The 57,344-nt window shown below is 60.1% G+C and carries 48 protein-coding genes, 1 tRNA gene and 1 pseudogene (1 of these 50 running past the window's edge); 25 read left to right on the forward strand and 25 right to left on the reverse strand.

The annotated features are described in order from the left end of the window. Positions 1-18 precede the first annotated feature (18 nt). Both FHT69_RS00005 and FHT69_RS00010 read left to right on the forward strand, forming a co-directional pair. Positions 19-95: transfer RNA gene (locus FHT69_RS00005), tRNA-Met, on the forward strand. A gap of 449 nt (positions 96-544) precedes the next feature. Then, positions 545-1,567, forward strand: coding sequence for a DUF808 domain-containing protein (locus FHT69_RS00010; RefSeq protein WP_183904737.1), 1,023 nt, complete (start codon positions 545-547; stop codon positions 1,565-1,567). A gap of 188 nt (positions 1,568-1,755) precedes the next feature. Here FHT69_RS00010 and FHT69_RS00015 read toward each other — a convergent pair whose 3' ends face one another. Both FHT69_RS00015 and FHT69_RS00020 read right to left on the reverse strand, forming a co-directional pair. Then, entirely contained in the window at positions 1,756-2,754 is a 999-nt protein-coding gene (locus FHT69_RS00015; protein WP_025570480.1) for an ABC transporter permease, read from the reverse strand. Between the two features lie 40 nt (positions 2,755-2,794). Beyond that, on the reverse strand, positions 2,795-3,535 hold the full coding sequence (locus tag FHT69_RS00020) for an ATP-binding cassette domain-containing protein (protein ID WP_025570478.1): 741 nt from the start codon (positions 3,533-3,535) through the stop codon (positions 2,795-2,797). A 243-nt stretch (positions 3,536-3,778) separates the two neighbouring features. Here FHT69_RS00020 and FHT69_RS00025 point away from each other — a divergent pair, with 243 nt between their 5' ends. The 5 genes and pseudogenes from FHT69_RS00025 (at position 3,779) to FHT69_RS00045 (ending at position 8,019) form a co-directional block, all read left to right on the forward strand. Continuing rightward, complete coding sequence (locus tag FHT69_RS00025) at positions 3,779-4,759, forward strand: NAD-dependent epimerase/dehydratase family protein (protein WP_047618543.1); 981 nt, start codon at positions 3,779-3,781, stop codon at positions 4,757-4,759. Between the two features lie 48 nt (positions 4,760-4,807). After that, positions 4,808-5,794 carry a substrate-binding domain-containing protein gene (locus FHT69_RS00030; RefSeq protein WP_183904738.1) on the forward strand — a complete coding sequence of 329 codons (987 nt, stop codon included), beginning with the start codon at positions 4,808-4,810 and terminating at the stop codon, positions 5,792-5,794. Between the two features lie 197 nt (positions 5,795-5,991). After that, complete coding sequence (locus FHT69_RS00035; RefSeq protein WP_025570473.1) at positions 5,992-6,771, forward strand: FadR/GntR family transcriptional regulator; 780 nt, start codon at positions 5,992-5,994, stop codon at positions 6,769-6,771. 133 nt (positions 6,772-6,904) lie between these two features. Continuing rightward, a pseudogene (locus tag FHT69_RS00040) lies at positions 6,905-7,499 on the forward strand (ankyrin repeat domain-containing protein). A gap of 13 nt (positions 7,500-7,512) precedes the next feature. After that, complete coding sequence (locus FHT69_RS00045; RefSeq protein WP_088930330.1) at positions 7,513-8,019, forward strand: YHS domain-containing (seleno)protein; 507 nt, start codon at positions 7,513-7,515, stop codon at positions 8,017-8,019. Positions 8,020-8,036: 17 nt separating this feature from the next. On the opposite strand, the gene FHT69_RS00050 is transcribed toward FHT69_RS00045, so the two are convergent. The 3 genes from FHT69_RS00050 to FHT69_RS00060 all read right to left on the reverse strand — a co-directional run bounded on the left by FHT69_RS00050 (position 8,037) and on the right by FHT69_RS00060 (position 14,578). Continuing rightward, a complete protein-coding gene (locus FHT69_RS00050) occupies positions 8,037-10,208 on the reverse strand; it encodes an adenylate/guanylate cyclase domain-containing protein (RefSeq protein ID WP_183904739.1) in 2,172 nt (723 codons plus the stop codon). Positions 10,209-10,374: 166 nt separating this feature from the next. Then, positions 10,375-12,159, reverse strand: a complete 1,785-nt coding sequence (locus FHT69_RS00055) for a tetratricopeptide repeat protein (protein WP_047618550.1) — start codon at positions 12,157-12,159, stop codon at positions 10,375-10,377. Between the two features lie 100 nt (positions 12,160-12,259). Then, positions 12,260-14,578 carry a membrane-bound PQQ-dependent dehydrogenase, glucose/quinate/shikimate family gene (locus tag FHT69_RS00060; RefSeq protein WP_183904740.1) on the reverse strand — a complete coding sequence of 773 codons (2,319 nt, stop codon included), beginning with the start codon at positions 14,576-14,578 and terminating at the stop codon, positions 12,260-12,262. A 256-nt stretch (positions 14,579-14,834) separates the two neighbouring features. Here FHT69_RS00060 and FHT69_RS00065 point away from each other — a divergent pair, with 256 nt between their 5' ends. Beyond that, positions 14,835-15,944: an acyltransferase family protein gene (locus tag FHT69_RS00065; protein WP_025570058.1), complete on the forward strand. Its 1,110-nt coding sequence runs from the start codon at positions 14,835-14,837 to the stop codon at positions 15,942-15,944. A gap of 564 nt (positions 15,945-16,508) precedes the next feature. Continuing rightward, the gene (locus FHT69_RS00070) at positions 16,509-16,811 is read left to right on the forward strand and encodes a hypothetical protein (RefSeq protein ID WP_028756340.1); all 303 of its coding nucleotides are present in this window, start codon (positions 16,509-16,511) and stop codon (positions 16,809-16,811) included. Positions 16,812-16,882: 71 nt separating this feature from the next. Here the strand turns inward: FHT69_RS00070 and FHT69_RS00075 are convergent, their stop codons facing one another. Continuing rightward, positions 16,883-17,539 (reverse strand): sugar transferase, encoded by a 657-nt coding sequence (locus tag FHT69_RS00075; protein WP_028756341.1) that lies wholly within the window; start codon positions 17,537-17,539, stop codon positions 16,883-16,885. A 451-nt stretch (positions 17,540-17,990) separates the two neighbouring features. On the opposite strand from FHT69_RS00075, the gene FHT69_RS00080 reads away from it, so the two are divergent. Beyond that, positions 17,991-18,743, forward strand: coding sequence for a Crp/Fnr family transcriptional regulator (locus FHT69_RS00080; protein ID WP_025570053.1), 753 nt, complete (start codon positions 17,991-17,993; stop codon positions 18,741-18,743). A gap of 285 nt (positions 18,744-19,028) precedes the next feature. Here FHT69_RS00080 and FHT69_RS00085 read toward each other — a convergent pair whose 3' ends face one another. Then, positions 19,029-20,051 (reverse strand): glycosyltransferase family 2 protein, encoded by a 1,023-nt coding sequence (locus FHT69_RS00085; RefSeq protein ID WP_025570051.1) that lies wholly within the window; start codon positions 20,049-20,051, stop codon positions 19,029-19,031. Between the two features lie 132 nt (positions 20,052-20,183). Beyond that, the gene (locus tag FHT69_RS00090; protein WP_183904741.1) at positions 20,184-21,098 is read right to left on the reverse strand and encodes a glycosyltransferase family 8 protein; all 915 of its coding nucleotides are present in this window, start codon (positions 21,096-21,098) and stop codon (positions 20,184-20,186) included. A 306-nt stretch (positions 21,099-21,404) separates the two neighbouring features. On the opposite strand from FHT69_RS00090, the gene FHT69_RS00095 reads away from it, so the two are divergent. Next, positions 21,405-21,704, forward strand: a complete 300-nt coding sequence (locus tag FHT69_RS00095) for a hypothetical protein (RefSeq protein ID WP_210304170.1) — start codon at positions 21,405-21,407, stop codon at positions 21,702-21,704. 161 nt (positions 21,705-21,865) lie between these two features. On the opposite strand, the gene FHT69_RS00100 is transcribed toward FHT69_RS00095, so the two are convergent. The 5 genes from FHT69_RS00100 to FHT69_RS00120 all read right to left on the reverse strand — a co-directional run bounded on the left by FHT69_RS00100 (position 21,866) and on the right by FHT69_RS00120 (position 28,469). Next, entirely contained in the window at positions 21,866-23,335 is a 1,470-nt protein-coding gene (locus tag FHT69_RS00100; protein WP_183904743.1) for a hypothetical protein, read from the reverse strand. A 125-nt stretch (positions 23,336-23,460) separates the two neighbouring features. Then, positions 23,461-24,846 (reverse strand): polysaccharide biosynthesis/export family protein, encoded by a 1,386-nt coding sequence (locus FHT69_RS00105; RefSeq protein ID WP_183904744.1) that lies wholly within the window; start codon positions 24,844-24,846, stop codon positions 23,461-23,463. A gap of 6 nt (positions 24,847-24,852) precedes the next feature. Continuing rightward, a complete protein-coding gene (locus FHT69_RS00110) occupies positions 24,853-25,875 on the reverse strand; it encodes a glycosyltransferase family 2 protein (protein WP_183904745.1) in 1,023 nt (340 codons plus the stop codon). Next, positions 25,872-27,629: a GumC family protein gene (locus FHT69_RS00115; protein WP_028756173.1), complete on the reverse strand. Its 1,758-nt coding sequence runs from the start codon at positions 27,627-27,629 to the stop codon at positions 25,872-25,874. Before FHT69_RS00115 ends, FHT69_RS00110 begins: the two co-directional genes overlap by 4 nt. A 135-nt stretch (positions 27,630-27,764) precedes the next feature. After that, on the reverse strand, positions 27,765-28,469 hold the full coding sequence (locus tag FHT69_RS00120; protein ID WP_028756174.1) for a sugar transferase: 705 nt from the start codon (positions 28,467-28,469) through the stop codon (positions 27,765-27,767). Between the two features lie 472 nt (positions 28,470-28,941). Between FHT69_RS00120 and FHT69_RS00125 the strand changes: the two genes are divergently transcribed. The 5 genes from FHT69_RS00125 (at position 28,942) to FHT69_RS00145 (ending at position 34,705) form a co-directional block, all read left to right on the forward strand. Next, entirely contained in the window at positions 28,942-29,676 is a 735-nt protein-coding gene (locus FHT69_RS00125; protein WP_063474360.1) for a Crp/Fnr family transcriptional regulator, read from the forward strand. Beyond that, positions 29,673-31,022: a glycosyltransferase family 4 protein gene (locus FHT69_RS00130; protein ID WP_176707352.1), complete on the forward strand. Its 1,350-nt coding sequence runs from the start codon at positions 29,673-29,675 to the stop codon at positions 31,020-31,022. The genes FHT69_RS00125 and FHT69_RS00130 overlap by 4 nt, the downstream gene beginning before the upstream one ends. Beyond that, a complete protein-coding gene (locus FHT69_RS00135) occupies positions 31,019-32,263 on the forward strand; it encodes a glycosyltransferase family 4 protein (RefSeq protein WP_063474362.1) in 1,245 nt (414 codons plus the stop codon). The genes FHT69_RS00130 and FHT69_RS00135 overlap by 4 nt, the downstream gene beginning before the upstream one ends. Positions 32,264-32,345: 82 nt before the next feature. After that, a complete protein-coding gene (locus FHT69_RS00140) occupies positions 32,346-33,827 on the forward strand; it encodes a lipopolysaccharide biosynthesis protein (RefSeq protein ID WP_063474363.1) in 1,482 nt (493 codons plus the stop codon). Between the two features lie 50 nt (positions 33,828-33,877). Next, positions 33,878-34,705, forward strand: coding sequence for a glycoside hydrolase family 16 protein (locus FHT69_RS00145; RefSeq protein ID WP_025570030.1), 828 nt, complete (start codon positions 33,878-33,880; stop codon positions 34,703-34,705). Between the two features lie 28 nt (positions 34,706-34,733). On the opposite strand, the gene FHT69_RS00150 is transcribed toward FHT69_RS00145, so the two are convergent. The 6 genes from FHT69_RS00150 to FHT69_RS00175 form a co-directional block, all read right to left on the reverse strand. Continuing rightward, positions 34,734-35,807 (reverse strand): ABC transporter ATP-binding protein, encoded by a 1,074-nt coding sequence (locus tag FHT69_RS00150; RefSeq protein ID WP_063474364.1) that lies wholly within the window; start codon positions 35,805-35,807, stop codon positions 34,734-34,736. Then, positions 35,804-36,733, reverse strand: a complete 930-nt coding sequence (locus tag FHT69_RS00155; RefSeq protein ID WP_063474365.1) for a PfkB family carbohydrate kinase — start codon at positions 36,731-36,733, stop codon at positions 35,804-35,806. The genes FHT69_RS00150 and FHT69_RS00155 overlap by 4 nt, the downstream gene beginning before the upstream one ends. Next, positions 36,734-37,756, reverse strand: coding sequence for an SIS domain-containing protein (locus tag FHT69_RS00160; RefSeq protein WP_063474366.1), 1,023 nt, complete (start codon positions 37,754-37,756; stop codon positions 36,734-36,736). It lies immediately after the preceding gene. Then, positions 37,753-38,598, reverse strand: a complete 846-nt coding sequence (locus FHT69_RS00165) for a carbohydrate ABC transporter permease (protein ID WP_063474367.1) — start codon at positions 38,596-38,598, stop codon at positions 37,753-37,755. Before FHT69_RS00165 ends, FHT69_RS00160 begins: the two co-directional genes overlap by 4 nt. Continuing rightward, entirely contained in the window at positions 38,598-39,482 is an 885-nt protein-coding gene (locus FHT69_RS00170) for a carbohydrate ABC transporter permease (RefSeq protein ID WP_097544926.1), read from the reverse strand. Before FHT69_RS00170 ends, FHT69_RS00165 begins: the two co-directional genes overlap by 1 nt. Before the next feature lie 79 nt (positions 39,483-39,561). After that, a complete protein-coding gene (locus FHT69_RS00175; protein WP_025570022.1) occupies positions 39,562-40,800 on the reverse strand; it encodes an extracellular solute-binding protein in 1,239 nt (412 codons plus the stop codon). A 226-nt stretch (positions 40,801-41,026) separates the two neighbouring features. Between FHT69_RS00175 and FHT69_RS00180 the strand changes: the two genes are divergently transcribed. The 5 genes from FHT69_RS00180 to FHT69_RS00200 all read left to right on the forward strand — a co-directional run bounded on the left by FHT69_RS00180 (position 41,027) and on the right by FHT69_RS00200 (position 47,092). Further along, the gene (locus tag FHT69_RS00180) at positions 41,027-42,238 is read left to right on the forward strand and encodes an ROK family transcriptional regulator (RefSeq protein ID WP_025570021.1); all 1,212 of its coding nucleotides are present in this window, start codon (positions 41,027-41,029) and stop codon (positions 42,236-42,238) included. A 355-nt stretch (positions 42,239-42,593) separates the two neighbouring features. Then, positions 42,594-43,949: an extracellular solute-binding protein gene (locus FHT69_RS00185; RefSeq protein WP_025570020.1), complete on the forward strand. Its 1,356-nt coding sequence runs from the start codon at positions 42,594-42,596 to the stop codon at positions 43,947-43,949. A gap of 211 nt (positions 43,950-44,160) precedes the next feature. Further along, the gene (locus FHT69_RS00190) at positions 44,161-45,045 is read left to right on the forward strand and encodes a carbohydrate ABC transporter permease (RefSeq protein ID WP_017965892.1); all 885 of its coding nucleotides are present in this window, start codon (positions 44,161-44,163) and stop codon (positions 45,043-45,045) included. Between the two features lie 10 nt (positions 45,046-45,055). Next, positions 45,056-45,970, forward strand: a complete 915-nt coding sequence (locus FHT69_RS00195) for an ABC transporter permease subunit (protein WP_025570018.1) — start codon at positions 45,056-45,058, stop codon at positions 45,968-45,970. 12 nt (positions 45,971-45,982) lie between these two features. Continuing rightward, complete coding sequence (locus tag FHT69_RS00200; RefSeq protein WP_183904746.1) at positions 45,983-47,092, forward strand: sn-glycerol-3-phosphate import ATP-binding protein UgpC; 1,110 nt, start codon at positions 45,983-45,985, stop codon at positions 47,090-47,092. 41 nt (positions 47,093-47,133) lie between these two features. On the opposite strand, the gene FHT69_RS00205 is transcribed toward FHT69_RS00200, so the two are convergent. Further along, positions 47,134-47,607, reverse strand: a complete 474-nt coding sequence (locus FHT69_RS00205; protein ID WP_183904747.1) for a cupin domain-containing protein — start codon at positions 47,605-47,607, stop codon at positions 47,134-47,136. Positions 47,608-47,729: 122 nt separating this feature from the next. Between FHT69_RS00205 and FHT69_RS00210 the strand changes: the two genes are divergently transcribed. Continuing rightward, positions 47,730-48,266 carry a hypothetical protein gene (locus FHT69_RS00210; protein ID WP_183904748.1) on the forward strand — a complete coding sequence of 179 codons (537 nt, stop codon included), beginning with the start codon at positions 47,730-47,732 and terminating at the stop codon, positions 48,264-48,266. Here the strand turns inward: FHT69_RS00210 and FHT69_RS00215 are convergent. Next, positions 48,263-49,030, reverse strand: a complete 768-nt coding sequence (locus FHT69_RS00215; protein WP_047618597.1) for a TIM barrel protein — start codon at positions 49,028-49,030, stop codon at positions 48,263-48,265. The genes FHT69_RS00210 and FHT69_RS00215 overlap by 4 nt on opposite strands. A 142-nt stretch (positions 49,031-49,172) precedes the next feature. Between FHT69_RS00215 and FHT69_RS00220 the strand changes: the two genes are divergently transcribed. Both FHT69_RS00220 and FHT69_RS00225 read left to right on the forward strand, forming a co-directional pair. Next, complete coding sequence (locus FHT69_RS00220; RefSeq protein ID WP_047618598.1) at positions 49,173-49,961, forward strand: SDR family NAD(P)-dependent oxidoreductase; 789 nt, start codon at positions 49,173-49,175, stop codon at positions 49,959-49,961. A 174-nt stretch (positions 49,962-50,135) separates the two neighbouring features. Beyond that, positions 50,136-50,600, forward strand: coding sequence for an RrF2 family transcriptional regulator (locus FHT69_RS00225; protein ID WP_026188508.1), 465 nt, complete (start codon positions 50,136-50,138; stop codon positions 50,598-50,600). Here the strand turns inward: FHT69_RS00225 and FHT69_RS00230 are convergent, their stop codons facing one another. Further along, on the reverse strand, positions 50,601-51,728 hold the full coding sequence (locus FHT69_RS00230) for a monooxygenase (RefSeq protein ID WP_047618600.1): 1,128 nt from the start codon (positions 51,726-51,728) through the stop codon (positions 50,601-50,603). Between the two features lie 164 nt (positions 51,729-51,892). On the opposite strand from FHT69_RS00230, the gene FHT69_RS00235 reads away from it, so the two are divergent. Next, positions 51,893-52,669 carry a metallophosphoesterase family protein gene (locus tag FHT69_RS00235; RefSeq protein WP_174824506.1) on the forward strand — a complete coding sequence of 259 codons (777 nt, stop codon included), beginning with the start codon at positions 51,893-51,895 and terminating at the stop codon, positions 52,667-52,669. Between the two features lie 36 nt (positions 52,670-52,705). On the opposite strand, the gene FHT69_RS00240 is transcribed toward FHT69_RS00235, so the two are convergent. The 3 genes from FHT69_RS00240 to FHT69_RS00250 form a co-directional block, all read right to left on the reverse strand. Then, complete coding sequence (locus tag FHT69_RS00240) at positions 52,706-55,894, reverse strand: efflux RND transporter permease subunit (RefSeq protein ID WP_047618604.1); 3,189 nt, start codon at positions 55,892-55,894, stop codon at positions 52,706-52,708. Beyond that, positions 55,891-57,066, reverse strand: coding sequence for an efflux RND transporter periplasmic adaptor subunit (locus FHT69_RS00245; RefSeq protein WP_048338375.1), 1,176 nt, complete (start codon positions 57,064-57,066; stop codon positions 55,891-55,893). Before FHT69_RS00245 ends, FHT69_RS00240 begins: the two co-directional genes overlap by 4 nt. 263 nt (positions 57,067-57,329) lie before the next feature. Then, positions 57,330-57,344, reverse strand: partial view of a cation:proton antiporter gene (locus tag FHT69_RS00250; RefSeq protein WP_097595700.1) — the end only. 1,530 nt of this gene lie beyond the right edge of the window; 15 of the gene's 1,545 nt are visible here — the last part of the coding sequence; its start codon lies beyond the right edge, outside the window; its stop codon occupies positions 57,330-57,332.

Genomic DNA, 57,344 nt, shown 5'->3' on the forward strand with positions numbered 1-57,344 from the left:
TTGTGTTAAATTATATCTCGCGGGGTGGAGCAGCCCGGTAGCTCGTCAGGCTCATAACCTGAAGGCCGCAGGTTCAAATCCTGCCCCCGCAACCAGATATAAAAAGCCCGCTATCCTGCGGGCTTTTTTGTATCTCGTAACGGGTCGAGGAGTTAACGCCTCGTCAGGGGCCCGCAAGAAGGCGTAGCCGACGAAGCGGGACAGAAAACTTCAAATCCTGCCCCCGCAACCAAATCCCACATAGACCGCCATACACACTGATACAAAAAGCCCGCCTCGTGCGGGCTTTGGTGTATCTGCAAGTCCTCCTTCGTCGAACCGGTGCGTTGTCGAACTGCCGGAACAGACACCGGGACCGGCAGGCACGTCCTCCGCGGGATCAGAGTGGGCCGAGCCCGATGCGGGCCGAATAACGGCCGTTGCCGTCACGATTTGTGCGTGGCATCTTCCCAGCGTGGAGGATGCCACGTCTCGCTTCGAGTCGTTGGATGACGGGTTTTCCATTTTTCGCTGTGTTAAGTCTGTCTTCTCAACGGAGGCTCGAATGAGTGTCGGCCTGATTGCCCTTTTTGATGATATCGCTGCACTGGCCAAGGTGGCTGCGGCCTCGCTTGACGATATTGCCGGCCAGGCAGCCAAGGCCGGCACGAAAGCGGCAGGTGTCGTCATCGATGATGCGGCTGTGACACCCCGTTACGTCACCGGATTTTCCGCAGCACGCGAATTGCCGATCATCGGCAAGATCGCCCTCGGCTCGCTGAAGAACAAGCTTCTGATCCTGCTTCCCGCGGCGCTTATCCTGAGCCTTGTCGCACCGCAGGCGATCACACCGCTGCTCATGATCGGCGGGCTTTTTCTCTGCTATGAGGGCGTGGAAAAGGTTTACGCACTCGTGCTACCGCATGCAGCGCACACCCATGAATCGGCACTCGAGGCGACAAGCCTCGATGCACAATCGCTCGAAGACGAGAAGGTTGCGGGTGCGATCAAGACGGATTTCATCCTGTCGGCCGAAATCATGGCGATTACGCTCGGTGCGTTGCCGTCAGGCAGCATAGTCACGCAGGCCTTCATCCTTGCGGTCGTCGGACTGGGTATAACGGTCATGGTCTATGGTGGCGTGGCGTTGATCGTGAAGGCCGATGATCTGGGGCTGACGCTGGCGCGTGTACAGACGCCGTCTCCGATGGGTTCCTTCTTGCGCGCGATCGGAAAAGGGCTTGTCACCGGCATGCCCTATTTTCTGAAAGTGCTCGGCATTATCGGAACGGCGGCCATGATCTGGGTCGGCGGCGGCATCATCGTTCACGGCCTCGAAACCTATGGTGTCGGCGGCCTTGCGCATCTCATCCATGATGCCGGGGAGGCGACCGCGCATGCCATTCCCGTTCTGGCGTCGGTGCTGCGCTGGGTCGTCGAGGCTACAGGAGCTGGCATCATCGGTATTGTCGCGGGCCTGATTACAATTCCGGTCGCAGGCTACGCCATCTCGCCACTGTGGCGGTACCTCAAATCGCTCCTGCCGCGCCGCCGACGGAAAGAGGCGCTGGCGGACGGGAAAAAATGAACATAGCGGCCACCGACAGGCAGCGATGATTGACGATGCACGGCATCACTCGACGCAATTCCAGGCAAAGCGCGAGGCGCTTTTGCCGGGAATTGTGTAAAAACAAAAAGTTAGAGCGGTTCTGCGTTTCCGTGAAAAGCTGAAGCGCTCTAAGGCGTCATATCCAGCGGGGCGGAGACCGGATTTGCCTACTCGCCCTGTCGTAAGTTGCGAAGTCGGTCGAAAAGGACGGCGAGCACGATTGCTCCGCCGATGAAGCTTCCCTGCCAGAAGGCGTTGATGCCGAGCAAGCCGAGACTGTTGCGGATGATCTCGATGAGGGCGGCGCCGACCAAGGCTCCGAAGGCGGTGCCGACGCCGCCGGCGAGATTGGCGCCACCGATAACCGCGGCCGCGATGACTTGAAGTTCCATTCCGGCGCCGATGTTTGTGGTGACGGCGCCGAGCCAGCCGGTTTGAATGATGCCGGCAACGCCTGCCGACAGGGCGGAAATCATATAGACGATAACCTTGATCCTCGGCACTGGAACGCCCGTCAGTGTCGCCGCGTGCTCATTGCCGCCGATGGCAAAGACATAGCGGCCGAACTTGGTCCAGCGCAGCACGAAACCGGTGATGAGGGCCAGCACGACCATGTAAAGCACCGGATTGGCGATGCCGAAAAGCCACGCGCCGCCACCCAGCGCCAGCAGCTTGTCGTGATCAGGCCCGAACTGGAAAACGACGGTGTTGTTGGATGCGACCATTGCAAGGCTGCGTGCAATAGACAACATGCCGAGCGTGACGACGAAAGGTGGGAAACCGAGATAGGCAATCAATACGCCGTTGAAAGCTCCGACCAAAAGAGCAGTACCGATCGAGGCGGCGATGCCGACTTCAATGCTGTATCCCGCGTGCATGACGACTGCCAGCACCATGCTGCACAGGCAAAGCACGGAGCCGACGGACAAATCGATGCCGCCGGTGATGATGACCAGCGTCATACCAAGCGCGATAATTGCAACGAAAGTGACGTTGCGGGTGATGTTGTAGATGTTCTTCGCGGTCGCAAAGGAGTCCGTCGCCATCGACAGAAAAATGCAGGCGAGAATGACTGCAATGAGCACCCAGAAGGTCTGGCCGCTGAAGACCGATGCCAGCCAACTCCGTTGCTTCTGTCCGATCGTCTGGTCAAGTGTAATCGCCATCGTCGACCTTCTTTTTTCCTATTGCAGCGGATAGCATCGATCACACCTGTTCGATGGCGCCGGTGATCAATCCCGTCACTTCCTCCGGCGAACTTGCGGCAATCTGCTTGTCGGCCACTTTTCTGCCCCGCCGCATCACGATCACGCGGTCGGCGACCGAAAAGACGTCGGGCATGCGGTGGCTGATCAGGACAACGACAATGCCCCGGTCACGCAATTGGCGGATCAGGTTCAAAACCTCAGCCACCTGGCGCACGGAAATGGCTGCCGTCGGCTCGTCCATCAACACGATTTTCGCTTCCGACAACATCGTTCGGGCGATCGCCACCGCCTGTCGCTGGCCACCCGACATTTGCTTGACGAGATCGCGCGCCCGCGTCTCGGATTTGAGCTCGCGAAATATCTCGCCGGAGCGTTTGTACATGCTCTTGTAGTCGAGGATGCGAAAAGGCCCCACGCCGCGGCGCAATTCTCGTCCGAGGAATACGTTTGCTGCCGCCGTCAGATTGTTGCAGAGCGCCAGATCCTGGTGAACGATCTCGATGCCATGCTGGCGTGCTTCCTTCGGCCGATGAAGCACCAGATCGGCGCCGTCGAGGCGCATGGTTCCGTGGCTCGGGCGAAAGTTGCCGGCGATCATCTTCACCAATGTCGACTTGCCGGCGCCGTTGTCGCCCATCAGGCCGACAACCTGCCCCGCTTCAAGCGAAAACGAAATATCGTTGACAGCCTGGATGGCGCCGAAATGTTTGGAAATATTGGTGAGCTCAAGAACCGCCACCAGCCTTCTGGCCTCCCAAGACTTGCAGGCTATCCGTCGCGTGTCTTCGGCGCGAGGCTCCAGCGACTTCGCTTTTCCAATGTCCTCCCAGAAAAGCGATCCGGAACATTTACGCAAAACCTTGCCGCAGCGTCAACTATTGTCCGGTGTATTGGCCTTATTATCGCAAAAATCTGTTTTGTCAGACAAATATCGTTTGACGAGAGCGGCGCGTGAATATTAGCTATCGGTGGGAGAGAGAGCATGCTGATCCTTGTGACCGGTGCGACGGGCAAGGTCGGGCGGCGCTTCATTGCTGGGCTGCTTGACGATCCGAGATTTTCCAAGGCCCGTATTCGCGCGCTTTGCCATAATCGGCTGTGCGATGAGACCGACCGTGTCGAAGTCATCCGCGGCTCGATCGCCGATCGCGACATCGTGGCAGCGGCGCTCGACGACGTTACCCATGTCGTGCATCTCGCCACCTGCAAGGAAACGCCTGAAGACATCATGGATGTCACGGTCAAAGGTCTGTTTTGGCTGCTCGAAGAGTTCCGCACGAGCGTCACTGCACGCCAGTTCATCCTGATCGGGGGTGATGCGGGCGTGGGACATTTCCACTATCGCCACAATGGCCCGATCACCGAGAATACTCCCCATCGTGCTTATCCGGGAAGCTATGCGCTTTCCAAGGTTCTGGAAGAGGTGATGCTGGAGCAGTTCGGCATTCAGTACGGCCTCAATGGCTGTTGTCTGCGGGCGCCCTGGATCATGGAAAAGGACGATTTCAAATATTCGCTGTCTTTTGGCGACGATGTCTTTGGTGGCCCGGACTGGAAGACGCTGGTTCCGGAAGACGCGGCACGGCGCTACGCAACTCTGGGGACGGTGCCACTGCTCCTTGATGCTGACGGACGACCGCTGAAACGCAATTTCGTGCATGTCGATGACCTCGTATCGGCCATATTGGCAGCGATCGACAACCCGCGGGCGGAGCGGCAACTCTTCAATATCTGCATGGATCGACCTGTCGACTATGCGGACGTCGCCGCCTACCTCCAGCGCACGCGCAATCTCGGCTCTGTCGAGATACCAAGCCGCTTCCATTCCAATTGGATGGACAACAGCAAGGCGAAATACCTGCTGGACTGGCGGCCGGACTACGATCTCGAAATGCTTATCGACTCGGCATGGCAATACGAGCGTTCGAAGGAGGAGCCTCGCATCGTCTGGTATCCGGGTTGATTTCGTATGGCGGGCATGTCGTGCCCGTCTGTTTCAAGGGAGGAAACTATGAGGAAGGCATTACTACTGACAGCCGCAGTTCTAGCACTGACCGCCGGGCAGGCCCTGGCGAAGAAGCAACTGGTCATCGTCGTCAAGGGCCTCGACAATCCGTTCTTCGAAGCAATCAACCAGGGTTGCCAGAAATGGAACAAGGAGAACCCGACTGCGGAATACGAGTGCTTCTACACCGGTCCGGCATCGACATCCGATGAGGCCGGCGAAGCGCAGATCGTTCAGGATATGTTGGGCAAGGCAGACACGGCTGCAATCGCAATTTCGCCGTCCAATGCAAAGCTCATCGCCCAGACCCTGAAAACCGCCAATCCAACGGTTCCGGTGATGACGCTCGATGCCGATCTTGCCGCCGAGGATGCAGCGTTGCGCAAGACCTATCTCGGCACGGACAACTATCTGATGGGCGCACGCATCGGCGAATACATCAAGAAGGCCAAGCCGAAGGGCGGCAAGATTTGCACGATCGAAGGCAATCCGGGAGCAGACAATATTTTACGCCGGGCGCAAGGTATGCGCGACACGCTCACTGGCGAGAAGGGCTTGACCGCGCTGAAGGGCGAGGGCGGGTGGACGGAGGTCGCCGGCTGCCCGGTGTTCACCAATGACAATGGTGCCCAGGGTGTTCAGGCAATGACCGATATCCTCGCGGCCAATCCCGACCTGGACGCCTTCGGCGTTATGGGTGGCTGGCCATTGTTCGGCGCGCCGCAGCCCTATCGCGACCTGTTCAAACCGATGGCCGACAAGATCGCCAGCAACGATTTCGTCATTGGTGCGGCCGACACGATCGGCGACGAGGTTGCCATTGCGAGGGAAGGCCTGGTGACGGCACTCGTCGGCCAGCGGCCGTTCGAGATGGGCTACAAGGCGCCTTCGGTGATGATGGATCTGATTGCCGGCAAGCCGGTCGAAGATCCGGTCTTCACCGGGCTCGACGAGTGCACCAAGGATACAGTCGATACCTGCATTCAAAAGTAGGTCCGCGGTTTGGCGGCACTCGGTTCAAGGGTGCCGCCGACTGCCCCCACGAGAGACGGGTCGAAAGGCCCGCAGGGCTTGACGCGCCCCGGATTCCGCGCTTTTTGGCGGCGTCAATCGCAGGCGACTTCCTCGTTATTACGATTGTTTTGAGAGTACATGCAGACAATCGAAAGATGCTGAGGCAGTAGAAATAAATGCCTGACAAGAAATCGGGAAAGCCGGCGGCTCCGGTCGAAGTGGTGACGGTTGACCGTTCGGCCACAAGGCGCCCAAATGCTCCCCGCATGACGGGGGCGAGCGTTCATGTGTCTTTGGCGGGAGAGATTGGGCTGCGAATCGTACGCGGCGACTATCCGCCGGGCACGATCCTGCCAAATGAGGCAAAATGGTCTGAAGTCTTTGAAGTCAGCCGATCGGCGGTGCGCGAAGCGATCAAGATGTTGATGGCCAAGGGCCTGCTTTCTTCTCGCCCGAAAATCGGCAGCTGGGTCGAACCCAAGGAGCGTTGGAACCTGCTGGATCGAGATGTCTTGGGCTGGTATGCCGCGTCTCCCGATCGTGAAGCCTTTCTGAGGGCTGTGCAGGAACTCAGGCATATGATCGAGCCGGAAGCGACGGCACTGGCTGCGGAGCGGCGAACCGAGGAGCAAATGAATGCGATCAGTCAGGCCCTGCATGACATGGATCAGGCGACATCGCTTCAGCAGCGGACGGAATCCGATGCGCGATTTCATATCGCGATCCTACGCGCCTCCGGAAATGATCTGCTGGTGCCGCTCGGCGTACTGATCGAATCGGCGTTGAACCACCTCTTCGCCCACGTCACGCGAGAGGAAGACAATTTGCGCTATGCACTGAAGCTTCATGAAAATATTGAAAAAAACATCCGATTGCAGCGACCGAACATGGCGCGCAACGCCGTTCGCAAGGCGCTGGCAAATACCGACCAGATCATAGCACGTTGGTCGCGATAGAGGTGTGCATCCTGCCCGGCTGACGCCTTGCCGGCAACCTGATGCAGAGCCGTTCAAGCTCCTACGGTGCTTGGTGCCTACCCAAAACCTGCGGCTTGTGCTATTTTCTCAGGCTACCTTCGGGGGCTGAACCATGCGCGGGTTGCTTGCATCGGTGGGGTTGATTTTCACAGCGACAATGGCCGCTGCGGGGAGCCCCTTGTTCGATGCCGTCGCAACCGGAAACACCGCCGCCGTCGAACAGGTTTTGGCTGCGGGGTACGGATGTCAACAGCCGGGCACGCGATCTGGCGACGCCTCTCATCAACGCCGCGCTCGGAGACCAGCTCGCCATCGCCGAATTGCTCATCGGCAAAGGTGCTGACGTCATGGCTCGGAATTCGGGCGGCTTTACGCCGCTTCATGCCGCGGCCTTTTCCGGCAGCTTGCCGATCAGCAAGCTGCTGCTTCACCACGGGGCGACGCTCGACGATGCGGCCAACAAAGCGGGTGTAACGCCGCTGATGGTCGCCGGTGAGGAAAACCACGTCGCTCTCGCCGCGTTTCTTCTCGCTGAGGGGGCTGACGTCGGTCATGCAGAGGTTCACGGCTACACGCCGATCACGCGTGCGGTCTGGAAGGGCAACATGGACATCGTGCGATTGTTCAAACGGCACGGCGCGTCGTGCCCACCGGCCAGCCGCCTCGGCGAGGAAGGTTACGCCAAGTGCATTGAAATCCACGATTGAATAGGAGGCGCAGATGTGTGCAGGGACCAGAAGCGGTGCGCGAGGAATTGGTCGCTCTGTGGCGGTGTTCCTTCTGGCGTTGGCAGCCGCCGGTGGATCGCAGGCTTTTGCCGACGACTCGGTCAATACGGGGTACTTCGGCGGCGTGGCAATCATGGGATACGATCCTGTCGCCTATTTCACCGAAGGCAAAGCCGTGAAAGGCTCCGAGGAATTCTCCCACGAATGGCTGGGGACGCCTTGGCTTTTCGCCAATGCCAAACACCGCGAAATGTTCATCAGCGAGCCGATCAAATATGCGCCTCAGTATGGCGGTTACTGCGCGGGCGAGGTGGCTCTCGGGTCGGTCACGGTAAATGTCGATCCAGAGGCGTTCAAGATCATCGACGGCAAGCTTTACCTGATCTACGACAAGGGATCGGCGGAGGGGTTTGCCGCGCATGTGGCTGAAGCAGTCCCGAAAGCCGACAGCAACTGGCCGAAGGTCGCAGCCGATCTCGAACGGGATCAGTATCACTGACCGCGGGTGGAGTGCGGCTATTTGACGGGCGAAAAATAGAAGACCTTGGTGGAGTTCACGTAAGCATAGCTGGTTTCAGCAGGCGAGTTTGCAGATCTGTAGACCGGGCCGCAATCGGCTCGTCCGAATGCATTTTCGCTCTGCTCGCAGAGCATGTCGCCCTGGACGAAAACCGTCTCGGTGATCATCTGCGTCGCCGAGCGGAATGCAGCCTTTCCATCGCGTTCGATTTGCATGAGTGCAGGGCTTCCTGAGGGCTCGGTCTTGCCCCGCAGGAGTTTGCCCATGACGGCGCTTGTGATTTCGTCGTCGTGCAGCCGGTCCTGCTCGTCGCCCTTGAAAGCGAACGGCCATTCCGGCAGACCGGCCTCGCGCAGAGCATCGAGGATAAAGGCCAAATCCTGCTCGTTGCGGAAGTGGGCGTTGCTGATACGCCAGCCCGCCAGGGAATCGCGCCCTGCCACAAAGCGAAGTCCTTCGGTGACTGTCGCACGGGCGTCATCGAGGCGACCGGCACGGGCATAGGCCATCGCGAGCGGGGTAACGAAATCGCCATTTCCCGGAGAACCGTCTCGCGCGCGTTGGAAATTGTCGATGGCCTTTGCGTAGTCGCGCTGCAAATAAAAGACCAGGCCGGCCGTGTATCGGTTGATGGCGGAGAGGTTCGGATCGTGCCTGAGCGCCGTCTCGACGGCCGCGCCGGCTTCGGCATGATTGCCGGAGAACAATTGAACATATGCCAACGCCATATGCGCCTCGGCATCGGTAGACCCGAGCGACACTGCCTGCTGCGCCGAGGTGACAGCCTGCTCATAGCGGCGGTCCACGACCTGCATGACGGCAAGAACGGCGTAGGGCGATGACAGAACCGGGTCGAGAGCCAGCGCGCGACTTGCTTTCTCGTAGACCCTTTTTCGGGCCAGCGCGCTCTGGAGAACATCGTCGTAGGCGCTTCGCCAGACATAAGCTGTCGCGCGCGCATCGGCCGCGAAGGCCTCTGCAAAACCGGGGTCGAGCGCTTCTGCTTTGTCAAAGAGGGCCAGTGCCTCCAGCAGCCGGGAACGGCGGCCGGTCCGCGTCGCCTGCTCGGCACGAAGGTAGTAGTCGTATGCTTCCAGATTGGCGGTCGGCGGACGGGTAATCCGCTCCGCCTCGGATCGAGTGAGCTTCAGGCCAAGCGCGCCGGCGATCTGCCGACTGAGCTCGTTTTGCACAGCCATCACATCCGCCGCGCCGCGGTTAAACCGGTTGGCCCACAGGTGATCGCCGCTTGCGGTATCGATCAGTTGCGCATTGACACGGATTTGGTCGCCTATCCGCTGCACGCTGCCCTCGACGACAAAGCGCACGCCGAGATCGCGTTCGATGTCGGCCAAGACCAAGGGCTTGCCTTTGTAGGCAAACACCGAATTATGACCGATGACGTCAAGGTCCGAAAGCATGGCCAGATCGGCAATCAGGCTGTCGGTCATGCCATCGGTGAAATAATCCTGGCCGGGATCTTTGCTCAGATTCGCGAAAGGAAGCACCGCGACGGATGGACGTTGCGGCACGAACGGCCATTGCCATACGAAGACAATTGCAGCGGTCGCGATCAGCAGCGCTGCTAGCGTCGCCAGGATAATCGCACGGCGGCGCGGCCGAGGGGAGGCGACAACCTTGCCTGCCTCAGCGGGATCTAACAGGACACGATAGACTCGAACCGGATCGGCTATGTTTTTCAGTTGCTGCTCACCGAGGGCGGAGAAGCCGACATCAGCCTTGTGTACCGTGTGATCGAATGCGGTGCCGGATATGCAAATTCCGCCGGGCTGGGCAAGAGTCTCCAGGCGCGCGGCTATGTTGACGCCGTCTCCGTGAATGTCCTCTCCTTCGACGATGACATCGCCGAGATTGACGCCGATGCGGAAAAGCATCCGCTGCTCGGGACGCAGGGCTGCATTGCGTTCTGCCTTTTGTTGCTGGATCTTGACGGCGCAGCGCAAGGCATCCACCACGCTTTGGAACTCAACCAGGATTCCGTCGCCCATGGTCTTGATCAGGCGGCCGTGATGCGTGGCGATCTTCGGTTCGAAGAGTTCGTGGAGATCGGAGTGGAAGCGGATACGCGTTCCCTCTTCGTCGATTTCGCTCAGACGGCTGTAACCGACCACATCTGCAATCAGGACTGCTGCAAGACGGCGCTCCATACCAGCTCTTCCTGGGTGTCAGATCCCCGACCGATATCTTACAGCAGGTGCCGAGCCGTTGCCATGACAGTCGCCCAAAGTGGCATCACGTTCGCCGGCGACATGCCTCGCGAAATCAACTGCGTGAAATGAGTTGCCGGGACGTCGGTCCGAGCCGCAGTTCCTGTCAGCTTTGGCGAGTATCCGGGACCACCAGGCCCGCCTTGCGGAGGCCTTCAACACGGCGGCTAAAGTCCTCGGGGTTTCGGAATGGAAGGACGCGGCGGCGGCGCTCGACGGAGAAATTGGGATTGATCTGGAGCGCTTTTTCCCAGGCCTGTCTGCTCTCTTCCGGCCGGCCGAGGTGGCCGTAACATGACGCGAGCAGGGCATAGGCCGTTTCAGATTGGGCGTTTTGCTGGAGCCGCTGCTCGATCGCGGCAATCGCCTGCTCATATTCGCCGAGAGAAAAGTGCGCATCGGCGAGAAATTGGAAAAGAACTTCCGGATGGTGCGGGTCGAGCCGCATCGATTCATTCAGTGTCTCGAGAGCGCCTGCGGGATCGCCGGAAAATATCTGGATATGGGCCATCAGCATCAGGAGGTCGGCGGAGTTGGGAGAAAGCGTGAGGCCCTGCAACACTTCTGCGCGCGCCCGGTCCAGTTCCCGGTTCCACATGCAAGCCATGCCCAGCGCGAAGTGGCCATTCGGCTGTTCCTCGGCCATCTCCATTGCCTGCTGCGCGAGATCCAGTCCGATCCGCAGCGAAGCCTCCGGATCGTTGCTCCAGGCGTTGATGTAGTCGAGCACATGCGTGAAGGAAATCAGTGCCTGGGCGGCCGCATAATCCGGATCGATAGCGAGGGCGTCGGCCGCCAGGCTGCGGGCGGCTATATTTCCGGTTCGGGTGTGGGCCGACGCCTGCTCGCGACCGCGCAATAGGAGCTCATATGCGCCGATATCGACTGCGCGTCCTTGGACCAACCGATCCTGGTCGCCATGCGTGAGGTTCAGCTTCAGCGCCGCCACGATCTCCTGGGTGAGCTCATCCTGAACCGCAAAAATATCCGTAAGCTCGCGGTCGAAACGGCTGGCCCAGATATGCCCGCCATTGTTGGCGTCGATCAATTGGGCAGTGACACGCACGCGGTTGCCAGCCTTGCGCACGCTGCCTTCCAGGACATAGCGGACGCCGAGCGCCTTGGCCATCTCAGGCACGGAGGCTGTGACGTTCTTGTAGACGAAGGAAGAGTTGCGGGCGATCACGTGCAATTCGGAGAGCTTCGAAAGGTCGGTAATGATGTCCTCGCTGATGCCGTCGGAGAAATATTCCTGCTCGGCGTCGCCGCTCATGTTGTTGAACGCCAATACTGCGATGGAGGGCTTATCGGAAACGGCCGTAGCCGGAGGCATTTTCATTGCCGGCTGGACTTGTCGTGCCGTGTTCGACAGCGGTCCGACCTGGAGAGAATAGACCTGCATCGGCTCAGCGATATTCTTCAGCTGGATCTGACCGAGATTGGTCACGGCAAGATCAAGCCGCGCTTTCACCTGGCGGTAGGCATCCTCGGAAAGACAGATGGCGCCGGGCTTGGCAATTCCCTCCAGCCGCGCGGCGATATTGACGCCGTCGCCCATCAAGTCGCCATCGCTTTCCTCGACCACATCCCCCAGATGGATCCCGACCCGGAACTCGATGCGATGCTCGGGCGACACGCCGATATTACGCTCGACCATGGCGGTCTGCACTTCGATCGCGCAGCGCACGGCGTCCACGACGCTGCGAAACTCGATGAGGCTTCCATCCCCGGTACGCTTGACCACACGGCCATTGTGCACGGCGATGGTTGGATCGACCAGATCGCTGCGCAGAGTTCTCAGCCGCGCCAGAATGCGATCCTCGTCCGCACCGGCGAGACGGCTGTAGCCGACCACATCCGCGACCAGGATCGCCGCCAGTTTTCGCGTCACGCTCGTAGCCTCAGTTCCTCGTCGGACCAAAATAACACAGTGTGAGCGGTAGCGTCGCCAAATCCCGTTTGCCTTTGCTAAGAAGCGGCCGGTGGCCAGGCTAATCTCCGTTTTTCAGCGAAAAGGCAAAGACGTAGTCGCCGGCGTGCTTCGAATATGGTGCACCGCCGACCGATATCAGGACATATTGCTTACCTGTTTTCGGCGAAACATAGGTCATGGGCGTCGCGCTCGAGCCGACCGGCAGGGGATATTTCCAAAGCTCGGTACCGTTCTCGGCATCATAGGCGCGGATATAATAGTCCTGGAAGCCGGCGAAGAAAACGACACCGCCGGCGGTCACCGAAGTGCCGGCATAACTCGGCAAGCCCATCGGCATAGGCAAACGGGTTTTGATCTTGAACGGCCCGAGTTCCTCGGCGGTCCCCGCCGGAACCTGCCAGGCGATCTTGCGGGTACTCAGATCCACCGCCGTGACGGTGCCGAAGGGCGGCTGCGTGCAGGGAACGCGGAGCCTCGATGTCCACATTTCGGTGGCCATGCCATAGGGCGTACCGCGCTGCGGGGCGGAGGGGCCGTGCGCGGTCGTGGTGAGGGCAAAATCGACATACTCCGCGCGCGGGATGAGCGCGAAGAGGCTCGGTACGCGGATATCGTTCATGAAGACGCGGTTGTTGGGCAGATCGACCGATACGCTTCCCCAATTGAGGCCACCCAGATTTCCCGGCTGCTGGATCGCATATTGGGTGCCGATCGGGGTGAAATCGCCGTCGTAGCGCATCTTTCGGAAGGCGATGCGGCACGCCAGCTGATCGAACATGGTCAGGCCCCAGGCCGTCTGCTCGGTCACGCGTTCCGCGCCGATTGTCGGCATGCCGACGGAATAGGGCTGCGTCGGAGACAGTTTCTCTTCCGGTGCGCCGCCTTGCTGCGGCACCGGCTTCTCCTGGACTTCGGCAAGGGGCAGGCCGGTCTGACGGTTGAGCAGGAAAAGCTGCCCACGTTTGGTGGTCTGCAGGAGAGCGGGCACGGTGGCGCCATTGCCGTCAGGCAAGTCGATCAGGACCGGTTGGGCCGGCAGGTCATAGTCCCAGATGTCGTGATGCACGGTCTGAAACTTCCATTTCTCCCGCCCGGTCGTCACATCGAGCGCCACCAATGTCGCGTTGTATTGGTCGGCGAAGGCCGGACGATTGACGCCGTAATAATCCGGGGTGGTGTTGCCGAGCGGCGCATAGATGAGACCGAGCTTGTCGTCGAATGCGGCCGTCGTCCACATATTGGGTGTGGCCCGCGTATAGGTCTGGCCCTCCGGTGGGAGTTTGGTGACCTCAGGATTGCCGAGATCCCATGCCCATTCGAGCTCGCCGGTGACCACGTTGAATGCGCGGATGACGCCCGAGGGTTCGCCGACCTCCTGATTGTCGGTGACCCAGCCCCCGACGACGATCAGATTGCGGGCAATCAGCGGCGCCGATGTCTGGAAGTAATAGCCTGTCTTGACTTCGCCCATGCCCTGGGAGAGCTGCACGGTGCCATTGTCTCCGAAGCCCCTGCAGGGGGCGCCGGTCTTGCTGTCGATCTCCAGCAGACGGGCATCAATCGTTGTCTGCACCAGGCGCTCGTTGCAAAGACCGTCGGCGGATTGCGCGTCCTGCGGCATCTTATAGTAACCGAGACCACGGCAGCGCTGCCAGTAAGGCGCCGTCGCCTTGGGATCGAAGATCCAGCGCGGCTTGCCGGTATCGGCATCGAGCGCTGCGATCACATCCGTCGGCGTGCAGGTGTAGACCGTGTCGCCGATCTGCAGAGGCGTGTTCTGATCGGCGCCATCGCTCTTTCCGGTGCGGTATGTCCAGGCAAGATCGAGCTTGGAGACATTGCCGCGGTTGATCTGATCGAAGGGCGAGTAACGATCTCCCGCCGTGGTGCGGCCATAGGAGGTCCAATCGGAGGGAGAATTGTCGCCCTTGGTCGCCTTGTAGGCGGTGATGTCGGCGGAAGGGCGGATGACGCCATGCGGCGTGAAAGCAAGGCTAAAACCGGCAACGAACAGGATCGCCGTGACCAGGGCGCCGCCATGGTAGAGCTTCCGGTTGGCGGTCGGCGAGAGCGATGGCGCAAAGAGAAGCGCAAAACCCGCCAGCGCGATCGGAGACATCAAGCGCGCAAAAAGTGCCCAAAAATTGAGACCCGATTCCCATAGCGCCCAGGGAAAACTGAAGATGGCGACAAGCAGGACGATGAGGCCGCCGGACGTCTTGCGGCGCCAGAGCAGAAACGCGGCAACCAGATAGGCAAGCCCGACGATCGCATAATAGGGCGAGCCGCCGAGGCTGAGCAGCAAGGCGCCGCCCCCTATCAGCCCCAATCCGATCAGGGCGAGAACAATACAGAACAGGGTGGCTAGAAATTTCATAGTCTCCTCATCCAATCTGCTGCCCGATCGCCTGGATCCCAACTCCGACCGTCGCATGGCGCCCCGGGAAGCGCGGGGCCATTGGATTGGCGGTCGGATACGTATCTTCGGGAGAGCGGTGCTCTCTCGTTCAATTTTTACTTGATGTAGCTGTGGTCACTGACACGCCGCCCCGATCCGGCAATGATGCCGCCGCCGCTCCTGCGGCAACGGCTTGCCATTCCAAATCGAGTCAATACTTCTGAAAGGGGCACAGATGTTTCTCGGCGAAAAGCTTGATCTAGCGAACGGGCGACCGACAGGATTCGATTATATGCGATTACTGTTAGCCTTTTCAGTGCTTTGGATACATACGGCCCGCGTCACGTACGGCGATGACCTCTTTCTTTGGGAGTCACCCTTCCGTCCTGTCATCAAGTCAGTGCTGCCCATGTTCTTTGTCCTGAGCGGGTTCCTCGTGGCTGGCAGTCTTGAACGATCGAAGACATTGATCTCCTTTCTCGGGAATCGGTTTATCCGGATCTACCCTGCTCTTGCGGTAGAGGTGTTGCTGGCTGCCTTTATACTCGGAGCGATCTATACGGAGTATGACCTGCGTGACTATTTCACCGATCCTCAGTTCTTTACTTATCTGCTGAATGTCACCGGGCACATTCACTTCAATCTTCCCGGCGTATTCCTGGACAATCCTGATGCTGCGATGGTGAACGGGCAACTCTGGACGGTGCCCTTCGAGCTTGAGTGCTATGCTGCGATCGCCGCCCTATTTCTGCTCGGCGTGGTCAGGCGGCGCGTGATCGCCCTGATCGCAACGCCGGCCTTGATCATAGCCTTTGGGATCGCAAGATATTGGAAGCATGAAAGCGACTGGGCCACCATGCCCACGACCGCATCGGGCAATCTGCTTATTTGTGCATTTCTGGTGGGGGTGACCTTCTATCTCTACAAGGACAGGGTTCGCTGGGATATCCGGATTTTCCTCGCCTCAGTGGCAGTCATCCTCTGGGCCTACTGGTTCACCTCTTTCGGAGACTTCATTGCCATCCCGGCAATCGGATATGTCACGGTTTTCCTCGGTCTGACCTCGCCCCGAAAGCTTGGTGTTCTGCGCGGGGCCGACTATTCCTATGGCGTCTTCCTCTACGGCTACCCGATCCAGCAGGCCTTCGTCGCGCTCGGGCCTTGGGCGCATAACTGGTGGCTGAACGGCATCGTCTGCAGCATTATTGCCACCTGCTTTGCCGCTTTCTCGTGGAGATTCATCGAAAAGCCGGCGTTGAAATTGAGGAAACAAGTAACCTGGCTTGAAAATCTCAGGCTTCAGCGCGGCACGAAACGACAACTGGCCGGGGCGGTCTCGAAATAGAGTTCTGGATGCCGGCTTGGAGGCGGGCAATTCCGGAACAGGCTCAATCCAGAAAACAACTCAATAGGGCTCGCCATCACCGCGAGCCCTGTTTCTTTGATGCTGGCTGAGCGCCACAGACGAAAATCCGGGCCGTTTGCAAGGGCCTGGTTTGCAGCAGGCTTGCTGCACGATCACTGCCATATCGACGTACCTACACCGATAAGCGCGGCCCGGATTTGGCGCGCATATCCGCTCATGCGTAAGCCTATGTTCAGACTGATCTTTTCGGTTGGACAAGGTAACGTCGTGGCTAGATCTATGACTGTATTAATCCTCCAAATGCCCAACTTTTCCAGCTGTCGTATCCGATGGTTTCTTGGTTTTTTGGGGAGTGATCGGCCCTTCTGGATGAATAGTTGAATATTCTCCAGTGTTGTTCAATCGATCTGTTGGGCGGCTATTAACAATATTTTAACGGTAATAGATAAAATACTTTGATCGAACTTCGTTTCGACTTTGGGTTTTGTCATGTCATTGAGGGGCTGACGGTGGCTTGAAGAAGGTGAAGAGAGGAGCAGAATAATGCTGAAGAGCACGCTCATCGTGATTGCCGTCTCCTTCGCCGCCGGAGCGACCATTCGCGCCTGGGCCTTCGCATTCTTTGCATTTCTGCTGGTCGCGGCTTTGAGCGTTGTGATCCTGCTGAAAGGTTCTTCCTTGACGGAGGCAATCGCTTCCGGCCTCCAAGTGCTTGTATTGATGGAGATATGCTATCTGGCGGGTCTCTTCGCTTTCTCGTTGGGGGGGCATATTCAGAAGCGCCGGAAAAAGACCTCCATCGCTGACCGCTCCCATGCGACCGGCAAGCGTCCTCATGGATGGTGACATGACCGATGCGGCAGGAAGCTCGGCTGTGCTATGGACGCAAACCCGCTGAGCACTTTTGCTGGAATTGCTTAGGAGTCCACCCTGGGCAGTAAGGCGTGCCGGGAAAGCAGGGCCGAGAGTGTTTTTGCGATGATCACGAAATCCAGCGCGAGCGTCCATTTGGACAAATACTCGACGTCGAGGGAAACTCTGTTCTGATGGCTGGCGTCGTTGCGTCCGTTGATCTGCCAGTGGCCGATCAAGCCGGGACGGACGGCCATATAGGCAGAGGCATGTTCGCCGTAACGCGGCAGCTCTTCCTTGGTAATGGCGTGGGGCCCGACGAGGCTCATTTGACCCAGCAACACGTTGATCAATTGCGGGAGCTTGTCGAGGCTCGATCGTCTGACGATAGCGCCGACGACAGTGACATGTGCCTTGGCCGTTGCGTCGGCGCGTGTCGTGCGAAACTTGAGGCAGCCAAACTCTTTTCCCTTATAACCGATCCGCGGATGGGAATTGAAAATGGGTCCCCAATCACTTAGCGTTATGATGGCTGCTACGGACAGAAGAAACGGTGACAAAAGGAATAAGAGACCTGTCGCAATGATGATGTCGAATGCGCGTTTCAGAAGTCTGCTGATCGTATGGGATTGGGACGAATTGAATGGACGCCTTTCCTGCCGCGCCCTGGCGAAATCCCGCCAAGGTTCGGTTGGGTTGCGCCCATGATTTTTTCCCGCCATCCGCGTCTCCGTTAGGCGAATCCCAGAAATCACAGTCAAAAGCTTGTTTGAGTGCAAGTTTGGTGTCTGTGACCGAAGTCATAACCGTGGATAAATTCTTTATCATGTGAAGAATTTCTTGTGAATAGTTGAAGAAGTATTTTTTTAGAAAAATATACATCTGTGATGTTGGAAATATTTATTCCAGGTAAAAATATTATTATTATATTGTTGGCCTATTCTAACGGCGCACAATTGTTTCGAATTGTATAAAAATTATCCAACAGCTTCAAAAGTGTGCTTTTGACAGAATTAAATATGGATTTTATGATATATAAATGTGAGGATTCGTCAGAATTATGTATAGTTTTAGAATGTAAATTTTATATTATTATTATTTGACTTTCTAACTTAACGCATTACGAATGTCGGTGACGACAATAAATCAATTAGTCTGCTTGGAGTTGCGCGTATGGACGGTGCGATTAGCATCAAAGACAGCAGGATTGAAGGAGGCGCGGCGCGAATAAGCGAAACGGTTACTTGCGGTCCTGTAGGTATTGTTTACGGCGGCCGGCCGGATTTGGATCACGAGTTTCCGTTTTGCCGCTCGAGTGTTCGAAAATTTCGTCGCGGTGAGGTTATTGCCGGCGCCGGTGTCGTCATCGACATGTTTGCCCGCGTGCAGCGCGGAATGGTGAGTGCAAGCACCCCGCTTGCCGATGGACGCGAGTTCATCGTGGAAATCATTCCGAAAGGCGGCTTGATCGGCGAATTGGAGGTGTTGCGCAAACAGTCTCTCAGCCTGGAATATCGGGCCACGGCGGACTGCGAACTGCATTACTTCGACGGCCGCTTGCTGCGGGACTGGTGTGCGAATGATCCGCAATTTCAGGTGAAGATCCTGTCGAAGGCACTGGCGCGTGTTTCAGAACTCGAACTGCGGATTATTTCCAACGCCGGGTCGAGTTTAAGGCAGAGACTGGCCCGGACGCTGCTGCGTCTTTCTGCGTTGTACAACGTCGATACGCAGAATAGCGGCAACGAGCTCATTATCTCCCAACACGACCTGGCCGCGACGCTGCCGGCGTCGCGTGAGAAGGTCAACCAATGTCTGCGCCGTTTGCGCGAGAGCAAGGTGGTTGACGGGACACAGGGCAAAATCCGCATTCTCAATCGGAAGGCGCTTGAGGCATATGCCGAGGGGGCAGTGTCTCTCGCTTGAGGCACTGCCGCGATAAACAAAAAACGGAGCAGCAGAAAGCCTCGACAGAACCCGCCACCGGCGGGTTCTGTGTTTGATGCGGTGGGCGTTGATAAATTGGAGCAAGCAGGGCCGAAAGATCGGCCTGGCGGTTTGCCCTCATGCACATCGTCGCAAACCACTGCGGATTTTGCGCGGCCTGCTTTAGAGCATTTCCGTTTTTCTCCGAATCACGGAAATGCTCTATCTCTTTGTTTTCACGCAATTCCGGACGCAAAACCGCTACGCACTTTTGCTGGAATTGCTCTAGACTTCGCTCTCGCAAGCATGTCTCCAGTATTGCCAGCCTTCACCCTGGATCAGCCCGTGATCGGACAGGTCCTTCCAGCTTCTGTAGGTGCCCGTATCCTCACAGACGAAGTCATCCATGTCCTTGCTCGAAGAGTATACGGTATATTCTTCCGTATGTTGGGACAGGTGCGCCGCATCGGCAACCTTGTGCACGAAGGTCGACAAGAACTTGAAATGCAGAAGAGCGCCGGATACGCCGAGCGCTCCGCGCATGTCGCCCAGATTTAGGGAGAGCGGCCAGACCTGGTGCGATGATTTCAGAAACAGACGTTCCCCCTTGATATAGACGAGTGGTATCTTATTGAGCGCGGGGCCGTCCCAGAGCCGGTCGTGGAAATAGACGCGCCCGCGGACGCCGCCCTTGATCCATATCGTCCCGTTGCGTTTGTCGAAATGTGCGACATAGCCGGATCGGTCGAAGAGATTGCAGACCTCGAGCGGGTTGCGACCGGGTTCGCATATGTTTTCGAGAACGGGATGCGGGCTGTACATGTCGATCATGACCGAGCGGAGCGAGTGGCCGCCCATGGATTCGATATAGGTGGTCAATTGATCGATCGGTCGTGTGTCGCAATGCGGATAGACCAGAAACTCGTCCGCATCGACATAGAGGACCCATTTCTCCCGGCAGTGGCGGTTGATTACTTCGTTGATCCAGTCGTTTCCGAATCTCGCCGCCTTGTAGGAGCCATGAGCCGAAAGAAGGGACACATCGTCGAAGCTGGACAGCAACTCGGCCGTACCGTCGGACGAGCCGTTGTCGATGCAGATGAAGTGCTCGAAGCCGAGATCGCGATAATACTGCAGGAAGAATGCCAGCCGGTGTCCCTCGTCGCGGATGACGCAGATGACGACATGACGCGCCTGCTTGAGCCCGTCGCGCAGCAGGTCGTAGCGAACCTGCCGAGCCTTGAGCGTCCGGCGCAGGCGAGCTTTTAGGTAATGCGAGATACTGGCGGCGGAAGCCCTATAACTCATATTCTGTCCTGAACACTATCCATTCTGGGTGAATGGATGAATACTTGCGCATCCGCCTGCAATCCACGGCTCGACCGGCAATCCCGACATCCGTCACGCGGACAATCCTCAGGTCTGACCAACAACACATCATCATACGGCGTAGTCGCCGCCGACCAGCAGGCTCTGGACGCGCGGATGGGGTCCGTTTTTCTCGATTGCGTGTTCGATGCGCGCTCGTATCGATCGGTATTTATACAGCATCTTACGGTCGAAGCTTATTCCGCGATACAGCGCGTTGTAAATCGGATGTGCTTTGCGCAGGTCGACGTAGACTTGGCTTTCCTTGTCGGTCCATGGAAAGAAGGTGCCATGCCACGGCTTCGGATGCGCCATGTAATGGACGATCGACAGGGAGGACATGTTTACCAGATGAAGGAACTGTTTGGGGAAGTTCCAGCGGTTCGATACGAGGATAAGCGATGAACCGCAGACGTAATTCAATGCGCCTTGATCATGTTTGCCCTCGCAGGCCTCGGGGTTTTTAGCAAAAAGCTCAAGCGCCTCCTGCCCGATCCAACCGTTGCGGTGGAATTTCAGCACCCCTGCGTTGAAATAGTAGCTGCTCTTTCCAGTGTCGAGGAAGTCATGGATCGCGGTGTAATCGCGCGCCGCGAAAAACCTGCCCTCGGGCACAGTGGCATTTTCGAGCCGACTGAGATCGCTGACGATCTGGGTATCTCCATCGAGATAGATGATCTGGGTATAGTTGGTAGGCAGGATCTCGCAAAGGACCAGCTTGGCCATGGTGCTGACGCTGATGCGTCCCTGGAAATGCGAACTGTCGAGCCTGCCGAGCGAATCCCGCAGCGCGTCGGTCGCATCGATCAAGTCGACCCGGCTCGTTGCCAGCAGGGCTTTCAGCTCCTCGAAATTATCGAGATGTTCCGACATGAGGACGCAGACATCTGTCGCGGGGCTTGCAAATTTGCGAGCCTGAAGTGCGGAGAGAATGGTCGGAAATGAATACTCGACATCCGTGACGTAGACGACGCACTGATTGTTCATGTCATCACCCTTCCGATTGTGCGCAATACGAATGAATCGGCATTGAGTTGCCCGTCGAGGGAACGATTGAGAATTGAGCCGACGGGTCTGTCATATGAAGGCCCTGTTCGGTATATATAGCCGGTGCTCAGCGCCGCAGAGCTGAACGGGTGTCTGGCCGCCGGCGGTTTTTATGTGTTTCATTGTTGAGATATTCGCCATGAAGAGTGCCTTGCCTGTAAAAAGGCTGTGTTTCGACATCGTGTTTCGCGGTACGACGGTCGGTACCGGGACCCTTGTCGGAAAGCAGAGGGAAGGGGAATTGTCATGCTGATCACCGCAGTCGTGGCAGCGGTGATATCGATAGCTGCCGGAGCTTACATCCGTGCCTGGGCTTTCGCAATTTTCGCCTTCCTCGTGGCGATCGGCTTCGGCAGCGTGGTTTTCAGCGACGGCTCCTCCATGATCGCGGCCATCCTCTCCGCTATTGCCATCCTCGCACTCATGGAAGTTGGCTACTTGGCAGGCGTGTTCGTTTCGGGGTTTGTGCGGCGTAGTGCCAGGCAGCGGCAAAACAATTCCGTCGCAGATAACGTCGCGGCCACCAGAGAGCGCCAGCAGAGCTGATTTTGACATCGAATCCGCAGAATAGCCTTCTGGGGACGGTTTTGCGCGATCGCGTTCGGCCGACGAATTGCTATTACCGGCAATGTTTGAAAGATGCGGCGCGGGCATGCCGATGGCTCGACGAGACCATCTCGCGCCATGGCGAAACTGCAAGGCGGGCGTCATCGCGTTGAAAACATCGGCGCTCTCATCTGAGATGTCGATGTCTCCAGTGGGGTCCGGTTGGCAAGCGATCGGGTCGCCTGTCGTGGCGAGATATTGGTTGTCGCCAGGCAGCCGGCCGCCAGGCCCGCCGTGGTGCTGAACAGCAAGCCGAGATCGGTACCGCTTCCTGATATCGATGCCGAGGCGACCTGGGCTATCGATGCCATAATTGCGGCGTTTCCGATCGCGTGCGTTTTCCGATCGCCCGATGTGTGCCGGCCGGACGCCCTCACAAGGCTGTACAGGAAGGTGGCGAAGAGCAGAGTGCCGGTCAAACCGACATTAGAGAGCAGGGCTGCGATAAAACTCGAAGCTCGAACCGTGCCGAGCCCGGCGCCGAAGGTAGCGGTGTCGACGAATGCGATCAATGCCAGCGTATTCCAGGCGGTCCGCTCTTCGCCGGATTGCGATTGGAGCTTGTCCGATAAGGTCGTGTTCACAAGGCCGGCGATGGAATCCCACGCGTCGGGGACAAGGCTGAGTGCGACGATGGCGCAGGGGATCAAGAACAGCGTGATCACCAGGAGTGTGACATGCGGCGTCGTAGCCGGCCCCCCGATCAGCCGTTTCAGGCAGAACAGCACGAACATGCAGACGACGAAGATGCCCGCGATATAGGCGGTCGTCGACGTGCAGAGGACGATCGTCGGGCCGATGAAAAGCGTTGCAAGTCCCGCCATTCGGCTTTGAACACGCTCCAGCCAGAGCATGAGCGTGAAGGAAAAATAGGCAAGTGCGACCGCGCCATACATGCTTGCTTCGGGAAAGGGGCCGACAATGCGCTTGAAGCCGCTGATCGTCTCGGCCGTATGCATCGTATAATTTGCGTTCCTGATGACATCGAGCAGGTAGGACTGGCCGGTCAGGAAGGTTCCGATATCAATCAACGCCAGGGCAAAACAGACGATTGACGCCACGATCAACTGCTGTGCGATGAAACGGGCATATCCAAGTCTTGCAAGCCCTGAAACGAGGGCAAAGCAGGCGAGGTCGCCGAGCAGATAGACAGACTGGCTGAGATTGGACGAACCCGGCGCCAGCGGCGCGGCTACCGTCGACATCATGCCCGATGCGTCTCGTGCCGAGGAATAGACGAGGGTCGCGCCGGCAAAAATGCGGGGCAAGAAGAAAGACGATGCCACGGAAAACAGGATGTAGGTGGCAAACCAGAAGCCGGGGCCTGGATAGGCGAGGCTGGTCAGTATGGCCTGCGTTTGAGCCGGGCGCAGCAGGGCGGCCGCAACGAGAAAGAGCACCAGAAGATGGCTCGGCTGGATGCTGCTGCCGCCGAGCGCCGGCAATTGGAGCGCCGCTGCGGCGCCCAAGAGCGTCGACAGGCAGAGGGTCGCTATAGAAAAACGCGCGCCGTTGGCCATGGTGAGCAGGCCAAGCAGCAGAACGAGGAAGCCGATCGGTTCTATCGACATGCTTCAGATCCCGATCCGGAGGACGAACGGCCAAGGCATCGGGTTTGCCGAAAACCGGTATCCGGCTTTCGGCGCGATGCTTGAGGCGAAAGCCGCCTGTTGTCATCGATGATCACAGCCGCCCCCTAATTCGATCCCGTCTGGGATATCCAGCCGGGAGCCGCCTGATTGTCTCCGGCGACATCAGACAGCGGGACTGCCGAGCTTTGTTGCTGCGGCGCGGACTGCGTTTGCAGTGGAGGCGGTGGCGTCTGAAGGTCGGTGTCGATGCCGATTTCGACGACATCATGTGGCCGCAAGGTGGTCGTCTCGTCCGCCTCGATGTTGCGATAAGTCCCATCGTCGTTGCGACGCACGATCCGGTAGTTTTTCTGTGCTCTGCCAAGACCCGGCATGTCGGTGTTCATCTGCGCGAGTTGAGCGCTGTATCCGGCCTGTTCGCCGAGGAGTTGGGCCACCTGGATGTCGATTGCCGCCCTGCCGATCGCGAGATTGACCTGATTCAGCAGTTCCTGGTTTTCGCTGTTCTGCCTGTTGGCGATGTTGATCTTCGAGCGATCGGCTTCGCTGAGCCCCTGGCGAGCCGTGGTCAGGGCGACCTCGAGATCGATCAGCGTGCCTTGTGCATCCGCCGCCCAGCGGTCGACCGAGACCTGACGGGAATTGCTGACCAAGCCCTTGCTCACCAGACTGTTGACATTATCCAGTTCCTTCTGCGCAAGATCGATCTGCCGCTTCTGCGAATTGATCTTGGCTTCGAGCGACTCGACCTGCTGGCCGTAGAGACGCGCGAGGTCGCTCGCCGCGTCGATCTGGCTCTGGATATCGACGCGGCGCAGCCGCATCAGGTTCAATTCCTGCGCCTTCAGCTTGTCCACATCGGGCGTTCCGACGAGCTCGGCAGGGATCTCGAAACTCTGTTCGCCGGCAATTTCGGCACGCAGCCGCGCCTGGCGCATCAGAAGATCGCGCCTGTTGAGAATGGCCGTTCGATAGGCGCCTGCAGCCTGGATCCGGTCGCGCTCGAAGACGGTATTTTCCTCGCGATCCCGAAGGAAACCGCCGGCAATGCTGACGGCCTTCATGACCGTCATATCGGCCTCAAAAGCATAGCGCCCAGGGGTCTGCACGGTTCCGGTTACAAAGATCGGCGCATGCTGGGCGATCTCCAGGGCGATGAACGGTTTTCCCGGCAGTTCGGCCTTTTCAGACAGTGCGCCGGCGATCGCATCGGCGACCTGCTGCGTTGTTTTCCCCATCGCCTGTACCTGGCCGGCGATCGGGATCGACAGATTGCCGGCATCGTCGACGGCATAGGTCCCGTCGAGCGCCTCCCAGCTGGCATATCGGGAATCCGACGATCGCCATTCAACGACACGCAGTCTCACCTGGTCTTCCGGCACGAGGGTGTAGTTTTCCGCATGGGCGACGCTCCAGCCGGTCATGCAGGAGAATACCAGCAAGGCAAGGGCGACGGAGACGAGGCGATCGGACAAGGATGTGTGCTGCATTGTCTGCTATCTCCGTTTCGTTGCGATCGATGGCGACGGCATCTCGCCCGGCGAAGGATTGCCGAATTCGATAATGCGGGACGGAGAGGCACGGCCGACAACAAGATCGGACAGCGCCAGAAAATTTCCGTTCAGACGTCCCCAGCGGTCGATCAAGCGGTCATTGAACAAGAGGCCCCGCGTATTCGCCAGGATATTGCGGCCGATCTGGACGACGGCACGACCCCTCGACATCGTGCCCTTCCGGATCAGATAGACGGGATTGGCAACCTGCGAATAGCCGAGCCTTCGCCCGGGCTGGCGCCCGGATCTGACACCGAGATGCACCCCGCGGGCGCCTTCGACATGCACGGACCTGCCATAGCGGGCGATGGACCGGCTGAAATCGACATCCTCGAGCCAGCCATAGAGCGGCAGCTGTTCGTCAAAGGCCAGCGCGTGCTCGAGAACGGGTGAAAGGCGAACCGCCATGTTGCATCCGTAAGCGTTGTAGACCTCCGTCACCCGCTCGGTTGCTTCGCCCGCAGTATCAAGGATCTGCAGGGCCTTTGACATGCTGAGGCCACCATCCAGGACACCGTCGGCCAGGACTTCGCCGGTGGCGATCGCCACGTTGGGGTTAGCCGCAAAGACGGCCGCCATCCGGGGCAGGAAGGTCGCGGCGGGAATGAAGTCATCGTCCAGGAAGATCAGAACATCGATATCGAAAGCGGCAGCCTGGATGATCCGGTTGCGCTGGGAGGTCAGGCCGCGGCTGCCGACGATGACTTCCACATCGCAGCGGTCGGCGAGCCCGGCGGCATCGTCGATCGCGGGCACGCAGACGATCAGCCGCTCCGCCTGGTTCGGCAGAGCGGTGAGATAGTCGACCGTCTCCCGCAGTATCGAGGGGCGGCCCGCCGAGGCGATCCCCACGGCCATTCGCAGTGGATGGCTTGCGCGCTCCGCCATGGCTTCAGGTCCGCAAGGGACAGGCGCCGGCCCGATCGACCCGTCCTGCCTGGTTGCTTCTGCCGAGGGGGAGGTCATGACTGCATTCTCTTCGGCGCATGGTTGATGATCGCCCCGAGGATCTCCGCGCCGACATTCCGCAGCGTGTCGATGACGCGCATGGTATCGTCGATCGAAGTGTGCCCGTGCGAGGTCACCACGAGGACACCGTCCAGCTCCGACGCGATCGCATTGGCATCCGGCGACGCGGAGAATGAGGAGATATCGACGAATATGGCGTCGAATTCCTTTTTCAGGTCGGCAAAGCTCAACTGCGTGCGGCGGGAACTCAGGCGAATGGCCGGCGTCACCGCTTCGACCTTGCCGAGGGGAAGGAATTTCAGCGTCGGGGTGAGCGGCAATGCCGCCGTCTGAATCAGCTCACCATTGTCGAGAACATCGACGAGGCCTGTGGAACTATCGGGCGCGATCGATTTGCTGAGCGAGGATTTCTGCGCGGCCGCATCGATCAGCAGCGTGTGCGCCCCTGATATCGACGACAGCACCGCAAGTTCGCATGCTATGGTCGATGCGCCACTGCCGGGATTGACGGCGACTATACCGATGACGACCCGGCGTTTGCGCCGAAGACCGACGACCGTCGCGCTCAATTCCGCCATGCCCGGAATAACAGGATAGGCGGCTGTGTCGCTACTGCCGGTGTCGGCGGCGAGGAAACGCGCGGGGTCTCCATTCCGGCTCTTCCTCGATGTCGACAGCAAAGTGACGAAGGGCAGCCCACCGGCTTCCGCGATCTGATGGGGGCGGACGATCCGGCGATCGCCGGCATGCCTGATCATGGCAAGTGCCAGGCCGGCGCCAAGACCAACCGCCGCCGCAAAGGCGATGATGAGCGTGCTGCGTGGTCTCTCCTTCGAAAGAGGCAGCGTGGCTCGTGAGACGATCGTCGCATCGGACACCGGGTAGGTGATGCGCTGCTTGGCTTCGGTCAGCTGGTTCAAGGTATTTTCATAGAGGGTGCGGCGAGCGTCCGTCGCGCTCTGCAGTTCCGCAAGCTTGAATTGATCGCGCGGATTGCTGGTGAAGCTGGCCAGGGCGCTGGCAGCTTCGGCCAGTCCCCGCTGCTGCTCGATTACGAATTTTGCCAGCCAGTCGCTATATTGCCGGGAAGCATTGGCCTTCATCGCGATATTCTTCTGGATATACTGCCTGGCGAGCGTGTCGGCGATGTCGACTGCCTTCTGAGGGGTGGACGCTGCCGCCGATATCTCGATGATCGTCGAACTGCCGATCCGGCGTACTCCCATCATACTCTGCAGCGTGGCGATCGCCCGATCGTGGGTCCGCTCCTCTTCCGTCTGCGGTCGTCTCTCACTCGTGGCTGCGTCTGCCGTTTCCTGAGATGCGTCCGGTTCTGAAGAGATTCCCATCAACCAGTTCTTTGCCCTGTCCTGCAGCGAAGGCGTCTGATCGACAAAGTCAGGATCGGTGTCGAGACCAAGGACTCTTACCGTTCCGCTGACGACATCGCTGGATTTGGCAATCTCCAGTTGACCCTCTATAAATGCGTCTTCCGCGAAAGCCCTCTGGGCTTCGGAGCCGCTCACCTGGGGGAAGATCACAAGCTGCGTGTTGGCAACGAAAGTCGGCTCGACGGTCAGCAGGTAGCTCCCTGCGATTGCGAGGAAGGCGATCGTCGTCGTCACAATCCACAGCCAGCGCATTCTGAGAAAGAACAGCATATCCCGCAAGGTCAGCGGCGAATTCCCGCCAGTGGCTGCGGGAGGCAGAGATATCGGAGAAACACCGCTGAAGATCGTGCTCGAGGTCATGTCGTCCTATTCCAAAATGGCGATATCACGGAGTCACCAGGCACCGGGTGACCGGGTGCTGGCAGCTTGGAGGGGACGGGGGGAGTAGCGTGTCTTCCGATTTCAGGCATGATCGGCAGCCCTCCCCCTGAAGGCTCAGTACGAGCCACGCTGCGAAAACAGGGCGGGAATTGTCTTGGCAATGATGACGAAGTCCCGGCCGAGCGACCAGTTGTTGAGATACTGGACGTCGAGGGAAACCCGGTACTCGTAGCTGACATCATTGCGCCCGCTGGTCTGCCAGTGACCGGTCAGGCCCGGGCGGACGGCCATGTAGGCCCATATATGCTCGCCGTAGCGCGGCAGTTCCTCGGCGGTGATCGGCCGGGGGCCGACAAGGCTCATTTCGCCGCGCATGATATTGATCAGTTGCGGAAGCTCGTCGATGCTCGACCGCCTCAGAATCTCGCCGACGGCCGTGATTCTCGGATCGTCCTTCAGCTTGCGCGTCGCTTCCCATTCGCTTCGCGCAGCCGGGTTGTTTTCCAGCAATTCGGCAAGCTGAGCACTCGCGTCGGTCTTCATCGTCCGAAATTTGAGGCATCCGAATGGCGCTCCGCCGACCCCGATGCGCGTATGGGAATAGAAGACCGGGCCGCGGTCGCTCATCTTCACGATCAGTGCGACGAGCAACAGAAGCGGGGAAAGCAGGATCAAGGCGATAACGGCGATGAAAAGGTCTATCGCGCGCTTCGACGATCTGCCCGCTGCACGGGGCCGGGACGAATGGAGATCGCCGCCTTTCGCGGGCGGCCGCCCAACACGCGACCAAGCCTCGAAACTATGTGCTTCCCATGTCATCGGTGCTCTCCAAACATTCCGATTAAGAACCGTTGAAAGTTTGCTGCGCCGCACCCTGGTTGTCTGTTACCAAGGTCATAATCCTTAACAAATTCTTTATGCTACTAACCGGCATTAGTGAATTCCAACTACACCCAATAGCCTTATTTTCATATCTAATGACAATCTAACCTACTTCATGGTGATTAATAGGCGCAGATTCATTTACAGTTTTGATATGATCATTTCGGTTGTTGCTGATTTTTAATTCACCAAGACTGTTTAATAAGCATGTGTCATTGATTGAACGATGGTTTTGTGGTTTCGCCGAAATTTTGATTGCAATTGATAATGTATCTTTTGCTTCTCAACCAAATGTAGACTTTATCTTTGCGTTATCTCTTGCCGATGTTATTTGACTCTCATATTAAGACAATATAAATGATGCAGTGCAGCATTGCCTATGGTTATTCGAGTACTGGGAGTTGTGCGCATGGACGGGTTGACACACGCATCAGATCGCAGAGCCGGCATCGGCAAGGCGGCGGTACCGGCTAACGGCGGCATTCATCTCAACAGTCGCATCGTCATTGACGACGAATTTCTTTCCTGCCGATCGAGCGTCCGACGTTTCCGGCGCGGCGAGGTCATCGCCGGGGCCGGCGTTCTCGTCGATACGTTTGCGCGCGTACAGTCGGGGGTGGTCAGCGCAAGCACGATGCTACCCGACGGCAGGGAATTCATCGTCGAGATCATTCCGAAATCGGGCCTTATCGGCGAGCTCGAGGTTCTGCGCAGGCAGGCCTTGAGCCTCGAATACCGAGCCGGTTCCAACTGCGAACTGCATTTCTTCGAAGGCCGGCTGCTGCGCGACATGTACGCCAGCGACCCCAGCTTTCGCGAAAAGGTCTTCTCCAGGGCGCTGGCGCGTATTTCAGAGCTTGAACTCCGCATCATTGCAAATGCGGCGTCGAGCCTGCAGTCGAGGCTGGCCAGTACGCTGCTGCGGCTCTCCGCCGTATATGGAAAAGATGCGGCAAACAGCGGGGACGAGCTGGTCATCTCGCAAAATGACCTGGCGGCGACGCTGCCGGCGTCCCGCGAGAAGGTCAATCAATGCCTGAGGCGCCTGCGGGAAAGCAAGATCATCGACGGCGGGCAGGGCAAGATCCGCATTCTCAACCGCAAGGCGCTGGAGGCCTGTGCCAACGCGGTTTCGGTGAAGTGATGGGCTCATCGCTCCCCGAGGCCCCTCGATCCGCTGCTAGCTTCGGCCGCTTTCCCCGCCCCGGCACCACAAAAATCGATCGCGTCGTCATCATCGACGACTACTCGGTGGCCCGAGGCGGTGCAACAGCGCTTGCGGTGTTGTCTGCCAAGCTTTTTCGGGGACTCAGCATCCCTGTAACCTATATTTGCGGGGATGACGCCGCCAATGCGGAGCTTGCCGCACTTGGGGTCTCGATGGTCGGGCTGAACAGCCGCGACCTGCTCAGCGCCGAACGTGCCAAGGCTTTCGTGACCGGCATTCACAATGGCGCCGCCGTCCGTATGGTCGCCAACTGGATTGCCGCACAGGACACCGCCAACACCGTCTATCATGTGCATGGCTGGCACCAGATCCTGTCTCCGGCAATTTTCAGGGCGCTGATGCCGGTCGCCAGGCGATGCGTGGTTCACGCACACGATTTCTTCACGGCCTGCCCCAACGGCGCGTTCTTCGACTATCAGGCGCAGGAAATCTGCCTTCGACGTCCGCTCGGGGGAAGCTGCATTGCAACGGCCTGCGACAAGAGAAGTTATTCGCATAAATTGTGGCGGGTCGCCCGCGGCTCCAATATCCTCCGGCGCCTGAAGGATCAGGCCGATTTCGGCCGGATAATTCTGCTGCACGAGAAGATGGCGAGCTTTCTCGTCGGCGCCGGCTATCGACCGGAGCGGCTGACGACGATCCGCAATCCCGTCGCTCCTCTCTCCATCAAACGCATCGAGGCGGAGGCCAACGACGAGTTCGTCTTCATCGGGCGGCTGGACGAGGAGAAGGGCATAGAAGACGCTGTGGCCGCCACGCGCAGAGCCGGCGTCAGGCTCTGCGTGATCGGGGACGGGCCGCTGATGCCGTTGGTCGCAGCGTCAGGAAATCACGTCAGGGCCTTGGGCTGGCAGTCGCATGCGGAGATTGGCCCGACCATCCGCAAGGCGCGTGCCCTGTTGATGCCTTCGCGCTATCCCGAGCCGTTCGGCCTCGTCGCTATCGAAGCAGCCAGGAGCGGTCTGCCGGTCATCATGTCGCGCAGCGCCTTTCTCGCCGAGGAAATGGAAAGAGCCGGCATGGCGCTTGCCTGTGATACGGCTGACGAAAGCGCCTTTGCCGAGACTTTGGCGCGATTTAGCCAGATGCCGAGGCATGAGGTCCGCGCCATGAGCGAGCGGGCTTTCCGGCTGTCGCCGGATCTCGCCTCGACACACGAAGAATGGCGCGACGCGCTTCTTGCCGAATATCACAGCCTGATTTCAACGAATGTGGTTCCCGAACTGACAGACGGTGTGGCGATACAAGGAGTATTCAGTTGACCCTTAAAGCAACAACCTCTCTTCCTGACGCGAGAGCATTTCTTGGTGATGCGCCTGTGATGGCGAAAAGACGCGTCGCGGAGGCCGGAAGCGCAAGCGAAACCAAGCAGCTGCGGGTTGCCATCGTGCATTACTGGCTCGTTTCGATGCGCGGCGGCGAGAAGGTCGTCGAAGAACTGTGCCGCATGTTTCCGCAGGCCGACATCTTCACCCTCGTCTGCAACCGGGATCGCATCAGCGATTTTCTGAAGACGCGGAACATCCGCACGTCCTTCCTGCAGAAGATCCCCGGCGCGCAGCGTCATTATACCAAGATGCTGCCGCTGATGCCCTTCGCGCTCGAGCAGTTCGACCTGCAGGATTACGATCTCGTGCTGTCGAGCGAATCCGGACCCGCCAAGGGCATCATCACACGCGCCGACGCCCTCCACGTCTGCTACTGCCATTCGCCGATGCGCTATATCTGGGATCAGTTCCATGTCTATCGCCATGGCCTTCCCTGGGTGGGCCGCGCGTTGATGTCGATCACCGCGCCCATGCTGCGCGCCTGGGATGTGACGACGTCCTCGCGGGTCGATCTGTTCGTCGCCAACTCCGATTATGTCGCAAGCCGCATCCGCCGCTTCTACGACCGGGAATCCATCGTCATCCATCCTCCCGTTGCGACCGATGATTTTGCGGTGGGGAAGGGGAAAGGCGAGTTCTATCTCTATGCGGGACAGCTGACCACCTACAAGCGGCCGGATATCGCCGTTCGCGCCTGCACCGAGGCCGGCCGAAAACTGGTGGTGATCGGCGAGGGCGAACAATTGGCTTATCTGAAGTCGATTGCCGGACCGACCGTCGAGTTTCTCGGCCATCAGCCCTTCAACGTTCTGCGCGATCACCTGTCGCGATGCCGCGCCCTGTTGTTTCCGGGTACCGAAGATTTCGGCATCCTGCCGGTGGAAGCCATGGCATCGGGGCGGCCGGTCCTGGCGTTCGACGCCGGCGGCGCCAGGGAAACCGTTTCCTCGCCGCAGGTCGGCTTTCGCTTCGCGGAGCAGACCACAGAAGCTCTGCTGGAAACGATGGCGGCGTTCGAAGAGGTGGAGGACGATATCGATCCGCATGCGATCCGCGCGCACTCGTTGAAATTCTCTTCCGCCGTGTTCCGCGACCGTCTGTCCGGCCTGATCGAGCAACAACTATCCACCCATGGCGACCGACCCGCCGACGTCTTCAGAAGACGGCCGGGCTGACGGGAAGAAGCGGAGCCGCCTGCGTTGCCGCCGCGACCGAAACCGTCTCTCAAACCCTCGACGAGGAATAAATAAACAGACCATGTCAAGCGTATCTCAGAGGACGGCGACGGCGAGCATCTGGACCATCAGCGGAAAATTCCTGGCGCGGATGCTCGATTTCGTCAGCCTCCTTGTCCTGGCAAGGCTTTTGAGCCCCGCGGATTTCGGCCTGGTCGCCATCGCGACCTCGGTGCTGGTCATCGTCGAGACAATTTTGGACCTGCCGCTGACGCAGGCCCTGATGCGTCAGCCGTCGCCTTCGGACGATATGTTTGCCACGGCCCTTACCCTCAGCCTGCTTCGAGGCGTGGCCATCAGCACGCTGATGATGATCATCTCCTGGCCGATGGCGCTGATCTATGACGATTCCCGGATTTTCTCTCTTGTCGCCGTGCTCTCCATCGCGCCTGCCATGCGCAGTGTGATCAGCCCGCGCATGGTGTTGTTCATGCAGCGGTTCGATTTCAAACGCGAGTTCGCACTCGATCTCATCACCAAGGGGTCGACACTGCTATTCGGTGTCGGGGTGGCGGTCGCGACCGGCAGCTATTGGGGACTGGCGATCGGCGCGGTTGCAGGCCCGACCGCCGCGGCGATCACCTCCTATGTCTTTGCGCCGATGCGGCCGAGGTTCAGCCTTTCTGAGTGGAAGCACTTTCAGGACATGATCAGCTGGAACACCGTCTCGCAGGTACTGAGTTCGATCAACTGGCAACTGGACCGGCTGCTTTTGCCGCGCTTTACCGGCTTGTCGACGTTCGGCGCCTTCAGCGTCGCCGACAACATCGCCGGTATTCCATACCAGACCTTCGTTGGGCCATTACTGCGTCCGCTGATGGCGGCATTCTCGACCGTCGATGACAGTCGCAATCTGATCGCGGCCTATCTGAAGGCGACGAACGCGATCACCTTCGTTGCTGCGCCCATCCTCCTCGCGCTCGCTTTTCTTGCCGAGCCGTCCGTACGCATTATCGTCGGCGAGAAATGGGCATCCGCGGCGCCGATTCTACAATGGCTGTGCATCGTCAGTCTGCTCGGTCTTCCCACGAACATGATGCCGCCATTGGCTATGGTCCTGAACAAAACCCGCTATCTCGCTCTCCGGATGTTTGCCGAGTTCGCCGTCAGGGTTCCGGTCACCATCCTGGGCGTTGTCTATTTTCAGGTAGCAGGAGCATTGGGTGCGCGGATCGTGGCGGTGCTTGTCGCCTATGCCGCATCGCTCATCATCACGCGTCGGCTGATCGGCGCGACGTTTGCCGCTCAGTTGTATGCCTTTTTACGGCCTCTGGCCGCGAGCTTGCCGATGATCGCTTTCCTGCTGTGGATCGAGCCGATGCTCTCCGCCATGCCTGTCGGCCTCAACCTTGTCGTCAGCCTGGCGCTTTACGGCGGGGCGGCAGTAGCGATCTTCTGGGCCTTCGCGCTGCTCGTGTGGCAGGTTGTCGGTAGACCCGACGGCATCGAGACCATCGTCGTCCAAAGGCTCATGCCGCGACGAAGCGGGGTTCTCACTTCATGATCGAAACAAGTGCAGTCCAACGATTGGTTTGGCGTTTTCGGAGGAGCAGAATGCGTTACAAGGTATCTTCTAAGGCTTTTGGTTTGCTCATCATCCTCGGACTGGGGGCGTTACCCGGCCAACCGAGCGTCGCCCAGGAGCCGCTCAATATCAATGCCTACCAACTGACGTTCGAGGAGAGTTTCGACAGCCTCGACGTTTCGGCCTGGGGAGAGAAAAGCTCTCGCTGGATCGCCCATACGCCCTGGAACGGCGATTTCGGTGACGCCCGTTTCACCGATCCGGCCCCCGGCTTTCCGTTTACCACCGATCAGGGAATTCTGAAGATCGAAGCGCGCAAGGAGGCCGATGGAACCTGGCGTTCGGGCCTGTTGTCGTCGGTGAACCCGAAAGGCCAAGGATTCTCGCAGCAGTTCGGCTATTTCGAAGCACGGATGAAGCTGCCGCCGGGCAAGGGCGTCTGGCCGGCCTTCTGGCTCATCGGGCTCGACCGGTCGAAATACACCGCAGAGATCGACGTCTTGGAATATTATGGACGCGCGCCCTACGAATTCAGCATGGGCTTTCATATCTGGCGTCAGAGCCAGGGTGGCCAGAACACCACCGGTGGCCATTGGCAAACCGTCCAGGATGGAATTTTGAACAGCGAATATCACACTTACGGCGTCGATATCCAAGCTGACAAGACGAGCTTCTACCTCGACCGCCAGTTCATCTGGAGCTTCGATACGCCGAAGGAGTTCCATATGCCGTTCTATCCGCTGGTGAACCTGGCACTCGGCTCAGGTTGGCCGATCGATGAAACGCCGAATCCTTCCATCCTGCTCGTCGACTATATCCACGTCTACCAGCGGAAGCCCACCGACGCGGCGAATTGAGCAGGGGACGGGGATAGTCGTTCCGTCGCTAACGGCCGCAGCTGAGGCCGGTTTCCGGATCGAAGAGATGCATTGCCTCTTCGTCGAAAAAGAGGGTGAGCTTTTCGTTGTCGCGGATCGGCGTGCGCGGCGGCAGGCAGGCCATCAGGCGCTGATTTCCGGCAAGGACGGTAACGACGAGTTCCGGGCCGGTCAGCTCTGCGACCTCCAGGTTTGCCTCGATCGACGGGCCGGTGCCGCCTGTGCGAAGCGCCTCGGGACGGATGCCGAGGATGAGGTCGCGGCCATTGCCGGCCGTCTCGCGGAAACGGGCGGGCAGGGGCAGGCTGGCATCGGAGCCTGAAAGCGCCAGGCGATCGTCACGCACTGTTGCCTTCAGCAGGTTCATCGGCGGCGCGCCGACGAAGGTGGCGACATAGAGCGTTGCCGGATGGTTGTAGATCTCCTCGGGTGTGCCGAGCTGCTCGATGCGGCCGTCGCGCATGACGGCAATGCGGCTGGCCAGCGTCATCGCCTCGATCTGGTCATGGGTGACATAGACGACCGTCGTCTTCAGCATCTGATGCAGCCGCTTGATCTCGGTGCGCATCTCCATGCGCAGCTTGGCGTCGAGGTTGGAGAGCGGTTCGTCGAAGAGGAATACTTCAGGCTTGCGCACCAGCGCGCGGCCGATCGCGACGCGCTGGCGCTGGCCGCCGGAAAGTTGGCTCGGCTTGCGGTCGAGCAGGTTTTCGATCTGCAGCAGCTTTGCAGCATCACGCACGGCCTTGTCGCGTTCCGGCGCCGGCACCTTGCGCATTTCCAGGCCGAAACCGATGTTCCGGTGCACCGTCAGGTTGGGATAGAGCGCGTAGGATTGAAAGACCATGGCGATGTCGCGGTCCTTCGGATGCACGCCGAGCACCGAGCGGCCGCCGATCCTGACATCGCCGCTCGTCGCCTCGGCAAGGCCGGCAATGATGTTCAGCAGGGTGGATTTGCCGCAGCCGGAGGAACCGAGCAGCACCAGGAATTCGCCGCTTTCGAGTGAGATGTCGATGCCTTTCAGCGTTTCGACGTCGCCATAGGTCTTGCGGATGTTCTGAATTTCGAGTGCGCTCATCGCACTGGCTCCTGCAGGTGTATCGGGCCGCCATAGTTGCGGGGAAGGGTGGAAATGGCGCGCGAGGCAACCTCGGTTCCCGCCATGAGGCAGGAAACCAGCGGCGCATCGCTTGCGAGCGCGGCGAGGAAAGCGGCGTTGAAGACATCGCCGGCGCCGATCGTATCGACGACCTCAACGACGGGTGCGGCCACCGAAACCAAGAGGCCGTCCGGCCCGATCGCGATGGCGCCGTCCGGCCCACGTTTGACGACGACGATCGCACCCTCCGGCATATGCGACCTGATGTGACGGGCGGCCTCGATCGGATCGGCGATGCCGGCAAGCGTGGTCGATTCAACCTCATTCAGCAGCGCGATGCCGCTGCGGGAGAGCCAGGCGCGTGTCGCCGCGCAATTCTCGTCTGTCCAGCCGTCGAGCGGCCAGCCGGTATCGAGGGCGATGGTGATGCCATGGCTGTCGGCCCAGTCGAACAAGGCGTCATATTCTCTCGTCAGATCGTCGGTCAGGAACGAGCCGCAGAGAAGGGCATAACCGCCCTGAAGCCTCTCGCCCTCGATGACCGCGAAGACATCTGCCAGGCTGAAGCGCGGCAGATGACCCCTTGTGGTGAAGAAGGTGCGTTCGCCGTCCGGATGGGTGATGCCGACGGAGAGTGTCGTTTTCTCAGGACGCACCGGCCATTTCTCTGAACGGCGGCCGAAGGCTTCTCGCAGCCAGCGGCCGAACTGGTCACTGCCGATGTTGGCGGCGATCTCGAATTCGACGCCAAGCGCTTGCCAGGCGAGCGCGCTGTTGCCGGCTGCTCCGCCGACCCGCAATTCGTCATGGTCGACGATGATTTCCGTCCCGGCCTTCGGCCAGGGGGCGGCCGGTCCAAGGATCAGGTCGACATTGACGTTGCCGATGACTGCAAGTGGCCGCATTCATTCGCTCCGGGTGATTTTGGTGGATCGAACAGGCGTTCCGGCATTCTCCACGCGGGTATCGGCAAAGGCGATCATCAGTCGCTGGGCAACCGGCAGCATGGCGAAGATCGCGGCAAGGCCGGTTGCAGGGGCAAAGCGGATCGTCACTGCGCCGGCGACCGGCGCTTGCCCGGATGCGTCGAACAGGATGACGGGGGCGCCGGTCTCGACGGCGGATACCGCCATTGCGGTGACCAGGCCGGCCGTCTCGTCCGAGCCGCGGAAGAGCACGACGCCGATCTCCGGCCCCAGCATCTCCATCGGTCCGTGACGCAACTGGCCACCCTCCAGCGAGAAGCAGGGACGACGCGACAGTTCCGTCAATCCGAGCGCCAGCGCCTCGGCGACACCCTGCAGCCGCCGGCCTGAGGTGACGACGGTCGCGACGTTTTCGAGGGCGGCGAGGGCGTCGGCGATGTCCTGGTCTTCAGGCGCCCTGAGGACGGCAAGCGCGGCGCCCGGATCTTCGCCGAGGGCGGCAAGGATTGCCAGATGCAGGGCGAAGGTTACCGTCAGGCTGCGGGTGGCGGCGAAGGCAAGCTCGGTGCCGCCGCTACCCACCAGCGACGGGGTCGTTCTTGCAAGGAAGGAACTGCCTTCGAGCGTCAGGCCGAAGGTCTCCGCCGTGCCGCCGGTCTCGTCGAACCAGCGCACGACCTCGGCGCTTTCGCCGGATTGCGAGGTGACGAAGATCGTCCTGCCGGTGATCGGCAGCGGCTGGCCGAGCTGCTCGGACAGCGGCAAGGCGAGGGCATCGATGCCGAGCGCGCGGTAGAGCGGCTCGACGGCACGGTTGACGGCGTGCGAGCCGCCCATGCCGATCAGCAGCAGCCGGCCGGTTTTCTTCAGCGAGGCGGCGGCCCTCGCCGCCATCGGCCGGGCAGCTTCGTAGGAGGCGATCGCATCGGCATGCTGGCGCGCCATTTCGCGATCGATCGCGGCAAGTCCGGCCGGCCGGATTGTTTCTTCTGTCATGTTCATCCCTTGACGCCGCCGCTGGTTAGCCCGGAAATCAGGGCGCGTTGCATGACGAGGCCGATCAGCACGGGAGGCAGGGCGGCGAGCACGCCTGCCGTCGCGATCAGTCCGTAATCGGAAACGCGGCCGCCGGCGAGATCGGCGATGGCGACGGTCAGCGTCTTGGCGCGCTGGTCCGAGGTGAAGAGCAGCGCATAGAAGAATTCATCCCAGGCAAGCAGGAATGCAAAGAGGCTTGACGTCGCGACCACGGGGGCGGCGAGCGGCAGCGTGATGATCCGCAATGTCTGGATCAGGCCGGCGCCGTCGATCATCGCGGCGGATTCGATTTCGCGCGGGATGGAATCGAAGCCCGATTTCATCAGCCAGGTGGTGAACGGCGCGAGAATTGTCAGATAGACGAGGGCGAGGCCGAAGACGTTGTTCAGCATGCCGAGATGGGAGAGGCTCATATAGAGCGGCACGGCGAGCGCCACCGGCGGCAACATGTAGGTGGCGATCACCATCGACAGCGACCAGCCGACGGAAGGCGTGCGCGACACCGCCCAGCCGGCCGGAATCGCAAGCGCGATGGCGGCGATCGTCGCCATGCCCGCCACCTCGATGCTGTTGCGCAGCGATGAGGTGAAGGCGGCGCCGGCGCTGTTTTCGAGCGTCGAGAGCAGCACGGCGTAGCGCGAGAAATCCGCCGTCTGCGGCCACCAGCGCAGGGGTTTTGCGGCAAGATCGGCGGCCGGCGAGATGCTCATGATGAACAGCCACAGGATCGGCGCCAGGATGACGGCGGCGAGCAGCAGCGCGCAGAGATGGATGAAGGCGGAAAAGAGCGGGCTCTGGCGTTCCATCAAGCGGCACTCCCGGCGGTCTTGCGCACCAGGGCGGCATAGCCGGCGGCAAGCAGCGTCACCAGCAGCGTGACGATCAATGCCAGCGAGGCGCCGGAGCCTGCCCGCTGGAAGGAGAAGGCTTCCTGATAGACGAGGATCGACAGTGTACGCGTGCTGTTGGCCGGGCCGCCGCGGGTCATGACCCAGATGATGTCGAAGACCTTGAAGGCTTCGATCGTGCGCAGCACCAAGGCGACCATCAGCGGGCCGGCGAGATAGGGGAGGATGACGAAGCGGAAGCGGGCGAAAGCACCGGCGCCGTCGACCAGCGAGGCGGCGGTGATGTCGCGCGGCACGGCCTGAAGTGCGGCCAGTGCGATCAGCGCCACCAGCGGGAAATTCTTCCAGCAGTCGGCGACGATGAGGGCTGCCAGCGCCGTGCCCGGCTCGCCGAGCCAGGAGCGGTAGGCCTCCAGCAGACCGAGTTGGGTCAGTGCGGCATTCAGCGCGCCGTATTCCGGATTGTAGATCAGCCGCCAGAGCGTGGCGTTGACGACGGTCGGCAGTGCCCAGGGCAGGATCATCAGGGCGCGAAGCGCGGTGCGGCCGCGAAACTGCTGGTTCAGCAACAGCGCCGCCAGAACCCCGATCACCATCTCGGCGGCGACCGAGATGATCGCGAACCATGCGGTGGTGATCAGCGTGCGCTGGAAATTCGAGCCGGAGATCATCTTGGCATAATTGTCGATGCCGACGAAGTTTCCTTGCGTGCCGACGAGCTTGGCATCGGTGAAGGAGAGGCCGATAGTATCGATCAGAGGCCAGCCGATGACTGATATCATCACCACGAGAAGCGGCAGCATCAAAAGCCACGCGCGGGTTGTCAGCCAAGTGCCCGACATCGAGGCGACCCTTCTTCATTCATAGGTTATCGAAAGCGAACCGGGCGACGGCGGGCGCCGCCCGGGTTTCATGCTTTGCTCAGAGGCCGCTATTGTCGGCCGCCGACTTCAGCGCGTCTTCGGGCGAGGACTGGCCGAGCAGCGATTCCTGGATCGCCTGCTGCAGCGCGGTCGAAAGCTCCTGATATTTCGGTGTCGTCGGACGCGGATACATGGCGGCAAGGCCGATCTTGGCGGCGGAGATCAGCTCCTCCTGGCCCTTGGTGACAGCAGGGTCTTCATAGGAGGACGCCCAGATCGGCAGGCTGAGCTTGGCATAGGCATTCTGCGTCGCCTGCGATGTCATGAAGGTGATGTACTTCCAGGCCTCATCAGGATGCTGGCTGGCCGAGGTGATGCCGAGGCCCATCGAGCCGTTGACGGCCGAAGCCTCGCTCTTGCCGGCAACACCCGGCGCCGGCACGACGCCGACCTTGCCCGCGACCTTGCTGTCCTTCGGATTGTTGGCCATGTTGTACATGTAGGTCCAGTTCAAAGCGAAGGCGGCATCGCCGTTTTCGAAGACCTTGCGGACGTCCTCTTCCAGGAATTCCTTGGAGTTCGGATTGGTCAGGCCCGAGGAATAGCTGGAGACCATGTATTTCAACGCATCGAGGCCGCCGCCGGTCTGGAAGGCCGGCTTGCCGTCCTTGAGGAAATCGCCGCCGTAGGCGCTGACGAGCGTGGTGTAGTCGCAGATCGCGGCCTCGGCCTGCGACCAGCTCCAGGCGATCGGCGTGGCGAGCAGGCCCTTGTCCTTGATCGTCTTTGCCTGCTCGGTCAACTCGTCCCAGGTTTTCGGCGGCGCCTTGATGCCGGCCTTTTCAAGGATTTCCTTGTTGTAGAACAGGTATTTGGTGTCGAGGATCCACGGCATGCCGTAATATTTGCCGTCGTACTGCACGGTGGTCCAGGCGCCCGGCAGCACGCCCTTCTTCATCTCGTCGGTGACACGAGAAGAGACGTCGACCAGAACCTTGTTGGTGGCGTATTCGGCCGGCCAGATGACGTCGAAGAGGACGACGTCGTAACCGCCGCCGGACCCTTGCGCCAGCACCGTCTTGTCGTGCAGGCCTTCATAGGGAACGAATTCAAGATTGACCTTGATGTCGGGGTTCGCCTTGGCGAAGGCGTCGGTCATGGCGCGCACATCGGCCTCGCTATAGGCGGCCTGTGCCATGAAGAGCGCGTTCAGCGTCGTTTCGGCGAAAGCGTGCGGCGCAAAGGATGCGCCGATCAAGGCCGCACCGAGAAGCGTCTTGTTAAGGGATTTCAGCATTGCAGCCTCCAGTTTTTGACATTTACGCATTGCCGAGGGCGGACTTCGCCGCCCTCGGTGTTCGAGAAGGCGCGTGTTGAAAACGTGCCAGTCCATCATCTCGGAGCGTCGTCGGAGGCCTCGCTGGGCTTCCTGCGTTCCCTGGGACTCTCCGGTCCCTCATTAAGTCAAATGTATTGACTTAATACTTCTTCAACATTCTAATGGAGTCAAGAGGCAATTGCAGATGAATGACAGTCGACCGATCCGGGCCAAAAGCGGCACCAATCACGAAGGCACCAGCGCCCATAACCGGCGCGTGATGATCGATGCCCTAAGGATCAACGGTGCGCTTTCACGCGCCGATCTGGCGCGGGCGACGCGGCTGACCAAGCAGACGGTGTCCAATATCATCGAGGAACTCGAACGCGACGGTCTCGTCAGTTCGCAGGAGGCGGTGCGGAAGGGCAGGGGCCAGCCCTCGACGCCGTACGGCCTGGTGCCCGAGGGCGCCTTTGCGATCGGCCTGCAGATCGACCGGCATGTGACGCGGGCGGTCGCCGTCGATCTCGTCGGCAGCGTTCTCGTGCGTGACGAGGCCGGCCTGCCGCCAGGCGGTCCGTTTAACGGGACGAAGGTCATCCTTGATCTCGTCGCCAGCGTGCGGTCGAAGCTCGCCGGGATCGTCCAGCAATCGGAAAAGCGGCTGGTCGGCCTCGGCGCCGCCATGCCCGGACCCTTCGGGGTCGCCGGCAGCGGCGACGATCCGTGGATGATGGAGGCTTGGCAGAAGTTTCCATTGCTAGAAACGCTGGCCGCCGGCACCGGGCTCGATGTCGGCCTGCAGAACGATGCGGCCGCGGCTGCGACCGCCGAGCGTATGGTGGGAGCCGCCCATGGCCTCGACCATGCCGTCTGCCTCTTCGTCGGCTATGGCATCGGTGCCGGCCTCATTCTGAACGGCGAGCTTTACCGCGGCACCAACGGCAATGCCGGCGAGATCGGCATGGCATTGCTGTTTGCCGACGGCAAATCGACGCCGCTCGAACATCGCGCCTCGCTCGCCTCGCTCTACCAGCACCTGTCGATCGATCCGGCCGATCCTGACCTTTATGCGCGGATCAACGAGCTTGCCTTAAGGGGCGATCACAGCATCCACGCCTGGATCGAGGCGGCCGCAGCGGACCTGCGCTGGAGCATCCATCTCCTCGAGACGCTGTTCGATCCGCAGACGGTGATCCTCTGCGGCAGTGCGCCGGAAGCGCTGGTAAGCAGGCTGTTTGCGGCGATCGGCCCGCTGCTGCCGTCGATCGCCGAGCGACGCGGCCGGACACTGCCGCGCCTGCAGCCGGGCATAGCCGATCCCTGGTCGGTGGCGCTGGGTGCCGCCGCCGGGCCGATCAGCCGTGCATTCGATCCACGTTTTGCCGCGATCCTGAAGGATTCCCTTCAATCCTGAGGCTGGAGCCAGTGTTGCACACCAGTGCAACGCAAAAAATGCCGGCTGTTGGCAAGTTTCGTTAGGAGGGTGCGGGCGAATAAATCCGTCCGGCCGAAATATAAATAAATATTTAACTCCCCCTAAAATTCCATTGTTTTGAATATAATAGAAATTTCTTCGCAATATCCTAAAGAACTCTTCGAAATATCTATAAATATTTCTCCAATATCAGCGAATAACAATTGTGTGAATTTTTTATGACAAATGGATTTCGATCATTTCATGTCATAGAATATTCATTGGCCGCGGCAATTTGAACCCGCTAATAGGGCGTGCGCTGAAAGTGCGCATCCCTTTTACGTTCGAGGTTCTCATGCAAGCCAAGCTTCTCGGCGCCGTTGGCGCCCTTCTCGCTACAGCGTTTCTTGCTGGTCCCGCTGCCGCCGCCGATAAGACCAAGATCGACTTCTGGTTCGGCAACTCCGGTGACATTGCCAAGCGTGTCCAGGAACAGTGCGATCGCTTCAACCAGTCGCAGGCCGATTACGAAGTCGTCTGCACCAGCCAGGGCAGCTACGATGCGTCCTTGCAGAACACCATCGCTGCCTTCCGCGCCGGCAAGCAGCCGACCATCGCCCAGGTCTCCGATGCCGGCACGCTCGATATCATGCTCTCCGGCGCCTATTATCCGGCCAACAAGCTGATGGCCGACATGGGTTACACCGTCGACTGGAACGATTATTTCTCAGGTATATCGGGCTATTACGCGACCTCGAAGGGTGAGATGTACTCCTTCCCCTTCAACTCCTCGACCGCTCTGCTCTACTGGAACAAGGACGCCTTCGCCAAGATCGGCAAGGATCATGCTCCGGCAACCTGGAAGGAAGCAGGCGAAGACCTCAAGGCTCTGAAGGACGCAGGCTATGCTTGTCCGCTCGGCTTCGACATCTCCAACAACGAAGTCTGGCAGTACATCGAGCAGTTCGAAGCCGTCAACGGCGAAGCCATCGCCACGAAGAAGAACGGCTTTGAAGGTCTCGACGCCGAGCTGGTGTTCAACAAGAACCCGCTTCTGGTCAGCTATATCAAGGACCTCAAGTCCTGGTATGACAACAAGCTTGCCGTGATCAAAAACAAGGCCGTCGGCCAGACCTTCGTCGAAGCCTTTGCCGCCGGCGATTGCCAGGTCATCCTGACCTCGGTCGGCGACCATGGCAATGTTGGCCGCACCGCCAAGCAAGGCATGAACTGGGGCGTTTCCATGCTCCCGACCTACGGCGACGCAACCCGTCACAGCTCTTACGTCGGCGGCGCTTCGCTTTGGGTTCTGAAGGGCCATTCGGACGCTGAATACAAGGCTGCCGCTGCCTTCTTCAACTTCATCGCAAAGCCGGAAGAAGCTCTAACCTGGTCGACCGTTACCGGCTACATCCCGGTTCGTAACTCCGGCTTCGAATATCTCAAGAAGCAGGGCTTCTACGACAAGGCGCCTTACGCCGGCCGCGAACTCGCCATTCAGAGCCTGACCGCATCGCCTGCCGGTGACGCGGCTCCGCACGGCATCCGCCTCGGTGGCCTGCTGCAGGTCCGCACCGAAATCGCCAATGGTCTGCAGGCCATCTTCGTCAACAATGCCGATGTCCAGGCTTCGCTCGACGGCGCTGCCGAACGCGGCAATACGCTCCTGCGCCGCTTCCAGCAGACCTATAAGAACGTTCAGCTCCCCTGATCGCCCGATATATGCCGCACCCGGCCCGCGTCGCGCGCCGGGTGCGTCTTTGTAAGTTCCCTTATCGGCCGCGGATGCGTACTCGCCGCCCGCGTCTAAAGCGCGCCGCTCGCGCTTTAGATCTTTATGTCGATGCATGTCGTTACCGCAAAACCGCTGCACACTTTTGCGCGACATGCTTTAAACCAAACCAGGACGAAAACGACCACTCATGGAAAAGCGCGTCACTTTCTCCTCGACGACGATCGGACTGCTCTTCGCATTTCCGATGCTGCTGCTGATCTTCGTCTTCTTCTATTGGCCAAGCGCGCAGGCGCTCTATTGGGCGTTCACGCTTGAGCAGCCATGGGGCGGCGGCAATGCCTGGGTCGGTTTCGACAATTTCAAACAGTTGCTCACCGATCCGATCTATTGGGACTCGATCACCCGTAGCATGATCTTCGGCTTCAGCTCGACGGCGATTGCCATGGGACTGGCGCTCATCCTGGCGCTTTTGACCGATCGTGAACTGCGCGGCCACAAGGTCTACCGGTCGGTGTTCATCTGGCCTTACGCAATTGCCGCTCCCGCTCTCGGGCTCGCCTTCCGCTTCATCCTGGCGCCGGAGGCTGGCCTGCTGTCGGTCATCAATCACGTCTGGCCCGGTCTCTGGAACCCGGCGCTCGACGGCAAGGATGCGATGATCGCCGTCATCGTCGCCTTCTCCTGGAAATATATCGGCTACAACTTCATCTTCTTCCTCTCGGCGCTGCAAGGCATTCCGCGCTCGCTGATCGAGGCGGCGGCCATGGACGGTTCGGGGCCGATGCGCCGGATCTGGGATATCCAGCTGCCCTTGCTGACGCCGACGCTGTTTTTCCTGCTCGTCATCAACATCACAGAGAGCTTCCAGGATTCCTTCGGTATCGTCGACGTCATGACCCAAGGCGGGCCGGCGCGCGCCACCGAACTCATGGTCTACAAGATCTATTTCGACGGCTTCAGAGGTCTCGATTATTCCGGCGCTGCGGCGCAGTCGATCATCCTGATGGTGCTCGTCGTCCTTCTCACCATCTTCCAGTTCCGCTTCATCGAGCGGCGCGTGCACTACAAGTGAGGTCGCGGACATGATCGAACGCACGCCGATATTCAACTTCATCTGCTATACGCTTCTTGCGCTCGGCATGGTGATCGCGCTCCTGCCTTTCGCCATCGTCATCATCGCGTCGACGCTGGATCTGGAAACGGTCAATCGCGTGCCGCTGCCGCTCACGCCGGGCTCGCATTTCTGGGAAAACGCCGAGGCCGCCTGGGTTCGCGCCGACCTCGGCAACAAGCTGTTCCACAGCATCATCTTCGCCACGACGGTCGGTGCCGGCAAAGTCATGCTTTCTTCCATGGCGGCTTTCTCGATCGTCTATTTCCGCTTCCGTGGCCGCTATGTGATTTTCTGGATCATCTTCATCACGCTGATGCTGCCGCTGGAAGTCCGCATCGTGCCGACCTATTCGATTGCGGCCAACGCGCTGCAGCCTTTCCAGACGATCCTCGACGTCACCGGGATAAGCTGGCTCGTCTCGCAGATCACCGGCATTCAGATCAAGCTCGAATGGGGTCTGCTGAATTCCTATCCCGGTCTCGTTCTGCCGCTGGTCGCCACGGCGACCGGCACCTTCCTTTACCGGCAGTTCTACCTGACGGTTCCGGACGAGCTGGCCGAAGCCTCGAAGATGGACGGTTCGGGCCCGGTCCGGTTCTTCTGGGATATTCTGCTGCCGCTTTCGCGGCCGAATATGATCGCGCTGTTCACCATCATGTTCGTCTGGGCCTGGAACCAGTATCTCTGGCCGTTGCTGATCACCACCGATCCGAATTTCGGCATTGCGGTGACGCAGTTGAAGACCCTGATCCCGTCCGAATTCGGCCTGCCCGACTGGAACGTCGCCATGGCTGGAACCCTGATCATCATGTCGCCGCCGCTGGTGCTCGTTATCCTGATGCAGCGCTGGTTCGTGCGCGGCCTTATCTCCACCGAGAAGTGAAGGAGTACTCCCTTGGCACCGATCTCCATTCGTGGCGTGAAGAAGAACTACGGCAAGACCCCCGTCGTCCACGGCGTCGATCTCGACATCCAGTCGGGTGAGTTCATCGTCATCCTCGGCCCGTCCGGCTGCGGCAAGTCCACGCTGCTGCGTATGATCGCCGGCCTCGAGGAAATCAGCGGCGGCGAAATCGCCATCAATGGCCGTGTCGTCAACCAGATGGAGCCGCGCGAGCGCGGCTGCGCCATGGTGTTCCAGAACTACGCGCTTTACCCGCATATGAGCGTCGCCGAGAATATCGGCTATGCCTTGAAGGTGGCCGGCGTTTCGAAGGCGGAGCGTACGCGGCGCATCGGCGAAGTCGCCAAGGCGCTCAGCCTCGAACCCTTCCTCGACCGTCGGCCGGCCGCCCTTTCCGGCGGCCAGCGGCAGCGCGTCGCCATGGGCCGCGCGATGATCCGCGAGCCGAAGGTGTTTCTCTTCGACGAGCCGCTATCGAACCTCGACGCCAAGCTGCGCATCGCCATGCGCGCCGAAATCCGACGCCTGCACCGCCGCCTGGGGGCCACCTCGATCTTCGTCACGCATGACCAGACGGAGGCGATGACGCTGGCCGACCGGCTGGTGGTGATGAACGGCGGCAGGGTGGAGCAGGTCGGCACGCCGGAAGAAGTCTATCATCATCCGGTCTCGCGCTTCGTCGCCGGTTTCGTCGGCACGCCGGCGATGAACCTGCTCGAGGGTACGATCAATGACGAGGGCGTCTTCGTCTACGACCAGAGCCGCAAGGTCGTGCTGCCGCGCGAGCGCGCCGCACCGCTGAAAGGCAAACGCGTCGTGCTCGGCATGCGCGCCGAAGCCGCCCGGCTGGTGGCCCCGGATGCGCCGGGTGCCCTCACCGCAACGGCCGATTTCATCGAAGAGCTTGGCGCAAGCCGTGTCGTCCACGCCGATTTCGACGGGCTGCCCTTTGCCGTGGCGCTGACCGAGGCGGTGAAGGTGAAGTCGGGAGATCCGATCGGCATCGCGATCGATTACGACCAGATCCACCTCTATGCCGCCGATACCGGCCGAATCATCGAGAACACTGCCATGAGCGGCGCCGGCGTCGTTCACGCCTGAGCGCGCCGCAGGCGTTTCCGGTCCCGTGTGAGCGCCCGATATCAGCGATGGATCGGGTCGATCCACGGGACGTCTTCCGGTTTTTCGACAGGCTCGATGTCGAGATTGACGACGACGGGATCCTGGCCTGAGCGGACGAGCACGCATTCCAGCGTCTCGTCGCGGCTGGCGTTGATCTCCTGGTGCGGCACATAGGGCGGAACATAGATGAAATCGCCGGGGCCGGCCTCGGCGGTATATTCCAGATGTTCGCCCCAGCGCATGCGGGCCTTGCCCTTGACCACGTAGATGATGCTTTCGAGATCGCCGTGGTGATGGGCGCCGGTCTTGGCGTTGGCATGGATCGTGACCGTGCCAGCCCAGATCTTTTCGGCGCCGGCACGCGCATTGTTGATCGCAGTCGCGCGGTTCATGCCCGGCGTCTGCGCGGTATTCGGATCGAGCGAATTGCCGGGGATGACCTTGACGCCATGTTCGCGCCAGTCGACATGATGGTGATCGTGGTCGTCGCTCATACCTTGCCTCCCGCTTCGATCTGGTCAGTCTAGGCCGGCGCCGGGCGGCAGCCAAGCGGATCTGCCCGCACAAAATCTTGGCGCCCCGATAGCTTCTGTGCACATAGGAAAGAACTGACCCGATGAGCCACCTCCCGCAGATCGACTACGATACCGCTTCGGAAGAGATTCGTGCGGCGCATGACGAAGAAATCAGGCTGCGCGGACGGATGACCAATATGAAGCGGACGCTCTTACATTCGCCCGCCGCCCATCGCATCTACGCCGAATGGTTCACGCTTCGGGCGGAACTCGATCCTGCTGTCAATGACCGGGCGATCTGGATCTTCTCGCATGCAATCTCGAAGGCGGCGCAATCGAAAATCGCCATCACCTTCTTTCGCCGGGCGCTGATCAACAATGGTTTCAATCCGGACGCGCTGGAGCTTTCCGAGGAGGAAGCGCTGCTCGACGCTTTCGGCAAGGCGATCGTTGCCGATTCCAACGCCATACCCGCCGAACTCTGGGCGAAGCTGAAACAGCGCTACGAGATCAAGGTGCTTGTCGATCTCGTCGCCTTCGCCGGCATCATGCTGGCGACCGCCGTCTTCAACAATGTCGTTGACGTCGATTTCGACCCCGAGCTTGAAGCTTTCGCCGAAGGCGCCAATTCCGCCTAACCGAGTGCGGCGATCGCGCCCCTGACGGCGTCCGCGCCGGGTCTGGTCGGCCGGTATTCCAGACCGACGGCGCCGTCGTAGCCGTTGGCGAAGATCCAGTCGAGGCGATGGGCAAGGTCGATTTCGCCAGAGCCCGGTTCGTTGCGGCCGGGGTGATCGGCGACATGGACGTGGATGATGCGATCGAGGCGGCCATCGAGCACGTCCTCGGTGCGCTCGTCCATCACGGCGGAGTGGTAGATGTCGTAGACGATGCCAATCTCGGGGCGGGCGACGTCATCGATGATGTCGAGGCCTTCGCGGGTCGAATCGAGGAAATAGCCGACATGGTCGATGCGGATGTTGAGCGGCTCGACGCCGAGGCGCACACCGCTGCCTGCAAGAATATCGGCGCCGGCCTTCAGTGTTTCAGTCAGCGCCCGGCGCTGTTCTTGCCGGCTCAGGGCCGGGAGATCGTCGCCCGCCTGGGCAATCAGCACCGGCGCGCCGAGACGCCTGGCGACAGTGACGGATTCGGCAAGGCCTTTCAGCCAAGCCTGCCGGTTGGCGGCGTCGGTCAACGCGATCATCGGTTCGGCGACGAGGCTGGTGACGGCAAGGCCGGTTTCCTTCAGTGTCGCCTCGATCGCGTCCAGATCCTTGTCGCTCCAGCGCCAGAATTCGATTGCCGTCAGGCCGGCAGCATGGGCGCGGCGGATGCGGTCGGGAAAGCGGTCGCCCTCTTCGGCAAACAGCCACTCTATGCAGGCTGAATAACGTGGCATGAAAACTCCTCCCATCCTGTTGGTGTAGGCATGCGACAGATCGCAGCCTCTCGCAAGAGGCGTTCGGGCGCTTGACGCCCGGGTTCATTGGCGGAACACTCAGCATATCAGGCCGGGATCTCCGGCCGTTGCGGAGGAAGACATGGATCTCGGATTGAAGGGAAAGACTGCCGTCATAACAGGCGCGTCGGTCGGTATCGGACTGGCGATCGCCGAGGGGCTGGCGGCTGAGGGCGCCAATCTCGTGCTGGCGGCCCGCGGCGGCGATCGGCTCAAGGCGGAAGCCGCCCGTATCGCCGAGAAGTACGGTGTCGACGCCATCGCTGTTGCCGCCGACGTGGCGACGGCTGGGGGAACCGAGGCGATCATTGCGGCGGCGGCCGAAAAAGGCGGGGCCGATATCCTCATCAACAATGCCGGCACCGGATCGAATGAGACGGTGATGGAGGCGCCGGACGAGAAGTGGCAAGCCTATTGGGACCTGCATGTGATGGCCGCCGTGCGGCTGGCGCGCGGCATCGCGCCGCAGATGAAGGAACGCGGCGGTGGTGTGATCCTGCACAACGCCTCGATCTGTGCCGTTCAGCCGCTGTGGTACGAACCGATCTACAATGTCAGCAAGTCGGCGCTGATGATGTTTTCGAAGACACTGTCGACCGAGCTCATCAAGGACAATATCCGTGTCAACTGCGTCAATGCCGGCCTTATCCTGACGCCCGACTGGATCAAGACCGCCAAGCAGTTGACGGCCGAAACCGGCGGCAACTGGGAAGGCTACCTGCAGAGCGTCGCCAACGAACACGCCGCCTCCAAACGCTTCGGCACGCCGGAGGAACTGGCGAATGTCTTCGTCTTCCTGAGTTCGGAGCGCGCGAGCTATTGCATCGGCTCGACCTATTTCGTCGATGGCGGCATGCTGAAGACGATTTGACGGCGGCCGCCGGCAGGGCTCGGCAAGTCGATCTTTCGCAAGACTGCCGGGCCGGCCTGTGGACGTTGCCGATACAAGCTATAAATAATAGCTATTTTGTTGTATGTTCACGCTTTTGACGCTATTTGCCTGCTATTGGCAGGATAAATACTGCGATTCTACAAGGCGACGACGATGCTGACGAAAAAGGGAAAATACGGGCTTAAGGCGCTGGTCGATCTGGCGCGGCTGGCGCCGGGCGAGACTGCCTTCATCAACGATATCGCGGCCCGCAACAATATCCCGAAGAAGTTCCTCGATACGATCCTGCTGGAACTGCGCAATGTCGGCATCCTGCGCTCGAAGAAGGGGCCGGGCGGCGGCTATTCGCTGTCGCGGCCGGCCTCGGAAATCCGCATCGGCCATGTCATCCGCACGCTCGACGGGCCCCTAGCACCGATTCGCTGCGCCAGCCGGACGGCGTACGAGGCCTGCGACGACTGCGCCGATCCTGAGACCTGTCAGGTGCGGCGCTCGATGACCGATGTTCGGGACGCGATCGCCGCCATTCTCGACAATATGACCCTCGAGCAATTCGTCGCCGACGGCGGCCGCATCGAAGGCGCTAAGGAACAGTTCCCGATCTCCGCCGCCAGCTGATTAGGCGCCACCGACCTTCGACATGTATTCGCCTGCGGTATGCACCAATCTATCCCGCGGCAGCGAAAGCGCGTGAATGCGGGCATTCCGCCAATGGCGGTCGAGATTGAGCCCGATGCCTGCTGATGTTCCCCCTGCAAGTTCGAACAGCGCGTTTGCGGTGTCGAGCGCCGTTTCCCCGGCAAGGACCGCGGCCGCCGAGGCGGAGAAATGCGCGTCCGCCATCGCTGCCTCGACAGGATTGACCTGGGCGATGTCGAGCTTGCGGCCAGCCCGTTCCAAGGCCGCCGCTGTCGCTTCCATGCGGATGGCGCGTTCGCCGATCCGGGGAAGAACCGTCGTGCTGCGATCGCCGATCGCGGTCATCAGGTCGCTCCATGCGGCTCGCGCGATGCCGAGGCCGACGCCGGCCTTGAGCAGCAGGCCGAGCGAGATGCCGGTCGAATGTCCGGACGAGGGGGCAGGCGCAACCGCATCGGCATTGACATGAAGCGTGCCGACGATCGCCGTCGCCGATCCATTGGTGCGTTGGCCGAAGCCGTCCCAATCGTCGACCACCTGCACGCCTTCGTCATCGCGTGCGAGGTAGAGCGTCACCGGGCGGCTGGGCGGAGCGGTGGCGGCTGCGGCGATCCAGTCGGCGAACAGAATACCGGGCACTTGGCGCGTGCGCCCGCTGAGGCGATAGCCCGGGCCTTCGGCCGTAAGCTCGGCCTCGTCAGTAAAGGCGGCGCCGGCGAAGCGGTCGCCGAGCAGCACACGGGCAAACAGCGATGCCTTCAAATCCTCGCCGGCCTGGGTACGGAGCGTTTCCAGTGCGCAAAAATGATTTTCCAACGCCTCGCCGATCGAGGCGTCGCCCTCGGCGATGATCGCAACGATTTCGGCGAGCAGGGCGTTCGACACGTCGAGTCCTTCATGGTCAGGCGGTACGGCGATTGCCGTCAGCCCCGATACCGACAGCGCATCGAGCTCGGCAAAGGGCAGGATGCGGTTGATATCGCGTTCGCTCGCCTGGTGCCGGAATGCGGCAGCGAGGTCGCGGGCGGCGGATATCGCCTCCTCTTCGCTTTCGATGCGATGCGCGGGAGGCCTCAAGCTCTCATGAAACTGCGATACCGTTCCCATCGGTCACTCTTTCCTCGACGGATACAGGAGTGAGGGATTAGCCCTCGAATGATAAGACCGGTTTTTCTACAAAACCCGAATGGTTTGAATTTTCTTACCAGCTTGATTGCCCTGTTCTCCACGCTACTTACGGTGAAGTGGGGCTTCCTTGATTGAGAAACATGATGAGCGACTCTCGTGCTCGCAACAGCGAGGTTTCGAAAATGGCGCGCCAGCCGAGACCGCGTCTGACGCTGGATATTGCCGCTATCCCAACCTATGCGATCGGCGACATTCACGGCCGGTACGATCTGCTTGTGAAAGCCGAGGAAGCGATCCTGCGTGATGGCGCGCGGCTGCCCGGGCGCAAGCTGATCGTCACGCTCGGCGACTATATCGACCGAGGCCCGGAATCGGCACAGGTTATCGGCCATCTCATGGAGCCACCACCTGATGGATTCGACCGCATCTGCCTTGCCGGCAATCACGAAATCGCCATGCTCGACTATATCGACGGCTGGATCTCCTATGACGATTGGATGCAGATGGGGTCGGCGGAGCTGCTCAAATCCTATGGGCTCGATCCGGACCACCTGCCCCTGGTCTTCCCCACCGGCGCAAAACTCGATGCCTTCATCCGCCAGTCGTTGCCGCGTACGCATATCGATTTCATGCGGGCGATGCCTGTCCTGCTGGAAACCCCAAGCGTGATTTTCGTGCATGCCGGCATCAATCCGAAACTGCCGCTCGACAGGCAGACGGACGAGGATCTGGTCCTCATCCGCCAGCGATTTCTCGAAAGCCGGGTGCCGTTACCGAAACTCATCGTTCACGGCCATACGCCGAACGACAAACCCGATATACGGCCGAGGCGGCTCAATATCGATACGCGCGCTTATCGCAGCGGCAAACTCACCGTCGCGCGCCTGTGGCAGGGCCAGGTGCATCTGTTTTCGACCTAACTTGCGCGCGTGTTTCTTCAGAGCCGGGTGGGTCGCTCAGACGACCCCTTCCTCGACCGGTTCCGTCTTTGCCGGTTCTACCGTAGCCGGCCGGTTGCGGCGCCAGCCGCGCAGCACGACGTAGAAGACCGGCGTCAGGAACAGACCGAAGATCGTCACACCGAGCATGCCCGAGAAGACGGCGGTGCCGAGCGACTGGCGCATTTCGGCGCCGGGGCCGGTGGCGATGGCAAGCGGCAGAACACCGAAGATGAAGGCGAATGCCGTCATCAGGATCGGGCGCAGGCGAAGATGGCTGGCCTCGATGGCCGCTTCCACCGGCGACTTGCCTTCCTCTTCCGCCTGCCTGGCGAACTCGACGATCAGAATGGCGTTTTTGGCCGCAAGACCGATCAGGACGATCAGGCCGATCTGCGTCAGGACATTGTTGTCCATGCCCCGCAGCGAGACCCCGATCAGCGCCGCGAGCACCGCAAGCGGGACGATGAGAATGATCGCGAGCGGCAGAACCCAGCTTTCATATTGGGCCGCCAGCGCCAGGAAGACGAAGACGACGGAGAGGGCGAAGATGTAGATGGCCGTGTTGCCGGTGTGGGTCTCCTGATAGGCGAGTTCCGTCCATTCGAAGGTCGTGCCCTGCGGCAGGATCTTCGCCGCCAGCGCTTCCATCTTGGCGATGGCATCGCCGGTCGACGTGCCCGGCGTCGGATTGCCCTGAAGCGGCACCGAGACGTACATGTTGTAGCGCTGGACAAGCGCCGGGCCGCTGGCATCCTGAATGTCCATCAGGGTTCCAAGCGGAACCAGCGCGCCGGTCGCCGATCGAACCTTCAGGGCGAGAATGTCTTCCCTGTCCATGCGATATTGCCGGTCGGCCTGGGCGCGGACCTGGTAGACGCGGCCGAACGCATTGAAATCGTTGACGTAGGCGACGCCGAGATTGATGGAAAGCGCGTTGAAGATATTCGGGATCGGCACGTTCAGGAAGCGTGCCTTGTCGCGGTCGAGCGCCAGGAAGTATTGCGGGCTTGCATCGGAGAATGTCGTAAAGACGCCCGTCAGCCCTTCGGTCGTCGCCGCCGCACCCATCATCTGGCGGGCGAGGCCGAGCACGCGCGTCATGTCGGCGTTTTCGAGATCTGATATCTGCATCTTGAAGCCGCCGGAATTGCCGACGCCACGCACGGATGGCGGCGGGATGGCAATGATGAAGGCTTCCTGGATGCTTTGCAGCTTGCCGTAAAGCTCGCCGATGATCTTATTGGCGTTCTCTCCGCCTTCTTCACGTTCGGCAAAGGATTTGAACGGAACGAAGACGACGCCGGCATTCGAAGCATTGGTGAATGTCGCCCCGCTGAAGCCGGCAAATTGCACGGCGTTGCCGACGCCGGGCACGGTGCGGGCGATATCGCCCACCTGTCTGACGACGGCATCGGTACGCGCAAGCGAGGCGCCGTCCGGAAGCTGGATGACGATGATCGCGTAACCCTGGTCCATGGTCGGGATGAAGCCGGCGGGAACTTTCGTTCCCATGTACCAGGTGGCCCCGAGCAGGCAGACGAAGGCGGCCATCGCGGCTGTCAATCCCACCCAACTGCTGACCAGATGCCGAACGGTCCATGAATAGCCGGAGCTCAGCCGATCGAATCCACGATTGAAGCCGTTTGCAAGTCCTCTTCCCAGGCGCGTGGCGACGTTCGTGCGCCTGGTTTCGTGGTCATGGGTTTTCAGCAATATGCCTGCAAGGGCGGGCGACAGCGTCAGCGAATTCAATGCGGAAATTGCCGTGGTGACAGCGATCGTCACCGCGAACTGCCGGTAGAACTGGCCTGAGATGCCGGGAATGAAGGCGGTCGGCACGAATACGGCAATCAGCACCAGCGAGATGGCGACGACGGCAGTTCCGACTTCGTCCATCGTGACGTGGGATGCCTGTTTCGGCGTCATGCCGCGGGCGAGATTGCGCTCGACATTTTCCACCACCACGATCGCGTCGTCGACGACGATCCCGATCGCCAGCACGAGGCCGAACAGGGTGAGCATGTTGAGCGAGAAGCCGAAGGCCAGCAGGACGGCGAAGGTGCCGATCAGCGATACAGGGATGGCAATGATCGGAATGATCGCCGTTCGCCAGGATTGCAGGAAGACGAGAACGACAATCGCCACCAGGATGGCCGCCTCGGCGATGGTTCTATAGACCTCGGTGATCGAATCCGAGATGAATTCGGTCGTGTCGTAGACGATGCGATATTCCAGGCCCTGCGGGAAATTCTGCGAGAGGTCCTTCATGATCGACTGGACCTGATGGGCGGTGTCCAGGGCATTGGTTCCCGGCCGGGCGAAGATGCCAAGAGCAACGGCCGGGTCATTGTTGAGATAGCTGTTGGTGACGTAATCCTGCGCGCCGAGTTCGATACGGGCGACATCCTGCAACTGCACGAGCCGGCCCGATGTCGTCGATTTCACGATGACATATCGGAACTCGCGCACATCGGAGAAGCGTCCATCCGTTCGCACCGTATATTCGAACGCATTCTTGCCGGTCACCGGCGGGGCACCGATCTTGCCTCCGGACACCTGCACGTTCTGGTCTCTCAGCGCGGCGACGACGTCATCGGATGTCATCCCGTAGGCGGAGAGCTTTTCCGGATCCAGCCAGATTCGCATCGAATACTGGCGTTCGCCGAAGAGCTGCACGTCGCCGACGCCGTCAAGGCGAACGAGAACGTCACGGATGCGGTTGCGGGCGTAGTTCGAGACATAAAGCTGGTCATAGCGGTGCGACGGCGACAGCAGATGCACCACCATCATCAGATCGGGCGAGCTTTTGTCAGTGGTCACCCCAAGCCGCTGGACTTCCTCGGGAAGACGGGGCAGGGCGATGGAAACGCGGTTCTGAACGAGCACCTGCACCTTGTCGAGATCGGTGCCGAGCTTGAAGGTGATCGTCAGCGACATGGCGCCGTCGGCGCTGGAATACGAGGACATGTAAAGCATGTCTTCGACGCCATTGATCTGCTGTTCGAGCGGGGTCGACACGGTATCGGCGATCGTCTGCGGATCGGCACCCGGATATGACGTGCGCACGACGATGGTCGGCGGCGCTATCTCCGGATACTGGGATACCGGCAATTGCGTATAGGCAATGCCGCCGACGACCAGAAGAACGATCGAGATGACGGCCGCAAAGATCGGCCGGTCCACGAAAAAATGAGCAAATCTCATTGTCCGTTCTCCGCGCCGGCGGTTTCGGGCGCAGTGTCCTGCCGCTCCTTGGGCAGTTCGGTCATCTGAGGTGTGATCTTGGTACCCGGCCGGGCGCGGATCAGGCCGTTGACGATGATCGTCTCGGTCCCGTCAAGGCCTTCGCGTATGACGCGGTAGCCATAGAGCCGGGGTCCGGGTCTCACCGGCTTGGTCGAAACCGTGCCGTCCTCGGCGACGACATAGACGACGCGCTCATTCTGGTCGGAGCCGATTGCCTCGTCGGGAACGAGAATGGCCTGGTAGGTGTTGGAGGCTTCGACCTGTATGCGGCCGAAGAGGCCGGGCTGAAGGACGAGATCGGGGTTGGGGAAGCGGGCCCGCAGACGAATGGTGCCACTCTCATTGTCGACCCGGTTTTCGGCGAAATCGAGCTTTCCCTTGAATGGTTTTGCATTGGGATCCGAGATCGTGACGGAGACATCCAGACCGCCGCCGCCCTGTTGGAGATCCTTGCCGAGCTTGCGCGCCGTGTCGGCGAAATTCAACAGGCGGCGCTCGTCGACGTCGAAATAGAAATCGATCGGATCGAGCGAAACGATTGTTGTCAGCACGGTCTGGTCGGTCTGCACGAGGTTGCCGGCCGAAATCAGCCGGCGATCGATGCGGCCGCTGAGCGGCGCCTTGATCTCGGTATATTCCATGTCGAGAGAAGCGCGATCGGCTGCGGCCTGCGCGCCGCGGACATTGGCCTCGGCCGAATCGAATTCGCGGCGGCGATCATCCAGCGTCTGCGCCGACTGGCTGCCGCTCGAAGCAAGCGATTGCGTGCGCTTATATTGCGCATCGGCAAAGACCAAGGCGGATTGCGCCGATTCGAGTGCGGCCTTTGCCTGATTGAGCGCGGTGACGAACGGCCTCTGGTCGATGACGAAGAGCAGGTCGCCCTGCTTGACCAAGGCGCCGTCCTGGAAATGGATTTCCTGCAGGTACCCACCGACGCGCGAGCGAACGGAGACTTCGTCGACCGGCTCGAAGCGGCCGATGAATTCGTCGCTGTCGACGACATCGCGCACAACAGGCTTGGCGACGGTGACGGGCGGGGGCGGCGGGGCGCTCTGAGCCAGCGCGGCCAAAGGCATGAATGCGGCGATAGAGCCAAACACCAGCATCTGTCGAAGCGCGTAGGTCATACCAGTCCTCCAATCTTGGCGGCCGATTAACTAGCCGCCAACCTCAAGATGAAGTGATGCTGTTCAGGTCTTGCTGCTTTGAACGAAGGCCTCTGCCCCCGGGAATTTCTCCGGCGTCCGATCCCTTGGAAAGGAAGGCCGGCAGGCAATGTCGATCAGAAAAATCGTAACCCTATGGAATTGGACTATAAACGGCAGCGGCGAAAAATTGCAAATGCCAATTGGTTACGATTTTCGAATCCATCAAAACTTCACAGAGCGCGTCAGCTCTCCACAAT

This window comes from Rhizobium sp. BK008, assembly GCF_014197345.1.
GTDB classification, from domain to species: Bacteria; Pseudomonadota; Alphaproteobacteria; order Rhizobiales; family Rhizobiaceae; genus Rhizobium; species Rhizobium anhuiense.

Bases quoted from the DNA above. Each gene is read 5' to 3' on its own strand.
- FHT69_RS00010 (WP_183904737.1), top strand. From the start codon at position 545: ATGAGTGTCGGCCTGATTGCCCTTTTTGATGATATCGCTGCACTGGCC.
- FHT69_RS00015 (WP_025570480.1), bottom strand. From the start codon at position 2,754: ATGGCGATTACACTTGACCAGACGATCGGACAGAAGCAACGGAGTTGG.
- FHT69_RS00025 (WP_047618543.1), top strand. From the start codon at position 3,779: ATGCTGATCCTTGTGACCGGTGCGACGGGCAAGGTCGGGCGGCGCTTC.
- FHT69_RS00030 (WP_183904738.1), top strand. From the start codon at position 4,808: ATGAGGAAGGCATTACTACTGACAGCCGCAGTTCTAGCACTGACCGCC.
- FHT69_RS00035 (WP_025570473.1), top strand. From the start codon at position 5,992: ATGCCTGACAAGAAATCGGGAAAGCCGGCGGCTCCGGTCGAAGTGGTG.
- FHT69_RS00045 (WP_088930330.1), top strand. From the start codon at position 7,513: ATGTGTGCAGGGACCAGAAGCGGTGCGCGAGGAATTGGTCGCTCTGTG.
- FHT69_RS00050 (WP_183904739.1), bottom strand. From the start codon at position 10,208: ATGGAGCGCCGTCTTGCAGCAGTCCTGATTGCAGATGTGGTCGGTTAC.
- FHT69_RS00060 (WP_183904740.1), bottom strand. From the start codon at position 14,578: ATGAAATTTCTAGCCACCCTGTTCTGTATTGTTCTCGCCCTGATCGGA.
- FHT69_RS00065 (WP_025570058.1), top strand. From the start codon at position 14,835: ATGTTTCTCGGCGAAAAGCTTGATCTAGCGAACGGGCGACCGACAGGA.
- FHT69_RS00070 (WP_028756340.1), top strand. From the start codon at position 16,509: ATGCTGAAGAGCACGCTCATCGTGATTGCCGTCTCCTTCGCCGCCGGA.
- FHT69_RS00075 (WP_028756341.1), bottom strand. From the start codon at position 17,539: ATGGCGGGAAAAAATCATGGGCGCAACCCAACCGAACCTTGGCGGGAT.
- FHT69_RS00080 (WP_025570053.1), top strand. From the start codon at position 17,991: ATGGACGGTGCGATTAGCATCAAAGACAGCAGGATTGAAGGAGGCGCG.
- FHT69_RS00085 (WP_025570051.1), bottom strand. From the start codon at position 20,051: ATGAGTTATAGGGCTTCCGCCGCCAGTATCTCGCATTACCTAAAAGCT.
- FHT69_RS00090 (WP_183904741.1), bottom strand. From the start codon at position 21,098: ATGAACAATCAGTGCGTCGTCTACGTCACGGATGTCGAGTATTCATTT.
- FHT69_RS00095 (WP_210304170.1), top strand. From the start codon at position 21,405: ATGCTGATCACCGCAGTCGTGGCAGCGGTGATATCGATAGCTGCCGGA.
- FHT69_RS00100 (WP_183904743.1), bottom strand. From the start codon at position 23,335: ATGTCGATAGAACCGATCGGCTTCCTCGTTCTGCTGCTTGGCCTGCTC.
- FHT69_RS00105 (WP_183904744.1), bottom strand. From the start codon at position 24,846: ATGCAGCACACATCCTTGTCCGATCGCCTCGTCTCCGTCGCCCTTGCC.
- FHT69_RS00110 (WP_183904745.1), bottom strand. From the start codon at position 25,875: ATGACCTCCCCCTCGGCAGAAGCAACCAGGCAGGACGGGTCGATCGGG.
- FHT69_RS00115 (WP_028756173.1), bottom strand. From the start codon at position 27,629: ATGACCTCGAGCACGATCTTCAGCGGTGTTTCTCCGATATCTCTGCCT.
- FHT69_RS00120 (WP_028756174.1), bottom strand. From the start codon at position 28,469: ATGACATGGGAAGCACATAGTTTCGAGGCTTGGTCGCGTGTTGGGCGG.
- FHT69_RS00125 (WP_063474360.1), top strand. From the start codon at position 28,942: ATGGACGGGTTGACACACGCATCAGATCGCAGAGCCGGCATCGGCAAG.
- FHT69_RS00140 (WP_063474363.1), top strand. From the start codon at position 32,346: ATGTCAAGCGTATCTCAGAGGACGGCGACGGCGAGCATCTGGACCATC.
- FHT69_RS00145 (WP_025570030.1), top strand. From the start codon at position 33,878: ATGCGTTACAAGGTATCTTCTAAGGCTTTTGGTTTGCTCATCATCCTC.
- FHT69_RS00150 (WP_063474364.1), bottom strand. From the start codon at position 35,807: ATGAGCGCACTCGAAATTCAGAACATCCGCAAGACCTATGGCGACGTC.
- FHT69_RS00155 (WP_063474365.1), bottom strand. From the start codon at position 36,733: ATGCGGCCACTTGCAGTCATCGGCAACGTCAATGTCGACCTGATCCTT.
- FHT69_RS00160 (WP_063474366.1), bottom strand. From the start codon at position 37,756: ATGAACATGACAGAAGAAACAATCCGGCCGGCCGGACTTGCCGCGATC.
- FHT69_RS00165 (WP_063474367.1), bottom strand. From the start codon at position 38,598: ATGGAACGCCAGAGCCCGCTCTTTTCCGCCTTCATCCATCTCTGCGCG.
- FHT69_RS00170 (WP_097544926.1), bottom strand. From the start codon at position 39,482: ATGTCGGGCACTTGGCTGACAACCCGCGCGTGGCTTTTGATGCTGCCG.
- FHT69_RS00175 (WP_025570022.1), bottom strand. From the start codon at position 40,800: ATGCTGAAATCCCTTAACAAGACGCTTCTCGGTGCGGCCTTGATCGGC.
- FHT69_RS00180 (WP_025570021.1), top strand. From the start codon at position 41,027: ATGAATGACAGTCGACCGATCCGGGCCAAAAGCGGCACCAATCACGAA.
- FHT69_RS00185 (WP_025570020.1), top strand. From the start codon at position 42,594: ATGCAAGCCAAGCTTCTCGGCGCCGTTGGCGCCCTTCTCGCTACAGCG.
- FHT69_RS00190 (WP_017965892.1), top strand. From the start codon at position 44,161: ATGGAAAAGCGCGTCACTTTCTCCTCGACGACGATCGGACTGCTCTTC.
- FHT69_RS00195 (WP_025570018.1), top strand. From the start codon at position 45,056: ATGATCGAACGCACGCCGATATTCAACTTCATCTGCTATACGCTTCTT.
- FHT69_RS00205 (WP_183904747.1), bottom strand. From the start codon at position 47,607: ATGAGCGACGACCACGATCACCATCATGTCGACTGGCGCGAACATGGC.
- FHT69_RS00210 (WP_183904748.1), top strand. From the start codon at position 47,730: ATGAGCCACCTCCCGCAGATCGACTACGATACCGCTTCGGAAGAGATT.
- FHT69_RS00215 (WP_047618597.1), bottom strand. From the start codon at position 49,030: ATGCCACGTTATTCAGCCTGCATAGAGTGGCTGTTTGCCGAAGAGGGC.
- FHT69_RS00220 (WP_047618598.1), top strand. From the start codon at position 49,173: ATGGATCTCGGATTGAAGGGAAAGACTGCCGTCATAACAGGCGCGTCG.
- FHT69_RS00225 (WP_026188508.1), top strand. From the start codon at position 50,136: ATGCTGACGAAAAAGGGAAAATACGGGCTTAAGGCGCTGGTCGATCTG.
- FHT69_RS00230 (WP_047618600.1), bottom strand. From the start codon at position 51,728: ATGGGAACGGTATCGCAGTTTCATGAGAGCTTGAGGCCTCCCGCGCAT.
- FHT69_RS00235 (WP_174824506.1), top strand. From the start codon at position 51,893: ATGAGCGACTCTCGTGCTCGCAACAGCGAGGTTTCGAAAATGGCGCGC.
- FHT69_RS00240 (WP_047618604.1), bottom strand. From the start codon at position 55,894: ATGAGATTTGCTCATTTTTTCGTGGACCGGCCGATCTTTGCGGCCGTC.
- FHT69_RS00245 (WP_048338375.1), bottom strand. From the start codon at position 57,066: ATGACCTACGCGCTTCGACAGATGCTGGTGTTTGGCTCTATCGCCGCA.